Origin of the sequence: Vibrio fortis, assembly GCF_024347475.1 — a bacterium.
Taxonomy (GTDB): Bacteria; Pseudomonadota; Gammaproteobacteria; order Enterobacterales; family Vibrionaceae; genus Vibrio; species Vibrio fortis.
Genome location: NZ_AP025487.1, coordinates 576,714 through 634,384 on the forward strand (window position 1 = coordinate 576,714; position 57,671 = coordinate 634,384).

At 45.6% G+C, this 57,671-nt stretch carries 42 protein-coding genes, 3 tRNA genes, 3 rRNA genes and 1 other annotated feature (1 of these 49 only partly in view); of the genes, 27 read left to right on the forward strand and 21 right to left on the reverse strand.

The window, feature by feature from the left end:
- Positions 1-61: 61 nt before the first annotated feature.
- Both ribF and ileS read left to right on the forward strand, forming a co-directional pair.
- Complete coding sequence (gene ribF / locus OCV50_RS02560) at positions 62-997, forward strand: bifunctional riboflavin kinase/FAD synthetase (RefSeq protein WP_239841540.1); 936 nt, start codon at positions 62-64, stop codon at positions 995-997.
- A 63-nt stretch (positions 998-1,060) separates the two neighbouring features.
- Entirely contained in the window at positions 1,061-3,898 is a 2,838-nt protein-coding gene (ileS, locus tag OCV50_RS02565; protein WP_261903630.1) for an isoleucine--tRNA ligase, read from the forward strand.
- A gap of 28 nt (positions 3,899-3,926) precedes the next feature.
- Here the strand turns inward: ileS and OCV50_RS02570 are convergent, their stop codons facing one another.
- Positions 3,927-4,064 carry a hypothetical protein gene (locus OCV50_RS02570; protein ID WP_239841538.1) on the reverse strand — a complete coding sequence of 46 codons (138 nt, stop codon included), beginning with the start codon at positions 4,062-4,064 and terminating at the stop codon, positions 3,927-3,929.
- Positions 4,065-4,117: 53 nt separating this feature from the next.
- Between OCV50_RS02570 and lspA the strand changes: the two genes are divergently transcribed.
- From lspA to ispH, 3 genes are all read left to right on the forward strand, one after another.
- Positions 4,118-4,618: a signal peptidase II gene (gene lspA / locus OCV50_RS02575; RefSeq protein WP_032553182.1), complete on the forward strand. Its 501-nt coding sequence runs from the start codon at positions 4,118-4,120 to the stop codon at positions 4,616-4,618.
- Positions 4,619-4,745: 127 nt separating this feature from the next.
- Positions 4,746-5,177, forward strand: coding sequence for an FKBP-type peptidyl-prolyl cis-trans isomerase (gene fkpB, locus OCV50_RS02580; RefSeq protein WP_150895804.1), 432 nt, complete (start codon positions 4,746-4,748; stop codon positions 5,175-5,177).
- Between the two features lie 150 nt (positions 5,178-5,327).
- Entirely contained in the window at positions 5,328-6,263 is a 936-nt protein-coding gene (gene ispH, locus OCV50_RS02585) for a 4-hydroxy-3-methylbut-2-enyl diphosphate reductase (protein ID WP_261904111.1), read from the forward strand.
- Between the two features lie 88 nt (positions 6,264-6,351).
- On the opposite strand, the gene btsR is transcribed toward ispH, so the two are convergent.
- The 3 genes from btsR to OCV50_RS02600 all read right to left on the reverse strand — a co-directional run bounded on the left by btsR (position 6,352) and on the right by OCV50_RS02600 (position 10,510).
- Positions 6,352-7,083 carry a two-component system response regulator BtsR gene (gene btsR / locus OCV50_RS02590; protein WP_239841537.1) on the reverse strand — a complete coding sequence of 244 codons (732 nt, stop codon included), beginning with the start codon at positions 7,081-7,083 and terminating at the stop codon, positions 6,352-6,354.
- Positions 7,084-7,152: 69 nt separating this feature from the next.
- A complete protein-coding gene (locus tag OCV50_RS02595; RefSeq protein ID WP_261903631.1) occupies positions 7,153-8,823 on the reverse strand; it encodes a sensor histidine kinase in 1,671 nt (556 codons plus the stop codon).
- A 199-nt stretch (positions 8,824-9,022) separates the two neighbouring features.
- Positions 9,023-10,510 carry a carbon starvation CstA family protein gene (locus OCV50_RS02600; protein ID WP_239841535.1) on the reverse strand — a complete coding sequence of 496 codons (1,488 nt, stop codon included), beginning with the start codon at positions 10,508-10,510 and terminating at the stop codon, positions 9,023-9,025.
- Between the two features lie 290 nt (positions 10,511-10,800).
- Here OCV50_RS02600 and OCV50_RS02605 point away from each other — a divergent pair, with 290 nt between their 5' ends.
- Positions 10,801-11,151 carry a DUF2799 domain-containing protein gene (locus OCV50_RS02605; protein ID WP_261903632.1) on the forward strand — a complete coding sequence of 117 codons (351 nt, stop codon included), beginning with the start codon at positions 10,801-10,803 and terminating at the stop codon, positions 11,149-11,151.
- Between the two features lie 93 nt (positions 11,152-11,244).
- On the opposite strand, the gene murQ is transcribed toward OCV50_RS02605, so the two are convergent.
- Positions 11,245-12,171 (reverse strand): N-acetylmuramic acid 6-phosphate etherase, encoded by a 927-nt coding sequence (gene murQ / locus OCV50_RS02610; RefSeq protein ID WP_239841533.1) that lies wholly within the window; start codon positions 12,169-12,171, stop codon positions 11,245-11,247.
- A 31-nt stretch (positions 12,172-12,202) separates the two neighbouring features.
- On the reverse strand, positions 12,203-13,315 hold the full coding sequence (locus OCV50_RS02615; RefSeq protein ID WP_261903633.1) for an anhydro-N-acetylmuramic acid kinase: 1,113 nt from the start codon (positions 13,313-13,315) through the stop codon (positions 12,203-12,205).
- A gap of 99 nt (positions 13,316-13,414) precedes the next feature.
- Between OCV50_RS02615 and nagZ the strand changes: the two genes are divergently transcribed.
- From nagZ to tyrA, 3 genes are all read left to right on the forward strand, one after another.
- Positions 13,415-14,404, forward strand: a complete 990-nt coding sequence (nagZ, locus tag OCV50_RS02620) for a beta-N-acetylhexosaminidase (RefSeq protein WP_261903634.1) — start codon at positions 13,415-13,417, stop codon at positions 14,402-14,404.
- Positions 14,405-14,651: 247 nt separating this feature from the next.
- Entirely contained in the window at positions 14,652-15,725 is a 1,074-nt protein-coding gene (locus tag OCV50_RS02625; RefSeq protein ID WP_239841530.1) for a 3-deoxy-7-phosphoheptulonate synthase, read from the forward strand.
- 42 nt (positions 15,726-15,767) lie between these two features.
- Positions 15,768-16,895 carry a bifunctional chorismate mutase/prephenate dehydrogenase gene (tyrA, locus tag OCV50_RS02630; protein ID WP_261903635.1) on the forward strand — a complete coding sequence of 376 codons (1,128 nt, stop codon included), beginning with the start codon at positions 15,768-15,770 and terminating at the stop codon, positions 16,893-16,895.
- Positions 16,896-17,053: 158 nt separating this feature from the next.
- Here tyrA and OCV50_RS02635 read toward each other — a convergent pair whose 3' ends face one another.
- The 3 genes from OCV50_RS02635 to ettA form a co-directional block, all read right to left on the reverse strand.
- Complete coding sequence (locus tag OCV50_RS02635; protein WP_239841528.1) at positions 17,054-18,091, reverse strand: M23 family metallopeptidase; 1,038 nt, start codon at positions 18,089-18,091, stop codon at positions 17,054-17,056.
- A gap of 39 nt (positions 18,092-18,130) precedes the next feature.
- On the reverse strand, positions 18,131-18,508 hold the full coding sequence (locus tag OCV50_RS02640; protein WP_239841527.1) for a PilZ domain-containing protein: 378 nt from the start codon (positions 18,506-18,508) through the stop codon (positions 18,131-18,133).
- An 85-nt stretch (positions 18,509-18,593) separates the two neighbouring features.
- The gene (ettA, locus tag OCV50_RS02645) at positions 18,594-20,261 is read right to left on the reverse strand and encodes an energy-dependent translational throttle protein EttA (protein WP_032553197.1); all 1,668 of its coding nucleotides are present in this window, start codon (positions 20,259-20,261) and stop codon (positions 18,594-18,596) included.
- Positions 20,262-20,525: 264 nt separating this feature from the next.
- On the opposite strand from ettA, the gene sltY reads away from it, so the two are divergent.
- Both sltY and trpR read left to right on the forward strand, forming a co-directional pair.
- Positions 20,526-22,475, forward strand: a complete 1,950-nt coding sequence (gene sltY / locus OCV50_RS02650; protein ID WP_261903636.1) for a murein transglycosylase — start codon at positions 20,526-20,528, stop codon at positions 22,473-22,475.
- A 133-nt stretch (positions 22,476-22,608) separates the two neighbouring features.
- Positions 22,609-22,902 carry a trp operon repressor gene (trpR, locus tag OCV50_RS02655; protein WP_261903637.1) on the forward strand — a complete coding sequence of 98 codons (294 nt, stop codon included), beginning with the start codon at positions 22,609-22,611 and terminating at the stop codon, positions 22,900-22,902.
- Positions 22,903-22,995: 93 nt separating this feature from the next.
- Here the strand turns inward: trpR and yjjX are convergent, their stop codons facing one another.
- The 7 genes from yjjX to OCV50_RS02690 form a co-directional block, all read right to left on the reverse strand.
- Entirely contained in the window at positions 22,996-23,520 is a 525-nt protein-coding gene (gene yjjX, locus OCV50_RS02660) for an inosine/xanthosine triphosphatase (RefSeq protein ID WP_239841524.1), read from the reverse strand.
- A 7-nt stretch (positions 23,521-23,527) separates the two neighbouring features.
- Positions 23,528-25,882 carry an EAL domain-containing protein gene (locus OCV50_RS02665; protein ID WP_261903638.1) on the reverse strand — a complete coding sequence of 785 codons (2,355 nt, stop codon included), beginning with the start codon at positions 25,880-25,882 and terminating at the stop codon, positions 23,528-23,530.
- Between the two features lie 242 nt (positions 25,883-26,124).
- Positions 26,125-27,201, reverse strand: a complete 1,077-nt coding sequence (locus OCV50_RS02670; RefSeq protein WP_261903639.1) for an ABC transporter substrate-binding protein — start codon at positions 27,199-27,201, stop codon at positions 26,125-26,127.
- Positions 27,202-27,342: 141 nt separating this feature from the next.
- The gene (gene pheA, locus OCV50_RS02675; RefSeq protein ID WP_239841521.1) at positions 27,343-28,518 is read right to left on the reverse strand and encodes a prephenate dehydratase; all 1,176 of its coding nucleotides are present in this window, start codon (positions 28,516-28,518) and stop codon (positions 27,343-27,345) included.
- A 12-nt stretch (positions 28,519-28,530) separates the two neighbouring features.
- Positions 28,531-28,652 (reverse strand) — a sequence feature (Phe leader region).
- A gap of 111 nt (positions 28,653-28,763) precedes the next feature.
- Positions 28,764-29,099, reverse strand: coding sequence for a ribosome hibernation-promoting factor, HPF/YfiA family (hpf, locus tag OCV50_RS02680; RefSeq protein WP_032553202.1), 336 nt, complete (start codon positions 29,097-29,099; stop codon positions 28,764-28,766).
- A gap of 434 nt (positions 29,100-29,533) precedes the next feature.
- Entirely contained in the window at positions 29,534-30,955 is a 1,422-nt protein-coding gene (locus OCV50_RS02685) for an MltF family protein (protein WP_261903640.1), read from the reverse strand.
- 138 nt (positions 30,956-31,093) lie between these two features.
- The gene (locus tag OCV50_RS02690; protein ID WP_239841519.1) at positions 31,094-31,822 is read right to left on the reverse strand and encodes an outer membrane protein assembly factor BamD; all 729 of its coding nucleotides are present in this window, start codon (positions 31,820-31,822) and stop codon (positions 31,094-31,096) included.
- A gap of 138 nt (positions 31,823-31,960) precedes the next feature.
- Here OCV50_RS02690 and rluD point away from each other — a divergent pair, with 138 nt between their 5' ends.
- The 11 genes from rluD to OCV50_RS02745 all read left to right on the forward strand — a co-directional run bounded on the left by rluD (position 31,961) and on the right by OCV50_RS02745 (position 44,255).
- A complete protein-coding gene (gene rluD / locus OCV50_RS02695) occupies positions 31,961-32,935 on the forward strand; it encodes a 23S rRNA pseudouridine(1911/1915/1917) synthase RluD (protein WP_261903641.1) in 975 nt (324 codons plus the stop codon).
- Between the two features lie 2 nt (positions 32,936-32,937).
- Positions 32,938-33,678, forward strand: coding sequence for a peptidoglycan editing factor PgeF (gene pgeF / locus OCV50_RS02700; protein WP_261903642.1), 741 nt, complete (start codon positions 32,938-32,940; stop codon positions 33,676-33,678).
- 115 nt (positions 33,679-33,793) lie between these two features.
- The gene (clpB, locus tag OCV50_RS02705) at positions 33,794-36,367 is read left to right on the forward strand and encodes an ATP-dependent chaperone ClpB (protein ID WP_239841516.1); all 2,574 of its coding nucleotides are present in this window, start codon (positions 33,794-33,796) and stop codon (positions 36,365-36,367) included.
- Between the two features lie 509 nt (positions 36,368-36,876).
- Positions 36,877-38,429 (forward strand): 16S ribosomal RNA (locus tag OCV50_RS02710).
- A gap of 78 nt (positions 38,430-38,507) precedes the next feature.
- A tRNA-Ala gene (locus OCV50_RS02715) sits at positions 38,508-38,583 on the forward strand.
- A gap of 351 nt (positions 38,584-38,934) precedes the next feature.
- Positions 38,935-41,826 (forward strand): 23S ribosomal RNA (locus OCV50_RS02720).
- A gap of 88 nt (positions 41,827-41,914) precedes the next feature.
- A 5S ribosomal RNA gene (gene rrf, locus OCV50_RS02725) occupies positions 41,915-42,030 on the forward strand.
- Together the 16S, 23S and 5S rRNA genes with 3 tRNA genes alongside form the textbook arrangement of a ribosomal RNA operon.
- A 41-nt stretch (positions 42,031-42,071) precedes the next feature.
- A tRNA-Asp gene (locus OCV50_RS02730) sits at positions 42,072-42,148 on the forward strand.
- Between the two features lie 36 nt (positions 42,149-42,184).
- Positions 42,185-42,261: transfer RNA gene (locus OCV50_RS02735), tRNA-Trp, on the forward strand.
- Between the two features lie 579 nt (positions 42,262-42,840).
- Positions 42,841-43,686 (forward strand): penicillin-insensitive murein endopeptidase, encoded by an 846-nt coding sequence (gene mepA / locus OCV50_RS02740; RefSeq protein WP_261903643.1) that lies wholly within the window; start codon positions 42,841-42,843, stop codon positions 43,684-43,686.
- A 260-nt stretch (positions 43,687-43,946) separates the two neighbouring features.
- Entirely contained in the window at positions 43,947-44,255 is a 309-nt protein-coding gene (locus OCV50_RS02745; RefSeq protein WP_032551264.1) for a hypothetical protein, read from the forward strand.
- A 40-nt stretch (positions 44,256-44,295) separates the two neighbouring features.
- Here OCV50_RS02745 and OCV50_RS02750 read toward each other — a convergent pair whose 3' ends face one another.
- The 3 genes from OCV50_RS02750 to rdgC form a co-directional block, all read right to left on the reverse strand.
- Positions 44,296-44,550: a YfhL family 4Fe-4S dicluster ferredoxin gene (locus OCV50_RS02750; protein ID WP_032551266.1), complete on the reverse strand. Its 255-nt coding sequence runs from the start codon at positions 44,548-44,550 to the stop codon at positions 44,296-44,298.
- Between the two features lie 15 nt (positions 44,551-44,565).
- Positions 44,566-45,966, reverse strand: a complete 1,401-nt coding sequence (trhP, locus tag OCV50_RS02755; RefSeq protein WP_239842316.1) for a prephenate-dependent tRNA uridine(34) hydroxylase TrhP — start codon at positions 45,964-45,966, stop codon at positions 44,566-44,568.
- 441 nt (positions 45,967-46,407) lie between these two features.
- On the reverse strand, positions 46,408-47,322 hold the full coding sequence (gene rdgC / locus OCV50_RS02760) for a recombination-associated protein RdgC (protein WP_261903644.1): 915 nt from the start codon (positions 47,320-47,322) through the stop codon (positions 46,408-46,410).
- Between the two features lie 195 nt (positions 47,323-47,517).
- On the opposite strand from rdgC, the gene phoB reads away from it, so the two are divergent.
- Genes phoB through OCV50_RS02775 form a run of 3 tightly spaced genes read left to right on the forward strand, consistent with a single transcriptional unit; the run spans position 47,518 to position 50,515 of the window.
- Positions 47,518-48,207, forward strand: a complete 690-nt coding sequence (gene phoB / locus OCV50_RS02765; protein ID WP_032551271.1) for a phosphate regulon transcriptional regulator PhoB — start codon at positions 47,518-47,520, stop codon at positions 48,205-48,207.
- 35 nt (positions 48,208-48,242) lie between these two features.
- The gene (gene phoR, locus OCV50_RS02770) at positions 48,243-49,541 is read left to right on the forward strand and encodes a phosphate regulon sensor histidine kinase PhoR (RefSeq protein ID WP_239842317.1); all 1,299 of its coding nucleotides are present in this window, start codon (positions 48,243-48,245) and stop codon (positions 49,539-49,541) included.
- Between the two features lie 53 nt (positions 49,542-49,594).
- On the forward strand, positions 49,595-50,515 hold the full coding sequence (locus OCV50_RS02775; RefSeq protein ID WP_261904112.1) for a PstS family phosphate ABC transporter substrate-binding protein: 921 nt from the start codon (positions 49,595-49,597) through the stop codon (positions 50,513-50,515).
- A gap of 10 nt (positions 50,516-50,525) precedes the next feature.
- Here OCV50_RS02775 and OCV50_RS02780 read toward each other — a convergent pair whose 3' ends face one another.
- The gene (locus tag OCV50_RS02780) at positions 50,526-52,037 is read right to left on the reverse strand and encodes a Ppx/GppA phosphatase family protein (protein ID WP_261904113.1); all 1,512 of its coding nucleotides are present in this window, start codon (positions 52,035-52,037) and stop codon (positions 50,526-50,528) included.
- A 112-nt stretch (positions 52,038-52,149) separates the two neighbouring features.
- Positions 52,150-54,249 (reverse strand): polyphosphate kinase 1, encoded by a 2,100-nt coding sequence (gene ppk1 / locus OCV50_RS02785; RefSeq protein WP_261903645.1) that lies wholly within the window; start codon positions 54,247-54,249, stop codon positions 52,150-52,152.
- A 204-nt stretch (positions 54,250-54,453) separates the two neighbouring features.
- Here ppk1 and OCV50_RS02790 point away from each other — a divergent pair, with 204 nt between their 5' ends.
- Both OCV50_RS02790 and pstA read left to right on the forward strand, forming a co-directional pair.
- Positions 54,454-56,670 carry an ABC transporter permease subunit gene (locus tag OCV50_RS02790; RefSeq protein WP_261903646.1) on the forward strand — a complete coding sequence of 739 codons (2,217 nt, stop codon included), beginning with the start codon at positions 54,454-54,456 and terminating at the stop codon, positions 56,668-56,670.
- Between the two features lie 24 nt (positions 56,671-56,694).
- A protein-coding gene (gene pstA / locus OCV50_RS02795) for a phosphate ABC transporter permease PstA (RefSeq protein ID WP_261903647.1) crosses the window boundary here: on the forward strand, positions 56,695-57,671 show its 5' portion. The gene runs 724 nt beyond the window's last position; only the first 977 of its 1,701 coding nucleotides appear in the window; its start codon is at positions 56,695-56,697; the stop codon falls past the right edge of the window.

Below are 57,671 nucleotides of genomic sequence, written 5' to 3' on the forward strand. Positions count from 1 at the left end.
GTATATAATCCGTCGGTTTCACACAATGAATGATGCAAATAACAGATTTTAGCTGGTCGTAATGGAACTAATCCGAGGCATTCACAATATTAAAGCGCAGCATCACGGCTGTGTATTAACCATAGGCAACTTTGATGGTGTACATCTAGGACATCAAGAAGTGTTGAGCCAGGTATCCAAGCAAGCTACGGCATTGGGTTTACCCTCTGTCGTAATGACGTTTGAACCTCAGCCCATGGAACTGTTTGCTCGTGACAAAGCCCCTGCACGATTAACTCGTTTAAGAGATAAGTTCGTGCAGCTGAGTAAGCTGGATATTAGCCGTTTATTGTGTGTCAATTTTAACCACTACTTTGCCAACCTATCTGCGGATGCTTTTATTAAAGATCTGCTGGTGGATAAACTTGGTGTGAAGTTTTTGGTGGTGGGTGATGACTTCTGCTTCGGTAAAGGTCGCACCGGCAATTTCGCTATGCTTAAAGAAGCGGGTGAAAAGTATGGTTTTGAGGTGGTGAGCACCCAAAGCTTTTGCTTAAACCAGCTGCGTGTAAGTAGCACTGAAATACGCAATGCTCTGGCGGTTGACGATTTAACCTCTAGTGCAGCCATGTTAGGGCGTGATTACAGCATTAGTGGTCGTGTATCCCATGGGCGTAAATTGGGGAGAACCATAGGCTTCCCAACGGCGAATATTCCACTTAAACGTTGTGTCTCTCCAGTCTCTGGGGTGTATGTTGTTGAAGCAGTCGACATCGATGGTTCACCCGTCGGTGGCGTTGCAAATATCGGACAACGACCAACAGTAAATGGGGTTCGCCAGCAACTAGAAGTGCATTTTTTTGACTTTAAAGCCAATTTATATGGTAAACAGTTAGAAGTACGTCTTTTGCATAAATTGCGCGACGAGAAAAAGTTTGAATCGTTCGACGCACTAAAGAATCAAATAGAATTGGATGCTGAAGCAGCAAGGGTGTGGCTGCGTCAGCTAAAGAATTAATCGGTTGATTCCACCGATTAACATAATGTCTAACTTCGCCCAATATAACGGAATTAAGAATCGATGAGTGATTATAAAGATACCCTGAACTTACCTGAAACAGGGTTTCCAATGCGCGGCAATCTGGCAAATCGTGAGCCAGAAATGCTTAAGCGTTGGTACAAAGAAGATCTTTACGGCGAAATCCGTAAAGCGAAGAAAGGTAAAAAATCTTTCGTACTGCATGATGGCCCTCCATACGCGAACGGCGATATTCATATTGGTCACGCGCTAAACAAGATTCTTAAAGACATTATTATTAAATCTAAGACTCTGTCTGGTTTTGATGCTCCGTACATCCCAGGCTGGGACTGTCACGGTCTTCCAATCGAGCTAATGGTTGAGAAGAAGAAAGGCAAACCAGGTCAGAAAATCTCTGCGGCTGAATTCCGTGAGGAGTGTCGTAAGTACGCGGCTGGCCAAGTTGAAGGTCAAAAAGAGAGCTTTAAGCGTCTTGGTATCATGGGCGAGTGGGACAAACCATACCGCACTATGGACTTCGGCACTGAAGCAAACATCATCCGCGCTCTAGGTAAAATTGCAGACAATGGCCACCTACTGAAAGGTTTCAAACCTGTTCACTGGTGTACAGACTGTGGTTCGGCTCTAGCGGAAGCGGAAGTTGAGTACAAAGATAAAGTATCTCCATCTATCGATGTGAAATTCACAGCGGCAGATGAAGCAGCGCTTCTAGAGAAATTCTCTCTAGCAGAAGGTCACGAAGGCCAAGGCGACATCTCTATTGTTATCTGGACAACAACACCATGGACACTGCCTGCAAACCGCGCAGTATGTCTACGTGATGATCTAGAGTACGTACTTATCCAAGTTGAAGCGCATGGCGAACAGCCTGCTCAACGTATCATCGTTGCTTCTGAGCTTGCTAAAGACGTAATGGATCGTGCTGGTATCGAGCACTTCCACAACTTAGGTTTTGCAAGCGGTGCTGATCTTGAGCTAACTCAGTTCAACCACCCGTTCTACGATTTTACTGTTCCTGCGATCCTTGGTGATCACGTTACAACTGATTCTGGTACAGGTGTGGTTCACACAGCGCCAGGTCACGGTCAAGAAGACTTCGCGGTTGGTAAAAAGTACGACCTAGAAGTAGCAAACCCAGTAGGTTCAAATGGCGTTTACCTGCCAGATACAGAGCTATTCGCTGGTCAGCACGTATTCAAAGCGAACGACTCAGTACTAGAAGTACTGAAAGAGAAAGGTGCACTTTTACACCACCACGCATACGAACACAGCTACCCACACTGTTGGAGACACAAAACTCCAATCATCTTCCGTGCAACACCACAATGGTTCGTATCTATGGACCAAGCAGGTCTACGTGCAAACGCACTAGAAGCGATCAAAGGTGTTGAGTGGATGCCTGAGTGGGGTCAAAGCCGTATCGAAGGTATGGTTGAAGGTCGCCCTGAATGGTGTATCTCTCGTCAACGTACTTGGGGCGTGCCAATCGCTCTATTCGTTCACAAAGAGACATCAGAGCTGCACCCGAACACAATTGAGCTGGTAGAAAAAGTTGCTCAACTTGTTGAACAAAAAGGCATTCAAGCTTGGTGGGATGTAGAAATTGCAGACCTACTTGGAGAAGATGCTGATAAGTACGAGAAAGTACTGGATACGCTAGATGTATGGTTCGATTCAGGTGTAACACACTACTCAGTAGTTGACTCACGTGAAGAGTACAACGGTAACTCTGCAGACCTTTACCTAGAAGGTTCTGACCAACACCGTGGCTGGTTCCAGTCTTCTCTAATTTCATCTATCGCGATGAAAGGCGAAGCGCCATACAAGCAAGTGCTAACACACGGCTTCGTAGTAGACGGTAACGGCCGTAAGATGTCTAAATCTATCGGTAACGTGGTTGCACCTAAAGATGTAACTAACAAGCTAGGTGCAGATATCCTGCGTCTATGGGTTGCTTCTACAGACTACACTGGCGAAGTTGCGGTTTCTGACGAGATCCTGAAGCGTTCAGCTGATGCTTACCGTCGTATTCGTAACACCGCGCGTTTCTTCCTAGCGAACCTGAACGGTTTCAACCCAGAAACAGACCTAGTTCCTGCTGAAGAGATGGTTGCACTGGATCGCTGGGCTGTAGGTCGTGCACAAGCTGCACAAGAAGAGATCGTGAAAGCATACGGCGAGTACAACACTCATGCTGTAACTCAACGTCTAATGCAGTTCTGCTCTATCGAAATGGGTTCTTTCTATCTAGACGTAATCAAAGACCGTCAGTACACAGCGAAGAAGGGCGGCCACGCTCAACGTAGCTGTCAAACTGCGCTTTACTACATCGTAGAAGCTCTAGTTCGTTGGATGGCACCTATCATGTCGTTCACTGCAGATGAAATCTGGAACGAAATGCCAGGTCAACGCGACAAGTTCGTATTCACTGGTGAGTGGTTCGAAGGCCTATTCGGTCTTGCAGAAGGCGAAGAGCTAAGCAACGAATTCTGGGCTGAAATCCAGTCTGTTCGTGGCGCAGTGAACAAGCTTCTTGAAGATGCTCGTAAAGAGAAAACAATCGGTGGTGCACTGCAAGCTGAAGTAACTCTATACGCAGACGATGCACTAGCAGCGAAAATCAATAAGCTGGAAGACGAGCTACGCTTTGTTCTTCTAACTTCAGCAGCTGTTGTTAAGCCTCTAAGCGAGAAGAGCGATACAGCACAAGCGACAGACCTTGAAGGTCTATTCGTTGAAGTAGCGGCAACTGAAGCTGAGAAGTGTGACCGTTGTTGGCACCACACGCCAGACGTTGGCACAATTGAAGGTCACGAGAAAGTATGTGGCCGCTGTGTGATTAACGTTGCTGGTGAAGGTGAAGTGCGTAAGTTCGCATAATCTAAAGCAGTGATTAATTGAACTTTGCTTAGTTTTTATAGCCCCAGTATCTACTGGGGTTATTTTTAGCTGGGATAAAATGCCTAGCAATATGGCTGGTCATTTTTATGCAGTGGCGCGCAACATCAAAGCGGATGGCAGTTAAGCTTTCATCTTGGTCTTTCATGTCTGCATCTCGCTGTATAGAATAAAGAAGTTCATAGATTTATAGGAATAAGCATGAGTGATTTTTCACTAAAGCAGTCAGGCGTACGTTGGTTATGGCTGGCTTTATTGGTCTTTCTTGCGGACATTGGCATCAAGTTGTTTGTAATGGACAACATGGGTTATGGCTGGGCGAATCGTATAGAAGTTCTGCCTTTCTTTAACTTCTTGTACGTTCATAACTACGGTGCAGCTTTCAGTTTCTTAAGTGATCAAGGTGGTTGGCAACGCTGGTTGTTTACCGGAATTGCGTTTGTAGTCACAGGTATGTTGACCTATTGGATGAGCAAACTGCCGGCGACAGAAAAGTGGAATAACATCGCTTATGCAATCATCATTGGTGGTGCAGTCGGTAATGTCTTTGACCGAGTTGTTCACGGCTTTGTTGTGGACTATCTAGATTTCTACTGGGGTACATACCATTGGCCTGCATTTAACCTTGCTGATATGGGTATCTGTATCGGTGCGGCGATGATCATCTTAGATGGATTCCGCAAAAAGGATGAGAGCAAATAAGCTCTACAAGTCACTTAATGACTCACAGAATGTAATAGCCCTAAGCGCTGTCGGTTGATTCCGGCGGCGCTTTTTGTTTATTCTCTGTGAGGAAAAATAATAATTGATACAACCCAAGGAAAGTAACGTGACAGCAATTAAGAATGACTCAGCAGTAACACTTCATTTTACGATTAAAATGAAAGACGGTTCCGTTGCTGACAGTACTGAAAATATGGGCAAGCCGGCTAAGTTTGTAATGGGCGATGGTAGCTTGAGCGAGAACTTTGAGCAGTGTCTATTGGGGCTAGAAGCAGGCACGCAAAAATCGATTGATTTAAAAGCGGAAGATGCGTTTGGTTTGCCTAACCCAGATAATGTTCATCACATGGATCGCGCACGTTTTGCTGGCGATACTGAGATTGAAGTCGGCACTATCATGGCTTTTTCAGGTCGTGATGGTATGGAAATCCCAGGCATCATAACCGACATTGCTGGCGACTCTGTTACGGTGGACTTTAACCATCCACTAGCAGGCCAAGACGTGACGTTTGACGTTAACATCTTAGCGGTAGAATAGACGGCGATTCATCTTTGCCAACAATTCGAAGCTTCACTGTCTTTGCGCTTCCCTGTAGAATGCCCGCTTCGCTAAACGCGAACTGTAGAATGATCTTGGTCGCGCTGTAAGCGATTCGCAATAAAAGAACTGAGCAATAAAATGAAAATAATGTTAGCTAACCCGCGTGGTTTTTGTGCTGGTGTTGATCGAGCGATCAGTATCGTAGAACGCGCACTGGAATTGTATCAACCTCCGATTTATGTTCGCCATGAAGTGGTGCATAACCGTTTTGTTGTTGAAGGTTTGAAGCAGCGCGGTGCGATTTTCGTGGAAGAGCTTCATGAAGTACCAGACGATAACATTGTTATCTTTTCTGCTCACGGCGTGTCTCAAGCGGTTCGTAAAGAAGCGAAAGAGCGCGACCTAACGGTTTTTGATGCGACTTGTCCTCTGGTAACCAAAGTTCATATGGAAGTGGCTCGTGCGAGCCGTAAAAATATGGAAGTGGTTTTGATTGGTCATGCTGGCCACCCTGAAGTTGAAGGCACTATGGGGCAGTATGCGAGCGATGCCGGTGGCATGTACTTGGTTGAGAAACCAGAAGATGTTGAGAAGCTGGTGGTGAAAGATCCAAGTAATCTTCATTACGTAAGCCAAACGACATTGTCGGTTGATGAGACTGCAGATGTGATCGAAGAGCTACGCCGCGTGTTCCCTGAAATCCAAGGTCCGCGCAAAGACGATATCTGTTACGCGACTCAAAACCGTCAAGATGCGGTTCGTGATATGGCGAACGATGTTGATGTGGTGATTGTTGTTGGTTCTAAGAACTCTTCAAACTCAACACGTTTGAAAGAGCTAGCTGAGAAGCTAGGTACGCCAGGTTACTTAACGGATTGCCCTGAAGACATTCAACCTGAGTGGGTTGAAGGCAAGAATAAAGTCGGTGTCACAGCAGGTGCTTCAGCGCCAGAAGAGCTAGTTAATCAAATTCTCGATCGTATCCGCGAGCTAGGGGCTGAAGGTATCGAAGAGATTCAAGGCCGTGAAGAAAATATGTTCTTCGAAGTGCCAAAAGAGCTTCAGATTAAACAAGTTGATTAATCATCGCGTTTGACGAGAGTTTTGAACGAAAAAGCCAACCTTTGCGGTTGGCTTTTTTGATCTTGTTCTATGTGACTGAATAGTAAAGCTAGTGAATACCTAATTGCTCTTTGAGTGTCTTCAAGTAGCGACGGCTGACAGGAACCTCAAAGCCTGTAAGAGTGATGATCTCTGCAAGCCCATTTTCTAATAACTTGATCTCTTGGATCGCTTTTATGTTGATCAAATATTGGCGATGGCAACGGATCAGATCGGTCTTTTCTTCTAAGACTTTAAGAGTCAGTTGCGAAGAGGCGGTTTGTGATGCGCTGCGAACATGAACACCACTTAGATCCGAATAGGCACACTCGACCGTTTGGCTCGCCATGATCACAATGCGGTTATGGCCGATACAAGGGATCTGCTCAAGATGCGATGGCGCAATAGCATTGATATCTTGTTCTGGCGGCAGTTGGCTCTGCTTAATCACCTTACATAAACGGGACACGCTTTTGTTGAGCCTACATGGTTCAACTGGCTTGAGTAGGTAGTCAAAGGCATTGTCTTCAAAGGCTTGAATCGCATATTGATCATAAGCGGTAACGAACACCACATAGGGCATGTTCTCTGGGTCAAGCATGCTCAGCAGTTCGATACCAGTAATCTGCGGCATTTGAATGTCTAAATAGACGACGTCTGGCTTAAGGTGATTGATCTGCTTGAGGCCTTCGATGGCATTGCTGGCTTGACCTATCACATCCACTTTTTCCGTTTCAGTGAGTAGTTCAATTAACTCTTCACGAGCAAACAGCTCATCATCTATGACTAGTGCCTTTAACATCCCATTACCTTAATTCCAATCTGCTGTTAAGTCTCTGTTCCAGTATACGCTGCTATCTAGTATCGCGTGTTATAGCGCCTTTGGAATGATAAAGCTCATGCGTGTAAATTGCTGTGGCTGAGATTCTATTTTTAGAGCTGAGTCTTGTCCAAAGAAATTGGTTAGGCGCTTGTCGACGATCTCCATACCTAAGCCTACATGGTCGCTGCTTGGCTTTTGATAACTGCCTGCGTTGTCTTCTACTGTGATGCGGTAGTTACCTTGATGCAGTTCGCTATAGATCTTTACTTTACCGCCCTCAAGAAGGTTAGAGATGCCGTGCTTGATGGCGTTCTCAACCAGAGGCTGAAGGGTAAAGCTTGGCAGTTCGACCTCGTAAAGTAGCGGATCGATATCCCACTCAATCTCCAAGCGATCAGTAAAGCGTGCCTTCTCAATCGTTAGGTAGGCATTCACGTGTGCCAACTCATCTTTTAGTTTAACTGTGTTGATGTTCTGTTTGAGGTTACTTCTAAAGAAGTGTGATAAATGCTGAATCAACTCTCGCGCTTTGTCTGGTTCGCGTCTGGTGACGGCACTGATAGTATTCAGGGCATTGAACAAGAAGTGCGGGTTAACCTGAGCATGTAGCAACTTGATTTCAGCCTGCGTCAACAGCGTTTGTTGTTGTTGATAGTTGCTAAACAGAATCTGACTAGAAAGCAGCTGGGCGATACCTTCCCCCATCGACATATTGATGGTCGAAAACAGCTTTAATTTTGGCTCGTAGAGTTTGATTGTCCCAACAACTTCGTTACCGGCACGCAGTGGAATAATCAATGCTGAACCCAGCTTACAGTCCGCAGAGAGAGAACACTGATATGGATTTTCTTTGCCATCCAAGTAGATGATGTCGTTCTTCTCCATCGCTGTTAGCGTACTCTGAGAAGAGATTGGAGTGTTAGGGATATGGTGTTCATCGCCAATGCCGACAAACGCGAGAATTTTTTCTCGGTCGGTGATCGCGACTGCGCCAACATTGGTCTCTTCATAAATGATGCGAACAATCTTTTGTGCGTTGTCGGAGTTAAAGCCACCGTGAAGGATGCCCACCGAGCGCTCGGCAATGGTTAGAGCTCGACGAGAAAAGGTTGCGGAGTACTTTTCAAAGATGGTTTTTCTATCTTGGATGATGCTCATGAACAAGGCAGCACCGACCGAGTTAGCGATGATCATTGGCGCTGCAATATCGGAAACTAGTGCGTAGGCTTGGGCGAATGGCTTAGCGACCGCTAATAGGATCAGCATTTGAATGATTTCAGCGAACAGGGTGACAGAAAACACCACCATAGGGTTAAACAACTGACTCGCTTTGTTCTTGCGTACCAGATAGACATGCAGCAACCCACCAATTAAACCCTCAGCTGTGGTCGATATCGCGCATGCGAGATCTGTGAATCCGCCTAGGGTGTAGCGATGGATACCGCCTGTTAAGCCGACTGCAAAGCCGACCACCGGCCCGCCAAACAGACCACCCATGACGGCTCCCATGGCTCGCGTGTTAGCAATGGCATCGTTGATCTGCAAGCCGAAGTAGGTGCCCATGATACAGAACAGTGAGAATAGGATATAACAACTCACTTTATGACTGAGTCGTGAAGAGATACTCAGTAGTGGCAAGATCAGCGGCGTCTTACTGATCATATAAGCCAGTACCAAATAGACACAGGTTTGTTGAAGTAGCGAGAGAATCAGTTCCATATATCCACTATTAAAAAGTTCTGCATAGGTAAAGGCTGAGCGCAGTAAGCTTGAAACACCAGCCAATATCGCATTGGTTATGGGTATAGTGTAAAGGGCATTTACCGAGTAACGCAAAGCCCATCACTAGGATGGGCTTTGTTGAGTTTCCAACCTTAATTCAAGGTGGAGCAAGCGAAGGGGGATAACACCCGATAAGCTAGGCTGTTTTAGTCACGCCTTTAGCTTCTTTCTCTTCATCAGCAAGGTCGGTTTCGCCTTTGCCTTTTGAAATCTTGATTACGTAAGCCGCAACACCTAGGGCACTAATCACACCAACGATAGTCGAGATTTGCATTGGTAGACCGAAACCAAGTTGGCTGTTGTTCAAGATGAATGTGATACACACAGACGTCATGAAGATTGCTGGAACCGTTGTTACCCAGTGCAGTTTGTTGTGACGTAGTAGGTAAGCAGAAGCTGTCCACAGCATCATTACCGCTGTTGATTGGTTAGCGAAGCCGAAGTAGCGCCAGATGATACCGAAATCAACTTGAGTCAGGATGCCACCGATAACGAATAGCGGTAGAGCCATTAGTAGACGGTTACGTAGTGTCTTCTGTTCCATGTTGAAGTATTCAGCAAGGATTAGACGGCTTGAACGGAATGCAGTGTCACCAGAAGTGATTGGTAGGATAACCACGCCAAGGAAGGCAAGGATACCGCCAAATACACCCAGTAGGCCAAATGAAGCGCTGTAAACTACGTTACCTGGGCCACCGTTTGCTACTGCTTCAGATAGAGACTCAACAGAGCCGAAGAACGATAGCGCAAGTGCACACCAGATAAGAGCGATGATGCCTTCACCAATCATTGCACCGTAGAATACGAAGCGACCGTTCTTCTCGTTTTCCATACAACGCGCCATTAGAGGAGACTGAGTTGCGTGGAAGCCAGAGATAGCACCACAAGCGATAGTGATGAATAGAGCTGGCCACAATGGTAGGTCGTTCGGGTTCATGTTAGTGAACATGTCGCTGATCTCAAAGCCACCCATGATTTGGTGTTCGTCGGAGAAGCCAATTGCAGTGATTAGACCAACAGACATGAAGATAAGCAGTGCGCCGAACAGTGGGTAGAAGCGACCAATGATTTTATCGACAGGGACAATCGTTGCGATGATGTAGTAAGCGAAGATAACCACAACCATAGTTGTTGCTGACATCGCGAAATCAGTTTGGTCGTTCACTAGGTTAGTAATCATGCCTGCTGGAGCTGATACGAATACCACACCAACGAGAAGCAGTAGAACAATGGCAAAGATATTCATAAAGTGTTTTGCGCCATTGCCTAGGTAACGTCCTGTGATAGTTGGAACCGAAGCGCCACCATTACGGATAGATAACATACCTGAGAAGTAGTCGTGTACTGCACCTGCGAAGATACAACCTAACACGATCCAAAGCATGGCTGCCGGACCGTAAAGGGCACCCATAATAGGACCAAAGATTGGGCCGACACCTGCAATGTTAAGCAGTTGAACCAGGTAAACTTTTGGTGTCGACATTGGAACGTAATCCACACCATCTTGCTTTGTATGAGCTGGGGTTTGGCGTTTTTCGTTTATGCCGAATACTTTCTCAATGAAAGCACCATAAAGAAAGTAACCGCCGATGAGTGCCGCAACACAGGTTAGAAACCACATCATAATTTGTTATCCCTGAATGTATTAATTAAGTCAGGGTGGATAATAAGCGAGCGGTTGGCGAGAAGCTTGTGCTTAAGCCGTTAGTGGTCGTATAGCGATTTAAGTGGCGCTGTGGTTGATTGAGTGGTTTTCAGATTTGTTGAGCGGTTGGGGGACAGGTTAAATGGTTTTGTCTCGTACTAAGCGGTGACTTGGGGGAAGCAGTGGACATTTTAGTGGGTTAAGCGGAGAATCGAGATACGTCGGCTAGCGATAGCTCCTAATGAATAATAAGAAGATAAGGGATTCAAATGAAGAAAGTAACCGTAGCCTTGCTATTGGCTCTAGGTATGACAGGCTGTGCATCAAACGTGCAAGACTTAGCGGCAGAGGGGAACTGGCAAGAGATTGGCTACCGTGATGGCGTAAGAGGCAACACTCAGCGTTCCTATTCTGAGATGACTAAGCTAGGCGCAGTCGATCAAGCCGCATACAGCGAAGGTTACTACCAAGGTGTGAGCGAATACTGTAACCCTAATCATGCTTATCAGATCGGTCTTTCTGGTCAGATTTATGAAGGTGTCTGTTCTGGTACTGAAGATGCGCAGCGTTTTCGTATGGAGTGGCAACGAGGCTGGGATGAATTCTCAAACGAGCACTGAGCTGACACACATCATCAAAAAAGCACCGATTCGTCGGTGCTTTTTGTATTGAGCGTGTGTTGAGTTACTCAGCTGGCTGCGACCTTGTCGTGTTTAGCTGGACTGGTTGTGCTCAACAGCTTTACGAAGAAACCCATCTTGGTTTTTAAGCTGCTGCTCTGCGGCTTCAAGATCTAGCCCTGTGAGTATCATCAAGATCGCCAGTTTCACGTCGTAACTGGTCTTTTCAAGCGTTTCTCTTGCTACTGCTTTGTCGCAATCTGTCGCTTGCATAACAATACGGGCGGCGCGCGCCACCAGCTTCTCATTGGTCGCTTTCACATCCACCATCAGATTTTGATAGCTTTTACCAATGCGGATCATACTGGCAGTGGTCAGCATGTTGAGTACTAGCTTTTGAGCAGTGCCTGATTTGAGACGAGTGGAGCCCGTGAGCGCCTCAGGCCCAACCACAGGGCTAATAGGAATCTTAGCTAATTGAGCAATAGGTGAATCTGGATTGCAAGAGAGTGATACCGTGGTTGCTCCAATCTCATTAGCGTATTTGAGAGCACCAATTACATATGGAGTACGACCGCTTGCAGCAATGCCGACAACGACATCTTTAGCATTAAAGTGAATGGCTTTAAGGTCTTCAACACCAAGTGTGAGCGAATCTTCTGCTCCCTCTTTCGCTTTTAGTATTGCCTCTGGCCCACCTGCAATCAGGCCTATTACTAACTGATCGGACACACCGAATGTAGGTGGACATTCTGAGGCGTCGAGAACACCGAGTCGGCCACTAGTGCCAGCGCCCATGTAGATCAGGCGACCACCATTACGAAAGGCGTCCGCGATATGGTCAACCGCGTTGGCTATCTGAGGTAGCTCACTCTCGATAGCGAGTGGCACCTGTTTGTCTTGTTGGTTGATCTTCTCCACCACTTCCAGGGAGGAGAGCAGATCAATGTCCATGGTTTCAGGGTTTCTTCCCTCAGAGACTAAGTGTGATAGTGCTGAAATAAGAGCATCGTTACTCATAAGTATCCTTAAATTTAATCTCTAGTGATGGTCATGCGCGGTAGAGCACACCCAAAGAAGCGCTTTTTGAAGCTCCTGTTACCTCAGGAAGGTTACTCGGTAGCTTATGTACATAACGTTGAGCCAGCCATGCAAATGCCATGGCTTCCATGTAATCGGCATCGACTCCTTTAGCGGAAGTCGAACTCACTTGCCAGTCAGGAAGCAGCTTCGTAAGGCGCTCCATCAAAAGTGGGTTTCTGACGCCTCCACCACATACGTATAGGGCAGGGAATGAGCCAGATTGATGCTTCATGACTTCATTAGCTATGGTGATGGCACTGTACTCACAAAGGGTGCGCTGTACATCGGGTTCCGATATTTCTGGCAATGCCTTTAATTTGATTTCTAGCCACGGCAGATTGAACAGCTCTCGACCTGTGCTTTTCGGTGGTAGCTCAGCAAGGTAGGCTTCTTCAAGCAGTGAATTCAGTAGCGCCGAATTTACTTGGCCACTGCGAGCAAACTCTCCATCTTGGTCATATTTTTTCCCGCAGTGCTTGCTCACCCAAGCATCCATCAGCATGTTGCCCGGCCCCGTGTCATAACCCAGTGTCGGTTGGTCTGGCTGCAGCACCGAAATATTAGCAATACCACCAATGTTTAGTACCACAACACTGCTCTGCTTGGCTTCAAAAATGGTGCGATGAAATGCGGGTACCAAAGGTGCGCCTTGTCCGCCTAACGCCATGTCTTTGCGACGAAAATCAGCGATCACGTCAATATTGGTTTTAGCAGCAATGATATTGGCATCACCTAACTGCATAGTAAATGGGTGATTCCCACTAGGCTGGTGGAAAACGGTTTGGCCATGATTACCAATCGCCGTGATTTGAGAGGCGCAGATATTGTGATTGGATAGAAGCTGTAGAACTGCATCTGCAAATATATGGCCAAGCTGGTGGTCGAGCTCACCTATCGCGATCAGGTTGGTTTGTTGGCCGATACACACATCGAGTAAGTGCTTTTTTGTCTCTTCAGGCATAGGGAACTCGTCGTGGGCAATCAGCTCGATGCGTTGGTTGTCGATACTGACCAAAGCAGTGTCGATACCGTCCATACTGGTTCCAGACATAACCCCGATGTATAGCTCTTTATGATCCATTCCTAAACTCTTCTGACCGTGAATTAAAAACATTGTAATGCAATTTCAAACGGAATAACCTCGTGAAGATTATCAATTTTGGCTTAGTAAGGGATAAATATGGGACCGTTGTGGGTAGATGTTGAAGGCTACGAGCTCACTACCGAAGATAGAGAGATTCTTGAGCATCCAACCGTGGGTGGATTGATCTTTTTTGCTCGTAACTATCATGACAGCAAGCAATTGGCGGCATTAACCAAAGAGATCCGTAAGGCGGCTAAACGACCGATTCTTATTGGTGTCGACCAAGAGGGCGGTCGCGTGCAGCGCTTTCGTGATGGCTTCTCAATTATTCCTGCTGCGCAAGAGTTTGCTAAACACAACAACGGTGAACAGCTGGCCGAACAAGCGGGTTGGCTGATGGCTGCAGAGTTGGTCGCTCATGATATCGATCTGAGTTTTGCACCGGTATTGGACAAAGGCCATCAATGTAAGGCGATTGGTAATCGTGCCTTTGGTGAAGACATCGATACTATCGTCCGCCACAGCAGCGCGTTTATCCATGGCATGAAGAGTGTAGGAATGGCGACGACGGGTAAACATTTCCCAGGACATGGGGGTGTCATTGCGGATTCTCATCTAGAGACGCCATATGATCCAAGAGAAGATATCTTTGAAACCGACATGGCGATTTTCAAGGCTCAAATTGAGGCGGGTATTTTGGATGCAATGATGCCTGCACATGTGGTTTTTTCTCACTATGATGATAAGCCTGCTAGCGGTTCTCGCTATTGGCTACAAGAGGTATTGAGAAAACAGCTTGGATTTAAAGGGCTGGTTTTTTCAGATGATTTGACGATGGAAGGTGCTGCGATCATGGGCGGTCCGGCACAAAGAGCGCAAGCCGCATTAGATGCTGGGTGCAACATGGTGTTAATGTGTAATAAGCGAGATGCACAAATTGAGGCTTTAGATAACCTAGAGATACAAAGTGTTCCTCTAGCACACTCTTTATTGAAAAAGCACACCTTTGATCTCCCAACGCTACAGTCAGATACTCGATGGAAAGAGGCTTCTGAGCAGATGAAGCGTGTTTTAGATAATGGGTGATAAATAGACACTTTTTAAGTTTTGCTAAGGCGATATGAGAAATATCGCCTTTTTTGTATCTACAAAGACTGATTTCTAACTCTTTTCTGATTTTCTTAATATAAAGTTTGCATGTAAAGTTATTTTTACATCAAATGTTTTTTATTATTTACACTTGCAATCGTTTCTATAGCTGTTATTTTAGTTTTCAAAGATTGTTAGCCCATGCGGAATATTTGGGTGTAAAGAAAAGAATACAGGTTGAGTTATGCAGAAAAGTGAATTAAGCAATGTCAATATCATCGACGAACAGGTACTGATTACTCCAGATGAGTTAAAAGCCAAATTACCTCTGAGTGATAATGCTCGTCGTTTTATTCAAGAGTCTCGTCAAACTATCGCCAACATCATTCACAAGAAAGATCACCGTATGCTAGTGGTTTGTGGTCCTTGTTCGATTCATGACGTTGAAGCTGCAAAAGAGTACGCAAAACGCCTAAAAGCACTTTCTGAAGAACTCAGTGACCAACTGTACATCGTAATGCGCGTGTACTTCGAAAAACCACGTACAACGGTTGGTTGGAAAGGTCTAATCAATGACCCACATCTAGACGGCACATTTGATATCGAGCATGGTCTTCACGTAGGTCGTGAGCTGTTGGTTGAGCTGGCTGAGATGGAAATCCCACTGGCGACTGAGGCACTTGATCCTATCAGCCCACAATACCTAGCAGACACGTTTAGTTGGGCGGCGATCGGTGCTCGTACTACCGAATCTCAAACTCACCGTGAGATGGCAAGTGGTCTATCGATGCCAATCGGCTTTAAAAACGGCACTGATGGCAACCTAGGCACTGCGATTAACGCGATGCAAGCGGCTTCTTCAAGCCACCGTTTCATGGGTATCAGCCGCGAAGGTCAAGTTGCGCTACTGACAACTCAAGGCAACCCGAATGGTCATGTAATCCTACGTGGTGGTAAGCAGACCAACTACGATTCAGTTTCAGTACATGAATGTGAAGAAGAACTATCGAAAGCGGGTCTAGAGGCAGCGCTGATGGTTGATTGTAGCCATGCTAACTCGCGCAAAGACTTCCGCCGCCAACCGTTGGTTGCAGAAGATGTCATTCACCAAATTCGTGAAGGCAACAAGTCAATTATTGGCTTGATGATTGAAAGCCACCTTAACGAGGGTAACCAATCTTCTGACATTCCTCTCGATCAGATGAAATACGGCGTTTCAATTACCGACGCGTGTATCAATTGGGATTCAACTGAGGCACTATTGAAGCGTGCACACACGGAACTAGTCCCATTCTTGGAAAATCGTCTAAAAGGCTAGTGCTGGCACAAATCGAGGCTTAAGGATTAGAAAGGAAGAAGAATGGCCGTTGAACTGAACGAATTACGCGACCAAATTGACGTTGTCGATAAACAGATGTTAGAGCTTCTTGCCCAGCGCTTAGCACTGGTTGAGAAAGTAGGTGAGGTGAAAAGCGAGCACGGTCTGCCGATTTATGTGCCTGAGCGTGAGGCTGCGATGCTTGCGTCTCGCCGAGCTGAGGCTGAAAAACTAGGTGTGCCGCCACAGCTTATTGAAGACATTCTGCGTCGTACCATGCGTGAGTCATACGCGAGTGAAAAGGATTCGGGCTTTAAGTGTCTGAACCCAGAGCTGCGTTCAGTTGTTGTTATCGGTGGTAATGGTCAACTTGGTGGTCTGTTCGGACGTATGTTCAAGCTATCTGGCTACGATGTAAAAGTACTGGGTAGCAAGGATTGGGACAAGGCTGATGAGTTACTGAAAGACGCTGGCCTTGTGGTGGTTACTGTTCCAATCCATCTGACAGAAGGTGTGATTGATAAGCTGAACAATCTGCCAAGCGACTGTATTTTGTGTGACTTAACGTCAATCAAGTCGAAACCGTTACAGCGCATGTTGGCCGTTCATCAAGGTCCTGTTGTTGGTCTACACCCAATGTTTGGTCCGGATGTACCAAGCCTTGCGAAGCAGGTGATTGTTTACAGTGATGGTCGTGGTCAAGAAAGTTACCAATGGCTACTAGAGCAATTTGGTATCTGGGGTGCAAGCCTATGTAATATGGATGCGCAAGAGCACGATCACGGTATGACGCTTATCCAAGCGCTGCGCCACTTCACTTCATTTGCTTACGGCTTACACCTAAGCAAAGAGAACCCAAACATTGATCGCCTGCTGCAGCTAAGTTCGCCTATCTACCGCCTTGAAATTGCGATGGTCGGTCGTCTATTTGCACAAGACCCGAATTTGTACGGCGATATTATTCTCTCTTCTGACGAGAACATTGCGATGATTCGCCGCTTCCACCACTGTTTCGGTGAAGCTCTGAAGATTCTAGAAGGCAAAGATAAGGCTCAATTTGTTGAAAGCTTTAACGAAGTGAGCGAGTGGTTTGGCGATTACTCTCAGCAGTTCTTGCAAGAGAGCCAAAGCCTTCTTAAGCAAGCCCATGATTCGATTCATCGCGGTTAACCTGGACTACTGTAAGCTCAACCATATTGAGTGACTGAACAGATAGAAAAAGAGCCACCTATATTAGGTGGCTCTTTTTTTATCTAACTATCATGAGCTTAAAAGCTTTTGGCCTGTGGTAGGTAAAAAGATCATCATAGGTCAAAAGCTATCAAGCATTAGTTTGTTGCTAGTGTTGGCTTTGCTTTGGTCTCATCACTCGATACGGTTTCAATCGACGAGTTGATGTAAGGCACATTAGTCAGATTGATTTGCAGACGCACCACGTTATCGATCAGCTGAACCAGTGGTCCCCACTTAACCTTCTTCTCTTTCTCAAACACGTAATTGAAGTTTTCTGGTGTCCAGTCCATCAAGTATTGTGGATTCAAAGAGCGGCCAAGAAAGCGTACTTCGTAGTGTAGATGTGGCCCAGTAGAGTTTCCTGAGTTGCCACAGCTAGCAATAACATCACCTTTACTCACGAACTGCCCGCTACGCACCTTAAACTTCTGTAGGTGAGCGTAAGAGCTCATGAAGCCAAAGGAGTGGCGCATAGTTAGGAAGTTACCAAAGCCTTTCTTACTTGGGCGCACCGTTTCAATCACGCCGTCAGCTGGAGCAAGAATATCTTCACCACGCTTACACGTAAGGTCGATACCTGTGTGGGTATGACGTTTGCCTGTGATTGGGTTGATGCGACTTCCGTAAGATGAGGAGATACGCTGATAGGCCATTGGGCTGTCATTCGGGATCAAACGGAACATGGTTGCACGTACCGCCGAATCGATGGCTGCTGCGTCAATTCGCTCTTCAAGAGAAGTCTCATCGTTAACCAGCTCTTCATCCGCAAGGCCAAGTACCGATTCAACATCGAATACACGCTTACCAAGCAGCTGAATAGTGCCTTCTTTTTCGGTCAGGGTCTGTGCTAACGAGTGATTGGTTTCAATCTGTTCATCGTACATAAACTCCATATTGTCTTTCTCGACAATCAAAGTTTCGATCAGCTTCTGAGCATCTTGTGCTTGCACTGAGGCATGCTGCTCCGAGGCGGACAACTTCTGCTGACCATCGTAGTGTAAGTAGATGGCACCGCCTACTAAAAGAGGGACGGATAGTATTGCAGAGGTACAAAAGAGTACGGCTTTACGGCCGAAGTAAAATGTCTGCTCCCCTTGGCTCGAAGGAACAGTAATCGAAATTTTCTGAGACATGATGACGTATTAAATAAAAATAATTCGAAGAGTGTGCTTTTATTCTGCTGACTCTTCGCCTAAATCTGTTAGATGTTCTATTTCTCGATAAAGTAACTCATCATCACCAACGTTAAGTTCCACAAGGCGCTTAAGGTGGCTGATACTATCAATATCTAAATGCTCTATGCGCAAACGCACTGAGGTATTGATGGTAGAGACAATAGAGGCTTCTAATTGAATGTCGATATCACTGTCTGTTAATTGAAAGCTAATTTGAACAGGCAAGTGATGGTTTAATTGATGGTGGTTTTCACAATTTATCAATAAGCCTTGCAGTGACAGGTCTTGTATCGTGCCATCAACCACTAAGGTATCTTGGGTTAATTTGGTAGCGACTTGATAAACAATCCTTGAAAATCGACGCCTTTCTATCATAGAGACTTCCTCATCTACTGGTTTGGAATGTCGTATCATATAAGGCCGCTAATTTAGCGGCCTTAGAGTAAATTACAAGCGAAACTTACTTAGTTACACGCTTGTACTTGATACGGTGTGGTTCAGCTGCTTCAGGACCAAGTGTCTTCTTCAGCCATTCCATGTACTCATTGTAGTTACCTTCGTAGAAGTTAACTTGACCTTCATCACGATAGTCAATGATATGCGTAGCGATACGGTCTAAGAACCAACGGTCGTGCGAGATAACCATTGCACAGCCAGGGAATTCCAGTAGTGCTTCTTCTAGTGCACGTAGTGTTTCAACGTCAAGGTCGTTGGTTGGCTCATCGAGTAGCAGTACGTTGCCGCCAGTTTTAAGTAGCTTAGCAAGGTGAACACGGTTACGTTCACCACCAGAAAGCTCACCGATGATCTTCTGTTGGTCTGAACCTTTGAAGTTGAAGCGAGAACAGTATGCACGAGCAGGGATTTCGAAGTTGTTGATCTTAATGATATCAGCACCTTCAGAGATCTCTTGGAATACTGTCTTCGTGTCATCCATGCTGTCACGGAATTGGTCAACTGACGCCAGCTTCACTGTTTCACCAAGCTCAACAGTACCTGAGTCAGGTTGTTCAGTGCCGCTTAGCATCTTGAATAGTGTTGATTTACCTGCGCCGTTAGCACCGATGATACCCACGATAGCACCCTTAGGCATGCTGAATGATAGGTCGTCGATAAGAACACGGCCGTCGAAAGACTTGGTTAGGTTCTTCACATCGATAACTTTATCACCTAGACGCTCACCTGGCGGGATGAATAGTTCGTTGGTTTCGTTACGCTTCTGACGGTCGCCGCTTTGCAGTTCTTCAAAGCGAGCCATACGCGCTTTAGATTTAGACTGACGACCTTTCGGGTTTTGACGAACCCACTCAAGTTCTTTCTCGATAGTCTTCTGGCGAGCTTTCTCTTGAGACGCTTCTTGTTGTAGACGCGCATCTTTTTGCTCTAGCCAAGATGTGTAGTTACCTTCCCATGGAATACCTTCACCACGGTCAAGTTCTAGGATCCAGCCAGCTGCGTTATCTAGGAAGTAACGGTCGTGGGTGATTGCCACAACAGTACCGTTGTAATCTACTAGGAAGCGCTCAAGCCATGCTACAGATTCAGCATCCAGGTGGTTGGTTGGTTCGTCTAGTAGAAGCATGTCTGGCTTCTCTAGAAGTAGACGACAGATCGCAACACGACGACGTTCACCACCTGATAGGTGTTCGATTTTCGCATCCCACTCAGGTAGACGAAGTGCATCGGCTGCACGCTCTAGTGCGTTTTCTAGGTTGTGGCCGTCTTTAGCTTGGATAAGAGACTCAAGTTCACCTTGCTCTTTTGCTAGTGCGTCGAAGTCTGCGTCTGGTTCTGCGTACGCTGCGTATACTTCGTCTAGGCGCTTCATTGCACCAGCAACATCTGAAACTGCTTCTTCAACGATTTCACGAACTGTTTTAGATTCGTCGAGAACAGGTTCTTGAGGTAGATAACCTACGTTTAGACCAGGCTGTGGACGAGCTTCACCATCGATGTCTGTATCAATACCGGCCATGATACGTAGCAGTGTTGATTTACCTGCACCATTCAGACCTAAAACACCAATTTTGGCACCAGGGAAAAAGCTTAGAGAGATGTCTTTCAGAATTTGACGCTTTGGTGGCACAATTTTGCTCACTCGCGACATGGTATATACGTATTCAGCCATTGCCGATCGTTCCTACTTATTGTTCAAAATAAACGATTATTTTATACCAATCTGTCCAAAGATGTTACTCCCCGAGAGGAAAAGGCTTTTCAGGGATAAATCTTGGCTTTTAATTGTCAAAATTCTCACTAAAAGCAGATTTCAAACGCTTTTGAGGTGAAGTGTTAAACTTTAATAATATTTACACTCAAACTCTTTACATTTGATGTGATGTAGGGCGTAAATAGCCTTCACGTATTCAAACACGCACTAAGGAAAGAGCGAATGTTTTTCCGACTTTTCAATAGAAAAATTGCTGTTGCTGCATCAGTGATTTTGCCTTCTATTCTATTGGCTCCTGAGGCTTTGGCGAGCCGAGCTTCTGAGCTAGAAATGCAGCGTGATACTTACGATCAAGCTCAAGATATTTTGGATAAGCGTGACCTTAAGGCCTACGCTAAGTTGCGATCCAAAATTCAAACGTATCCGTTAACGCCATACACGGATTATCGAGCGTTTCTGATTGATTTGGGACAGCGAACTCCGCAAGAGGTCGAAGCCTTTATCGACGACAATCGTGCGCTTCCGTTTTCTAGTCGGATTCGAGCCCCTTACTTGGCTTCGTTAGAGTCTCAGAAAAAGTGGTCAACGATTCTTGAATTTCAAACACAAGAGCCTGTAGGTGAAAAGTACCAATGTATCTATTACCGAGCCCATTATGAGCAAGGCAATAATGATTTGGCTTATAAGGGGGCAAAACAGCTTTGGCTTAGCGGGAAGGGGATCGACGATAGTTGTGACCCACTGTTTTCAGCGTGGGATGAAGCTGGCCTGCGCAGCGATGAGCTGATTCTTGAAAGGTTGTTGCTGGCTTTTGAGCAGCGCAACGGCAAGCTAATGAATTATCTTTTAAAGCAGTTTGATAGCGACAAGGCAGCCAAGCAAGGCAAAGAGATGAAAGCCCTTTTTAGCAAGCCAGAGAGCGTGGCGGACTTTGCAAAAAAACACAAGGTGAACGAGTTCTATCAAAAGCAGACTGAGCTAGGTTTCCAGAAACTGGCACGCAAAGATGCTAAAGCGGCACAGAAGGCCTTTGATAAAGTCATTGATGGCCAGAAGTTCTCAAAAGAGCAAGCTCAGCAGTTGGCTGATTATCTTGCGTTTCGCCTAATCAATACTGACTCTGAAGAGATGATGGCTTGGCGAGATCAAGCAATAGAAACTTCTTCCAAACAGGTACTGATCGAGCGACGTGCTCGCCTTGCTATCCAACACGCAGATTGGACTGGTTTGCAACACTGGATTAGCAAGCTCGATGATAACCACCAAAATTCGATTCGTTGGCAGTACTGGCGTGGGCGCGCCGAGCTAGCTACTGGTCAAGAAGCAGAAGGAACGCAACGACTCACCGATATTCTTGGTCAGCGTAACTTCTACAGCGTGGCCGCGGCAAAACAGCTGAATAAACCTGTACGCTACGAAACGTCGTCATTGACGTACAACGCGAAAGTTGTGAAGCCATTTGATACCGCTTTGGTGCGAATTGATGAGCTGATCACGCGCGATAAAATCGCTGCCGCGAAGAGTGAGTGGCGCTGGTTGTTAGCAAACGCAAACAAAGAGCAGAAGTCGATGCTGGCTGCCTATGCCTCTCGCCAAGGCTGGAACCATCTCACCGTCACTGCGAGTATTTCTGCCAAGATGTGGGATAACTTGGAACTGCGCTTCCCAGTTGCTCATAAATGGTGGTTCAACTTCTACGCTGAGAAGCATGACATTGACCCGGTGACCTTGATGTCGTTAGCGCGTCAAGAGAGTGCATTGGATAGCGAGGCGCAATCTCCAGTGGGTGCTCGCGGGATAATGCAGATTATGCCAGCAACGGCTAAGTACACGGCTAAAAAGTACAAGCTTAAGTATCAAGGGCGCGATGATTTGTATAATGTTGGCAAGAATATCGAGATTGGTAGTCATTACCTTGATGGCTTGCTGAATCAATACGACAACAATCGTATCTTTGCTCTTGCGGCTTACAATGCGGGCCCTCATCGAGTGAAGCAGTGGCGTTCTCGTAGTGAAGGTAAACTGGATGTGTTTGCTTTTATCGAGATGATTCCGTTCAAGGAGACGCGCGGTTATGTACAAAATATCTTGATGTTTGAAACCTACTACCGAGATATTTTGGGTGAGCAAGGGCAGTTCTTGGCTGCTCATGAGCGTGACGCAAAGTATTAACCACTAAGCCAAAATCAGTTGGAGTTCTTTTTTAAATTGGATTCACTATAGGGTTTCGGTATACATTAAAAGGCAGTCGCAGCGCGTCTGCCTTTGTTTAAATAGAATGACAACAAGAGATAAGTGTAGGGATATGGCATCACAACCAGAGTACAGCAATTGGCAAGAGTTGATGGATTTAGTAAAGAGTGCCGCTGAAAACGAACAGCATGAACTCTTACTGACCATGATGATGACCCCTGATGAGCGTGAAGCTTTGGTTGCTCGAGTGAACATCCTTTGTGAATTAATGAAGGGCGATCTTTCGCAGCGACAAATCAGCCAGATGTTAGGTGTTGGTGTTGCTACCATCACTCGCGGTTCGAATGAACTTAAAGCTAAGTCGGAACAAGAGAAGCAAGAGATTGCTCAGTTGTTGCTGAAGTAATGATATTTATCCGTCAGCACAACCTAAAAAACGCTAGCCTCGGCTAGCGTTTTTACTTTCTACAATTTGGCTATTCACACTACCAGTTTAGCTTTAATGGTTTGGGAAGTGTTCTGGGTTTACAAATGGGATGAGAGCCAAGATCAGTGCTTGGTGGTAAACCGAACTGCGCGTGAGTTGGTTGTGCGTAAGCAGTCCAATAGCGCCACCTTTCTGTTTGATATTGTCAGTACCAAATACTTCATCCATAACATCACCTAACTCATTGGCATGGGCAAGTTTCTCAATGACTTGAGGTGGCAGCATTAGGCTCGCCGAACGAGATTCTCCTCGTTGGCCGTTAGACTCAATGACCATCCACGCGAAGGTCACATTGTCTTCAATCCCCGCTTCTAAGCCGACATAAAAATCGCTATTTGGGATAGCTTGTGCCGCATTATGGACTCGGTTGATCGCGCCTTGATAAGTCTCTTGGTTGCTCATGGGCTGGTCAGCAACGCCGCTTGCGACGCTAACGCCCTTGAAGTCAAATTCTTGTTGCGGGAAAGCAGCTTCAAAAGCACTTTTCACCGCGTTGATTTTAGCCGGGTTGAGTGACGCGATAGTGACTGTTTTCATAGTTTTCTTATCTAGGTTCTGTCAATGGTTGTGGTGAGAGTGCCGTATATTGAACTTGATGATGCTTGTACCAAGTTCCTAATTCTTCGAGAGGCATTGGTTTACCAAAATAGTAGCCCTGCAGTAGATCACACTCTGCTTCAAGTAACCACTGGTGCATGGCTTGGGTTTCAATGCCTTCTGCCGTTACTTGTTTACCTTGCGCATGGCACAACTCAATAATGGGTTTTACTATGTTCTGATTGTCTGTTTCAATCAAGGTTTCCAAGAAGCCCTTATCCAGTTTTATTTTCTGAGTTGGGTATTGAACCAACTGAGTTATCGAAGTAAAGCCGGAACCGAAGTCATCGATCGCCAACATATAACCCATTCGAGACAGTTCGTTGAGTAGAGGGAACTCTTGAGAACCCGATTCGAATGTTTCTGTGATCTCAAAATCAATGAGGTATGGAGGTATATTGTGTACATCAGCATGACAATCAATAAACTCTGCTAAGTGTGTGCTGGCAATGCCTGCAGAGGATAGATTGATTGATAGCTGCACAGGGTGTTCAAACTGGGATTGCAGTTGCTCAAAATCACGAAAAGCGTGCTCAATGACCCATTTGTCGACTTGCTCAAATAACCCGGTTTGCTCAGCAATGGGGATGAACTCATCTGGTGGCACAAAACCAAGCTGCTTTGAATGCCAACGAAGTAGAACCTCAAAGCCTACCACCTTGTTACCCAACGCACTCACATAAGGCATATAGACAAGCTTGAACTCATCATTGTAGTTTTGTTCACGCAGTGCTCGTTCGATATTGGCCTGACGTTGTATTACCGCATCCAAATCACGTGAATAGTAAGCCGACTGATTTTTCCCCGCCCGTTTGGCTTGATACATCGCAGTGTCGGCACTCGATAGTAGTTTCTCTATGTTGATACCGTCATTAGGGTAGGTCGCAACACCAATGCTCACCGTAATAGGAAAACTGCCGGAGTGAGTGACGAACCCTTGTCGTAAGGGTGTGAGCAGTTGTTCTGAGAAAGAGCGTTCAATATCTCCTGAAACAGCGGGGGCGTTAATGAAAACCACGAACTCATCGCCAGACAGGCGAGCAGGCATACAGCTGGCGAAATAGCGTGTCTGATACTCGCGACATAGCGCCGTGATTCGCTCTGCAAAAGCGATCAGAATAGAGTCTCCGATTTGATGTCCATACTTGTCATTCACGAACTTAAAATTGTCGAGATCCAGATAAAGAATCCACGTATTGCTGGTGGTATTGGTCTCTGGTAGTGCTCGTTCGACGAATGACTGAAATTGATGACGATTAGCGATTTTCGTTAAAGGATCATTCTCAGCCAGTATTTTTGTTTGTTGGTATGTATCGTCTAGTTCTTGATACATATCGTAAAAACGCTCAGACAGACGACCGATCTCATCATTACTGCTTTGACGCTCTATGTTCTTCCGTTGGCGCTTTTCAACTTGTTGTAGTTGGCGATCTAAGCGTGCGATCGGGTTTGTTACACTGCGAGATAGCAACATAAGCAGCAGAATAACGGTGACTAAGGCCGATAAAGCAAAAGAGAAACTGATCTCATTCCATATAGAGCGTAACTTGTTGTCGAGCAAAAATTTGGCTGGGTCTACAGTGACATAGAGGCCTGGTGCCAGTTTCACTGACTGAGTTAAATCACTTTCCGGTGCAACAGGAGCGGAGGTAAAAAATAGGCTAGTTTGATACTCAAACTCAATTTGCTTTCTCAGTGCATTGAATTTGTCTAGAGAGACCGACACCACCACAAAAAATACGTCGTCAAGTTGGTAGCTAAGTGGTGTCGATATTGTACGTTTATCGAGAAGCTCATAACGCACCAACATCCCTTCACCTTGTGAGTTTTGAGTGTAACTGATGTTGGATGTCGCAGAGGTTTCGAGGTATTTGTCGTTGATAAACTTGATGATTTTAGGATCCATTTCGGCAAATGGATCGCTGCTGTTTTCGGCGTAGTAATTTAGGTTACGGTTGCCGTCTAGTATGGCCAATCCGGTAAAGCTCTCGTTGCCATCTTGCAGCAGTTGAATGGTTTGCTGCAGGTTATCGATAAGCTCAAGCTCACGATAAGGATTATCACCGACCAAGAAGTAGCGTTTAATGATGTCACTTTTGGTTAGAGTGTAAGAGTAGCTATTAAGAAAAGAGCGAGATTGACGAAAGTGCCCAGCCAGCTTTTCCATACTGAGCTGGAGAGCGTTGTCTTCACGCTTAATGAAGCTATTTTTCTGCGTAGTATAAATAATGTAACTCGACGCGGCTGCGCTACACAGAATAACAGGCGTTATGAGAAGTAATATTTTAGTGCTGAGCTTCATGACTTTTCACAACATTATTAATGATTTTAGTTAGTAAGTTTATGTTAATTGGAGTGAGCCTTCTATCAATTGCACTATTGTTATTAATTTCCTGTGAACGGAACAGTGTGTTGCCCTGAGTATAGAACTCAGAAAGCAAAACAAAAACAACAGGCTTCAACGGTTATTTCCATGGTTTCTCAAGCACTTTGTTTTGCGCTATTTATCTAAGAAAAAATCTATGAGACTGATTGCTAGGTCAATCAATCACTTTGTGTAAGCTTCCTATGTTGCTGGATAACGGCATGACTGATTCGATTACGAAGGGTCATTGATGTGTTAATCAACGTCGAGTAGAACTGCGCTTTTTGGAGCAAGCTTTGATCAGGGTAGAGGGCTAAGTGCTGCTTTTCGTAGGGCGGCACATGCTGATGAGCTTGGCTGTTGGTGGTTGGCATTGATAAGTCGAGAGCATTGAGCGCTGCGATATCTGGACGATGTAGGAAATTTAGGAATCGAGTTGCTAATTCAGGGTTAGGTGCACTATTGAGTACGGCAAGACAGTCAACCCAAAGAATCGTCCCTTCATCGGGCACATGGAAGCCCCATTCATAGTCTGGAGTAAAAGTTTGCAAGGTGGCTTCGTCGCCGCTGTAACCCATTGAAAGATGGATGTCTTTTGCTCTCGACGGATCTTGCTCTACGTAGGTCAGCAGGTATTCATAAGTTTTGACATAAGGGACTTGCGCTACTAGTTCTTGATAAACCTCTTTCAGCACAGATTTATTGGTGGTATGGGCTGATACGCCACGCACAAACAGTGACGGCAGCAACAAATCAATATAGTCGCTTTGCATCACCAAGTGCCCTTGATGTTCTGGCTTTGGTATCAGGATTTCATTCCAGCTGGTCGGTGGTTCGGGGAAGACATCTTTACGATAGATAAGACCAATAGTGCCCCAAAAGTAAGGGATGCTATATTCACCACATTGATTGCGCCATAATTCCGGAATGTAAGACTGGTTAGTAATCAGTGGATTATCACTGAGCTTATTGAGTCTATTTTGTCGTGAAAAGTTGCGCGCGGAGACTTCGTCTAGAATCGCAATATCAATGTCATTACGTGTTAGTTGGTTGATGACTCGGTCGCGTTTAGTGTCGCTGTCGAAGTACACCAATTTGATGGTGATACCTGTCTCTTTCTCCCAGAGTTCGATGACGTGATCAGAAAGGTAGTATTGCCAATTGAAGATTGTAAGGATCGGGTTGCTCTTTGCCTGTGTAAAAGATGGCAAAGATAGAATAAGTAAGCCACTCACAAATAAAGACAGAACGCGCATACATCACCTCGTAATGAGGTTATTGTACGGTTTCTATACTAATAAGTCAGTAGTTACTTATTCTATTTTTTAACTAAATACGCATTTTGTTAACAAGCTGATTGTTCACAAACTTACTGTTTGCCAGCTTGGGTTTACAAGCTACGGAAGCTTAACTTGTGTCGCTTTAATGTTCTCACTTGGATAACAACCTAGAACCTTCAGGTGACGTGTAATGGTTGTTAGCTCAGTAATCGCCTGCTGCATGTTGTCTGAGTCTAGATGTGCCTCTAGATCCACATAGAACATCTCTTCCCAAGGGTTCCCCATAATAGGACGAGATTCAAGCTTGGTCATGTTGATACCGTAGCGTTGTAGAATCAGTAGTGTTTCTACTAGGGAGCCAGCTTCTTGCGACGTCGACATGATCAACGTTGTTTTCGCTGGGATCTGAGTTGAAACTTCAACAGGCTTACGTGCTACTACGATGAAGCGAGTATGGTTTTCAGTTTGGTTTGCGATGTTGCCTTGAATTGGCTGAAGGCCATAAAGTTTACCACTTGAAGAGTTACCTATTGCTGCCACAGTATCGTCGTCAAGGTCTTTAACCTTCTTCATAGCGTCAGCTGTGCTCGCACACGACTCTAGCGTGACGCCTTTCAAGCGACTTAAGAACTCACTGCACTGCTGATGCGGCTGTGGATGTGAGTAAAGAGTCGTAATGTCTTCTAAACGAATATCGTTTTTGGCGACTAAGCAGTGCTCAATCGGTTGTGAAAGCTCGCCCACGATGTAAAGCGTTGTGTGCTGAAGTAGGTCGTATACCTCGTTGATTGAGCCTGAACTGGTATTCTCAATAGGAAGCACACCATAATCAGCATGACCAGATTCGACAGTCGATGTGACCTCTTTGAAATGGCTGCAGTTGAGCTCGATGAGTTCGGTGTTACGTCGGCTGAAGTATTCACGGCTTGCAAGGTGCGAGTATGAGCCTTTAGCACCAAGGAACGCAACACGCGCTAGAGGTTTACGACTTTGCGGGTTAGCAAGGTTCTGTAGATAAGACTGCTGAAGGAGTACTGAGTCCTCGATGATGGTGTGAAACAATTTAGTGATGTATTGCGCATCAAGGTCGTACTTTTCTTTTCCATTACCGATCAGCTTAACGAGTAGCTGTTGTTCACGAACGGCATCTCGAACTGGCTTTGATGTCTCTACCTTGCTTTTAGCCACTTCAATGCTGAGTTTGCGACGTTCAGACAGTAGGCTTAGCAGCTGATCATCAAGATCATTTAAGCGAAGGCGAATTTCATCAAGCGAAATGGGTTGGTCAGTCATAAATGTGTCCTTATAAAAAAGCCTCCCTTGAGTGGGAGGCTTTCTGTTCGTTTTTGACTTGTTTTTCTAAAACGACTTAGCCTCCGGTTTACGGAAGGAAAAAGAAGTCAAAAATAAACAGAGTTTGAATATGCATAAAAATGGTTTGTTTTTTGAATGTTTAAACACAATAAGCAAGCGAGCTACCAGCGTCAAGCAAAAAAATAGCGCCGTATTGGCGCTATCTTCGAATACTTTTATTTCTATTATTCTACTTCAGCTTCTAGCTCTTCAATTTGAGGCTTTTCAGCTCGGCGAGCTTCAGGTTTGTGTCTTAGCTTATTCAGTTGTCGTTCTAATTTTTGTTCTACCTCATTAACGGCAACGTACAGGTCATCGTGGATGGATGAAGCAACAAGCTTGCCTTTTGGTACGGTAATGACCGCTTCAAATTTCTTCTTCTTGTTAGGCTCTTCACTAAAGCTTGCTTGGCAGCCGATGATGTCTACTTGCCATTTTTCTAACTTCTTAAATTTACTTTCTATGTGCTCACGGATTGCAGAGGTGATATCGATATTCTTACCAGTGATGTTCATTTTCATAGAAGTTTTCCTCTGTTGTATCCCTCATGGGTTAACTCCAGATTACGTTTTTAAACGGGAAAAAATGTGATCTAGATCGTCTTTTGGTGGGCGTTTTTTAGGATTAAAATCAAATGTGATCTCACGCATAAATTGTTATGTTTTTCGAGAAAAATGCTTGTTATCAATAATAAAAAGGATAAATTGAAACCAAGGGTTCGCTAAAAATTACTTCAGTTTTTAGGGAAATCGTACAGCCTTTAAAAGGTGTGCGGTGAATAATTGAACACTGGTTTTTTGTGATTAAGGTCACGCCAAGGTTTTCCCTTGATAATCTGCCAAATTGAAAAAGCCGCTTGGGTGTCATCTCAAGCGGCTTTTCGTTTTCACGAGTTAACATTTCGACACCGAATTTACACGCAGGATAGTTCACTTCGTATTATCGGTATCTTTATCTATTTGGGCTTGTTCGCGGCAGTGGGGCCAATTCCGCGTATTGCGCCAATCGCCTCTAGCTGTTTATAGATAACAAAGTAACGATTGATGTTCGTGACATAGGTGACTGGTTCACGGCTAACATATTTTCTCGTCATGATCTCAACGTTGTTAAACCAGACATTCGGGTCGTAGCCATGTTTTTTAGCCAGATAGCGCATTTTACGGATTTTCGCTGGGCCAGCGTTATAGGCCGCCAGAGTAAAGTAGAGCTGATTATCGGGTGAAATATCCGGGTCATCGAAGTAACGATCTTTAATAAAGCGCATATATTTCACGCCTGCATGGATATTATTGTCGACCTTATGAATGTTCTTGATGTTAACGTTTTTGTCTCTCGCGGTACTAGGCAGTACCTGCATCACGCCAATTGCGCCTTTGTGAGAGACACGGCTTTGATCAAGCCCAGATTCTTGAAATCCTTGTGCGGACATCATCAATGGGTCGAACTCATAGCGACTTGAGTATTTTTCAAATACGCCCGAGAGTTTGGCTACGCGGTCAACCTTGTTTGGATTCATTGCTCGGCTTAACCAGCGCGTATTGTCGATGTATTTTTGATAGATTACGTTCCCCAATAAGGTTCCACTGCGGGCTTGGCGGACATATTTGTTGAGCTCCTTTTTAAGAATTGGGCTCTCTTTACGCAGTGCCCAAGCTATCTGGCTGTTTTCACGCAGCGGCAGGTCATGATGGACTTGTATGTTGTCCATTACGTTAGTCCACAATTTGGCTTTGTGGCTATCGAGTATCGTTGCTTGAATATAGCCTTGGTTGACCATTTCGATCAGCTCATAATCTTGCAGCGTCTCTTCGATAAAATGCACATACAGTGGTGGGAGATTCATCTCGTCCAACTCTTTATTCACGCGTTGAACGCTTTCAAAGTAGCTTGAACTTGCCCTAATCCACACTTCTTTTCCGCTTAATTGAGATAGCTCTTTAAGGGGAGTTTCGCTGTTGCCAGTGATCACTAATTCTTTACCGTCTTTGATCATGGGATCTGAGAAGTCGATGACTTGCAGTCTTTTGTCGGTGATGGTGAGGTTAGCAACCGCCACATCACCGTGACCCGATTGTAGAGAGGGAAGGAGATCATCGCGCTGAACAGGAATGATCTGCACATTAATATACGGATACTTCTTTCTTAGGCTCTTTTCAAAGTGATAAAGCATCTCTGCAATGATGCCTTTCGGCTTACCATCTTCAATAAAGTAGAAACCTAAATCTGCGGAAACCAGCACTCGAACCATTCCCTTCTTGCTGAGCGTATCTAGATCGCCTTGGTAAGGCTCATTGCTCAAGGGAGATAATTCTAAGGCATTTGAGATGGGGACATAGACCACCATCAAAATCAGTAATAACAACCTGCTCACATCCACGCTCCATGTTGATGTTTTGTTAATGGTTATTTATTAAAGATACCTTTCGCTGGTTGATTCATCAAGATTTACAACACGCAGTCCAAAAAAAAAGCACACCGCGATGGATGTGCTTTTCTAACAAACGTTGAGATTTGATTAAGGAAGAGGATTTAGCTCAATCAATTTTTCTGTTCTTGCTACTGCGTCTTCTAGACCAAGTTGTTTATACGCTTCTAGCTGAATCTCTAGAGACTTGCGTGCCGCAATTGTATCAGGGTAAGTCTTCTGTAGCTCTTGTGTACGGTTGATTGCTGCAATCCACGCTTCGCGACGCAGGTAGAAATCAGCGGTGGCTAAGTCGTAATCTGCCAGACGGTTTTTCAATGCAAACATACGTTTCTGTGCGTCTTCAGCATAAGGGCTTGTTGGGAAGCGCTCTAGTAGCTTTTTAAAGTCAGCAAAAGCAAGCTTCACAGGCTCAGGGTCACGATCGCTACGATCGATGTTGAACAGGTCGTGCATGAAGTTACGATCTTGTGCCATGTGTGTTAGGCCACGCATGTACAAAACCCAGTCTTGCTTTTCGTGCGTCGGGTTTAAACGTAAGAATCGAGAAATAGTCGCCAATCCTAGCGCTAGGTCGTCGTTCTTGTAGTAGGCGTAGATCAGATCCAGCTGTACTTGTTCTGAGTACGCGCCGAATGGGTAACGAGAGTCTAGAGCTTCTAGCTTCTCAATCGCAGATAACCAGCTACCACTTTGTAGAGATTCTTGTGCATCAGAATAGAGAACCGATGGCGGTACATCTGGGACGATCTCTTCACTGCTACTACAACCAACCAACAGTGATACGGCCAATAGACCCGATAAAGTGAGGTGTTTCATGTCAGGCGTCGATTCCTTGAATTTAAATATTTTGTTCGCTTCCGTTACTTTCTAACCAGTAACAGATACAATGATGCAATTAATCTATTTTATCCATACTAATGGGTATTAGTCTCACGGTTTTTAAAAAAGTTCGATATGGCTCAGCAGATCACATTAACAGACACAGTAAAAAGCAGCCAGTTAGGTCAACGTTTAGACCAAGCTGTCGCTGAACTCTTTACCGATTTCTCTCGCTCTCGTATTAAAGAGTGGCTTCTTGACGGCAAAATCCAAGTGGATGGCGAAGTTGTTACTAAACCTCGAATCAAGGTTATGGGTGGCGAAGAGATCATCTTACAAGCTGAACTTGCAGATGAAGAGCGCTGGGAAGCACAAGATATTCCTTTGGATATCGTTTACGAAGATGACGATTTATTAGTGATCAACAAACCACGTGATTTTGTTGTTCACCCTGGTGCAGGTACGCCGGATGGAACCGTGCTAAACGCGCTCCTACACCACTACCCACAAATCGCAGAAGTGCCGCGTGCCGGTATTGTTCATCGTCTTGATAAAGACACAACTGGCCTAATGGTGGTTGCGAAAACAGTACCAGCGCAGACTCGTTTAGTCCGTGCTCTATCAAAGCGTCGCATTACTCGTGAATACGAGGCGATTGCGATTGGTAAAATGACAGCTGGTGGTATGGTTGAAAAGCCGATTGGTCGCCACTCAACTAAACGTACATTAATGGCAGTGAACGAGTTGGGTAAACCAGCGATTACTCACTACCGTGTTGCAGAGCACTTCCGTGAGCACACGCGTATTCGTCTACGTCTAGAAACAGGCCGTACTCACCAAATCCGTGTACACATGTCTTACCTACAGCACCCACTTCTTGGTGACCTTGCTTATGGTGGTCGTGCTCGTATTCCAAAAGGTGCATCTGAAGAGCTGACTCAAATGATTCGTTCATTCGATCGTCAAGCACTTCACGCGGTAATGCTTCGCTTTGAGCACCCAATCACAGGTGAAGAGATGGAGTTCCACGCTCCTGTTCCTCAAGATATGATTGTGATGGCAGAAGCGCTGCGCGTTGACGCAAGAGACAACAAAGAAGACGACATCTAACCATGACGATGATTATCCCGAATTGGAATGCGCCTAATAATGTAAAAGCCTTTGCCTCAACTCGAGTCAACGGCTTTTCACTAGCTCAGTACCAAGGTCTGAACTTGGGCAGCCACGTTGGGGATGACATTAACTTGGTAAATAAGAATAGAGACTGGTTACAGCAACAATCTAAGATGCCTAGCGCACCTATTTGGCTTAACCAGACTCATTCAACGGATGTTGTTTCAGTCTTTGAGCCAACATCTGAGGTGCTTGATGCAGATGGCAGTTTTACAACTCAACAAGGTGTGGTGTTATCTGCGATGACTGCGGACTGTCTGCCAGTATTGTTAACTGACAGTAAAGGTACACAAGTTGCGGCGGTTCATGCCGGTTGGCGTGGCTTAGCCGGTGGGATTGTCGAAAACGCCGTAGCTAAGTTCACTAATATTGATGACAGCAATCCTTTATTGGCTTGGTTAGGGCCTGCAATTGGTCAAGACGCCTTCGAAGTGGGGCAAGACGTTTTGGAAGCGTTTGTTGGTTTCGATGCAAAGGCTGAACAGGCGTTTCGTGCAAAACCAAATACTCAGAAGTGGCTGGCTAATATGTCTCAATTAGCGACCCAACGTCTTGCGAATGTTGGTGTGTCCCAAGTATTTGATAGCAAACTATGTACCTTTGCTGACCCTGATAATTTTTACTCTTATCGCCGCGATGGAGTAACAGGTCGTCAAGCCACCTTCATCTGGTTAGATTGATTTAAAAACAGTGAACTTTCTGCGTGATAGTTCACTCCTTTCCCCTTGAAAATGACCGATACCGTATCCATCTTCTATTCATAAGATAAACATATCTATAAGTAGGAAGGTTGGAATGCGTCTCGATCGATTCACCAGTAAATTTCAAATTGCGATATCTGATGCTCAGTCTCTCGCATTAGGTCGTGATCACCAATATATCGAACCTGTACACCTAATGGTGTCGTTGTTAAATCAAGATGGTAGTGCGATTCGTCCATTGCTCACCATGTTGAATATTGATGTGGTTCAGCTGCGCTCTAAATTGAGCGAGATCCTTGACCGCGTGCCAAAAGTGAGTGGCATTGGTGGTGATGTACAGTTATCAAGTGCAATGGGTACCTTGTTTAACATGTGTGACAAGGTGGCTCAAAAGCGTCAAGACACCTACATCTCTTCAGAGATCTTCCTACTGGCAGCAATTGAAGACCGTGGCCCTTTGGGTAGTTTGTTGAAAGAGCTTGGCTTAACCGAGCAAAAGTTATCTCAAGCTATCGAGCAGATTCGCGGTGGTCAGAAAGTGGATGATCCAAACGCAGAAGATAAGCGTCAAGCTTTGGAGAAGTTTACGGTAGACCTTACTGAGCGCGCGGAGCAAGGTAAGCTCGATCCTGTCATTGGTCGTGATGACGAAATTCGTCGCACCATTCAAGTACTGCAACGTCGTACCAAGAACAACCCAGTCATCATCGGTGAGCCAGGTGTTGGTAAAACAGCGATTGTTGAAGGTCTCGCTCAGCGCATCATTAATAATGAAGTACCTGAAGGTCTGCGTGGTCGCCGCGTGTTGTCTCTTGATATGGGCTCGCTGGTCGCTGGCGCTAAGTATCGTGGTGAATTCGAAGAGCGTTTAAAGTCGGTTCTCAATGAGTTATCGAAAGAAGAGGGTAACATCATCCTCTTTATTGATGAGATTCATACCATGGTCGGTGCCGGCAAAGGCGAAGGCTCAATGGATGCCGGCAACATGCTCAAACCGGCATTAGCTCGTGGTGAACTTCACTGTGTGGGCGCAACTACCTTGGATGAGTATCGCCAGTATATTGAGAAAGATCCTGCGCTAGAGCGTCGTTTTCAAAAAGTGCTGGTGGATGAACCAACAGTTGAAGACACAGTGGCAATCTTACGTGGTCTGAAAGAACGTTATGAGCTTCATCACCATGTTGAGATTACTGACCCTGCGATAGTAGCCGCGGCAAGTCTATCACATCGTTATGTCTCGGATCGCCAGTTACCGGATAAAGCTATCGACCTGATTGACGAAGCTGCATCAAGTATCCGTATGCAGATCGACTCCAAGCCTGAATCTCTGGATAAGCTAGAACGCAAAATCATCCAACTTAAAATTGAACAGCAGGCGCTGACAAATGAGAATGATGATGCCAGTGAAAAGCGTCTGAAAACTCTAGAAAACGAATTGCTTGATAAAGAGCGCGAGTTTGCTGAGTTAGAAGAAGTCTGGAATGCCGAAAAAGCAGCACTATCTGGTACTCAACATATTAAGTCAGAGCTAGAGCAGGCTCGTATGGATATGGACTTTGCACGTCGTGCTGGCGATCTAAACCGTATGTCTGAACTACAGTACGGGCGTATTCCTGAGTTAGAAAAACAGTTAGACCTTGCCACTCAAGCTGAAATGCAAGAGATGACGCTTCTTAGAAACAAAGTTACGGATACTGAAATTGCCGAAGTGTTGTCGAAGCAAACCGGTATTCCTGTTTCCAAAATGCTTGAGGCTGAGAAAGAGAAGCTACTGCAAATGGAGTCAGTACTGCATAAGCGCGTCATTGGTCAGGCTGAAGCAGTAGAAGTGGTAGCTAATGCGATTCGTCGAAGCAGAGCAGGCCTGTCTGATCCAAATAAACCTATTGGCTCATTCCTATTCTTAGGTCCAACGGGTGTGGGTAAAACCGAGCTGTGTAAAACTCTAGCGAACTTTATGTTCGACAGTGATGACGCTATGGTTCGGATTGATATGTCTGAGTTCATGGAGAAACACTCGGTGGCTCGTTTGGTTGGTGCTCCTCCCGGTTATGTGGGTTATGAAGAAGGTGGCTACTTAACAGAAGCAGTAAGACGTAAGCCATATTCGGTGATTTTGCTAGATGAGGTGGAAAAGGCGCACCCTGATGTATTCAATATTCTACTTCAGGTGCTTGATGATGGCCGTTTAACTGATGGACAAGGTCGAACTGTCGATTTTAGAAATACAGTTGTCATTATGACGTCGAATCTAGGCTCTTCTCGAATCCAAGAAAACTTTGCGGCGTTGGATTATCAAGGAATTAAGAATGAAGTGATGGAAGTAGTGAGTAAGCATTTCCGTCCTGAGTTCTTGAATCGTGTTGATGAAAGTGTGGTGTTCCATCCACTAGGACAAGAACACATTAAGTCAATTGCCTCTATACAGCTAAAACACTTGAGTAAGCGAATGGAGGACAATGGTTATGAGCTTGAGGTATCAGACAAAGCACTAGATCTGATTGCTCAAGTAGGCTTTGATCCAGTTTACGGTGCAAGACCATTGAAACGCGCGATTCAGCAGAGTGTTGAAAACCCGTTAGCGAAAGCAATATTGGCTGGAAAGGTCAATCCGGATAAAAAAGTTCAGCTTCTAGTTCATAACGATCGAATCGTTGCTCATCAATAAAAATCAGAGTAATTAAAAGAGCGAACCAAGCAAAATGGGCTGGTTCGCTTTTATTTTGTGCGTTTTGTTTGCTTTGTGTTCGAACGGAGCGGAAATGTGATTTTATTTGGATTTACCCCTTGTGCAGATCGGATTTGTCTCTATAATGCGCCTCCGTTGTCAGGGATAACCAAGCGGTTTGAACGAAGCAACTAAGACGGTATTAAGCATTTAAGATGCTTTGAAAAATTAGCGCTAAAAAGTGTTTGACACTGAAAGCTAATTCGCTAGAATGGCCGTCCACTTCGAGAGGCTCCAAGCGAAACTTTAGAAGTAAGCTCTTTAACAATTTAAACCTATCAATCTGTGTGGGCACTCGTTGATGAATATCAAAATTGATTCTTAGGAATCACATTGATTTCAATGAACTGAGTGACCAATTCGAATCGTAAGATTCGGCACAGTCAATTCACATTCACTATTCGTAAGAATAGGGAATGTAATCAGTATTCGTTGAGTCACAAAATCTTAAATTGAAGAGTTTGATCATGGCTCAGATTGAACGCTGGCGGCAGGCCTAACACATGCAAGTCGAGCGGAAACGAGTTATCTGAACCTTCGGGGAACGATAACGGCGTCGAGCGGCGGACGGGTGAGTAATGCCTAGGAAATTGCCTTGATGTGGGGGATAACCATTGGAAACGATGGCTAATACCGCATAATGCCTACGGGCCAAAGAGGGGGACCTTCGGGCCTCTCGCGTCAAGATATGCCTAGGTGGGATTAGCTAGTTGGTGAGGTAATGGCTCACCAAGGCGACGATCCCTAGCTGGTCTGAGAGGATGATCAGCCACACTGGAACTGAGACACGGTCCAGACTCCTACGGGAGGCAGCAGTGGGGAATATTGCACAATGGGCGCAAGCCTGATGCAGCCATGCCGCGTGTATGAAGAAGGCCTTCGGGTTGTAAAGTACTTTCAGCAGTGAGGAAGGGGGTGTCGTTAATAGCGGCATCTCTTGACGTTAGCTGCAGAAGAAGCACCGGCTAACTCCGTGCCAGCAGCCGCGGTAATACGGAGGGTGCGAGCGTTAATCGGAATTACTGGGCGTAAAGCGCATGCAGGTGGTTTGTTAAGTCAGATGTGAAAGCCCGGGGCTCAACCTCGGAACTGCATTTGAAACTGGCAAACTAGAGTACTGTAGAGGGGGGTAGAATTTCAGGTGTAGCGGTGAAATGCGTAGAGATCTGAAGGAATACCAGTGGCGAAGGCGGCCCCCTGGACAGATACTGACACTCAGATGCGAAAGCGTGGGGAGCAAACAGGATTAGATACCCTGGTAGTCCACGCCGTAAACGATGTCTACTTGGAGGTTGTGGCCTTGAGCCGTGGCTTTCGGAGCTAACGCGTTAAGTAGACCGCCTGGGGAGTACGGTCGCAAGATTAAAACTCAAATGAATTGACGGGGGCCCGCACAAGCGGTGGAGCATGTGGTTTAATTCGATGCAACGCGAAGAACCTTACCTACTCTTGACATCCAGAGAACTTAGCAGAGATGCTTTGGTGCCTTCGGGAACTCTGAGACAGGTGCTGCATGGCTGTCGTCAGCTCGTGTTGTGAAATGTTGGGTTAAGTCCCGCAACGAGCGCAACCCTTATCCTTGTTTGCCAGCGAGTAATGTCGGGAACTCCAGGGAGACTGCCGGTGATAAACCGGAGGAAGGTGGGGACGACGTCAAGTCATCATGGCCCTTACGAGTAGGGCTACACACGTGCTACAATGGCGCATACAGAGGGCGGCCAACTCGCGAGAGTGAGCGAATCCCAAAAAGTGCGTCGTAGTCCGGATTGGAGTCTGCAACTCGACTCCATGAAGTCGGAATCGCTAGTAATCGTAGATCAGAATGCTACGGTGAATACGTTCCCGGGCCTTGTACACACCGCCCGTCACACCATGGGAGTGGGCTGCAAAAGAAGTGGGTAGTTTAACCTTCGGGAGGACGCTCACCACTTTGTGGTTCATGACTGGGGTGAAGTCGTAACAAGGTAGCCCTAGGGGAACCTGGGGCTGGATCACCTCCTTATACGAAGATATTCACGATAAGTGTCCACACAGATTGATACGGTTTAGAAAGTTAGAGTAAGGAAATACTTTTCCAGATGGGGCTATAGCTCAGCTGGGAGAGCGCTTCGCTGGCAGCGAAGAGGTCATCGGTTCGATCCCGATTAGCTCCACCATCTTTAAGTGTTCTTCCTTAAGAATCTTTAAAAATGGTTACTTCATTAAGAAGTGATTAGCTCTTTAACAATTTGGAAAGCTGACTGATTTAAATAACACAGTTATTTAAATCAAATTAAAAGTTCTCAATGTTTATCTGCTCTTATTTATTAAGAAGAGTAAACACAACACAAACACATTCAAGTGTCTTGTATTCGAATCAAACTCAGTTTGATTCACCATTGAGTCCGGCAAACACGTAATAAGAACTAACCCTTCTTATTACAACCAAAAACCTTGGTTAGTTGCCATACTAGTTTGTTTTCACTTTTCAAAAGTGAAAGTAAAACAGAGACCCTTTCGGGTTGTATGGTTAAGTGACTAAGCGTACACGGTGGATGCCTTGGCAGTCAGAGGCGATGAAGGACGTATTAACTTGCGATAAGCCCAGATTAGGTAGTAAAAACCTTTTGAGTCTGGGATTTCCGAATGGGGAAACCCACTTACACAAGTAAGTATCTTGTTGTGAATACATAGCAGCAAGAGGCAAACCGGGGGAACTGAAACATCTAAGTACCCCGAGGAAGAGAAATCAACCGAGATTCCGAAAGTAGCGGCGAGCGAAATTGGATTAGCCCTTAAGCTTTTAATGATGCAGGTGAAGGCTCTGGAAAGTGCCGCAATAAAGGGTGATAGCCCCGTAACCGACACATCATAATCAGTGAAATCGAGTAGGGCGGGACACGTGATATCCTGTCTGAATATGGGGGGACCATCCTCCAAGGCTAAATACTACTGACTGACCGATAGTGAACCAGTACCGTGAGGGAAAGGCGAAAAGAACCCCTGTGAGGGGAGTGAAATAGAACCTGAAACCGTGTACGTACAAGCAGTAGGAGCGGGCATTGTCCCGTGACTGCGTACCTTTTGTATAATGGGTCAGCGACTTATATTCAGTGGCAAGGTTAACCGTTTAGGGGAGCCGTAGGGAAACCGAGTCTTAACTGGGCGTTCAGTCTCTGGATATAGACCCGAAACCAGGTGATCTAGCCATGGGCAGGTTGAAGGTTGAGTAACATCAACTGGAGGACCGAACCGACTAATGTTGAAAAATTAGCGGATGACTTGTGGCTAGGGGTGAAAGGCCAATCAAACCTGGAGATAGCTGGTTCTCCCCGAAAGCTATTTAGGTAGCGCCTCGGACGAATACTACTGGGGGTAGAGCACTGTTAAGGCTAGGGGGTCATCCCGACTTACCAACCCTTTGCAAACTCCGAATACCAGTAAGTACTATCCGGGAGACACACGGCGGGTGCTAACGTCCGTCGTGGAGAGGGAAACAACCCAGACCGCCAGCTAAGGTCCCAAAGTATAGCTAAGTGGGAAACGATGTGGGAAGGCTCAGACAGCCAGGATGTTGGCTTAGAAGCAGCCATCATTTAAAGAAAGCGTAATAGCTCACTGGTCGAGTCGGCCTGCGCGGAAGATGTAACGGGGCTAAGCTATACACCGAAGCTGCGGCTGCACACTTTAGTGTGCGGGGTAGGGGAGCGTTCTGTAAGCCGTTGAAGGTGGTCTGTAAGGGCTGCTGGAGGTATCAGAAGTGCGAATGCTGACATGAGTAACGATAAAGGGAGTGAAAAACTCCCTCGCCGGAAGACCAAGGGTTCCTGTCCAACGTTAATCGGGGCAGGGTAAGTCGACCCCTAAGGCGAGGCCGAAAGGCGTAGTCGATGGGAAACGGGTTAATATTCCCGTACTTCTTACAATTGCGATGGGGGGACGGAGAAGGCTAGGTGGGCCTGGCGACGGTTGTCCAGGTTCAAGTACGTAGGCGGAAAGTTTAGGTAAATCCGGACTTTCTTAACGCTGAGATACGATGTCGAGCCACTACGGTGGTGAAGTCATTGATGCCATGCTTCCAGGAAAAGCCTCTAAGCTTCAGATTGTAAGGAATCGTACCCCAAACCGACACAGGTGGTCGGGTAGAGAATACCAAGGCGCTTGAGAGAACTCGGGTGAAGGAACTAGGCAAAATGGTACCGTAACTTCGGGAGAAGGTACGCTCTTATCGGTGAAGTCCCTCGCGGATGGAGCTGACGAGAGTCGCAGATACCAGGTGGCTGCAACTGTTTATTAAAAACACAGCACTGTGCAAAATCGTAAGATGACGTATACGGTGTGACGCCTGCCCGGTGCCGGAAGGTTAATTGATGGGGTTAGACTTCGGTCGAAGCTCTTGATCGAAGCCCCGGTAAACGGCGGCCGTAACTATAACGGTCCTAAGGTAGCGAAATTCCTTGTCGGGTAAGTTCCGACCTGCACGAATGGCGTAATGATGGCCACGCTGTCTCCACCCGAGACTCAGTGAAATTGAAATCGCTGTGAAGATGCAGTGTACCCGCGGCTAGACGGAAAGACCCCGTGAACCTTTACTACAGCTTGGCACTGAACATTGACCCTACATGTGTAGGATAGGTGGGAGACTTTGAAACCGCGTCGCTAGATGTGGTGGAGTCGTCCTTGAAATACCACCCTTGTAGTGTTGATGTTCTAACGTTGGTCCCTGAATCGGGATTACGGACAGTGCCTGGTGGGTAGTTTGACTGGGGCGGTCTCCTCCCAAAGAGTAACGGAGGAGCACGAAGGTGGGCTAATCACGGTTGGACATCGTGAGGTTAGTGCAATGGCATAAGCCCGCTTGACTGCGAGAATGACAATTCGAGCAGGTGCGAAAGCAGGTCATAGTGATCCGGTGGTTCTGAATGGAAGGGCCATCGCTCAACGGATAAAAGGTACTCCGGGGATAACAGGCTGATACCGCCCAAGAGTTCATATCGACGGCGGTGTTTGGCACCTCGATGTCGGCTCATCACATCCTGGGGCTGAAGTCGGTCCCAAGGGTATGGCTGTTCGCCATTTAAAGTGGTACGCGAGCTGGGTTTAGAACGTCGTGAGACAGTTCGGTCCCTATCTGCCGTGGGCGTTGGAAGATTGAAGGGGGCTGCTCCTAGTACGAGAGGACCGGAGTGGACGAACCTCTGGTGTTCGGGTTGTCATGCCAATGGCATTGCCCGGTAGCTAAGTTCGGAATCGATAACCGCTGAAAGCATCTAAGCGGGAAGCGAGCCCTGAGATGAGTCTTCCCTGGCACTTTAAGTGTCCTAAAGGGTTGTTCAAGACTAGAACGTTGATAGGCAGGGTGTGTAAGCGCTGTGAGGCGTTGAGCTAACCTGTACTAATTGCCCGTGAGGCTTAACCATACAACACCCAAGGGGTTTTGATGGACTCAAAGATATAAGCACTTGAATGAGTTTAGAGAATAACAGCTTTCCGAATTTTAAGAATTTGCTTGGCGACCATAGCGTTGTGGACCCACCTGATTCCATGCCGAACTCAGAAGTGAAACGCAATAGCGCCGATGGTAGTGTGGGGCTTCCCCATGTGAGAGTAGGACATCGCCAGGCTTTAATTTTAGAACCACGTCTAAAGACGTGTTTACCACTGCGGAGTGGTAGTTCAGTTGGTTAGAATACCGGCCTGTCACGCCGGGGGTCGCGGGTTCGAGTCCCGTCCACTCCGCCACTTATTTAGACAAAGTTAAGTCTTTAAAACAACTACAGGGGTGTAGCTCCAATTGGCAGAGCAGCGGATTCCAAATCCGCGTGTTGGGAGTTCGAATCTCTCCACCCCTGCCATATTTAAGGCTCTAGTCGAAAGACTGGAGCCTTTTTGCTTTTTGATATTGAAGTAATCAATTGGCAGAGCAGCGGATTCCCCGACTTACCAAAAACAGCGCGTGTTGAGGCGAAGCTTTTGAATCTCTCCACCCCTGCCATATTTAAGGCTCTAATCGAAAAACTGGAGCCTTTTTGCTTTTTGATATTGAAGTAATCAATTGGCAGAGCAGCGGATTCCCCGACTTACCAAAAACAGCGCGTGTTGGGAGTTCGAATCTCTCCACCCCTGCCATATTTAAAGCTCTAGTCGAAAGACTAGAGCCTTTTTACTTTCTGGGGTTAAGGTATGTCATTACTTCTAGGTGATAGCAGTAATCCTTTTGCTCCAATTGAACCTCTCCCTTCCTCTCTAGATTTAGATAGGCTCTTACCATTACGAGCTTACCCCTTACCTATATTAACTTCTTATCAACCCATAAAGATCTCAGAGCAATACTTTGCTCGTGTAAGTTCGTTGTTAGATTTAGTTTTTACAATATTCAGCTATGCTCATAATCAAGGGCTGACTGTGCAGTAAAATGATGAGAGGGATAAGGAATGCTAAAGAAATGGGGGAGCGGGTTATTATTGTTCTTAGTCTCTTTGTTAGTGCACGCGGTTCCTACGCAATGGGAAGGTGTAGATAGCCCGACGCGTAATCAAACCAGTTCAATAGGCTCTTATGCCAACGGCTGTTTAGATGGTGCGCAGGCACTTCCGTTACAAGGTTTGGGTTATCAGGTTATACGTCCTCAGAGAAAGCGATATTATGGCCATACAGATGCGATTAGGTTTGTAGAAGAGCTTAGTAAAAGTGTTAATGACAATCTGAATCAAGTGCTTATGATCGGTGATATTTCACTTCCTCGTGGCGGCCGCTTCTCCTCTGGTCACTCTAGTCATCAAACAGGATTAGACATTGATATATGGCTTAGACTGAATGATAAGAACCTTTCTCTGAATCAACTAGCCGTGCCTACTCCGATAAGTGTCGTTGACCTAACTAATTACAAGTTGCGTAAAGAAAATTGGCAAGACAACCACTTTAAAGTACTTCGATATGCGGCAAAAGATCCAAACGTCGCGCGTATATTCGTCCATCCAGTAATTAAACAAACACTGTGTGATTCTGAGACAGCACAGGGTGATGAACGCAATTGGCTGGGAAAGATAAGACCTTGGTGGGGGCATCATTCGCATTTTCATGTTCGTCTCCACTGTCCTAAAGATGCATCGAGTTGTGTTGAGCAGAAAGCACCACCAAAAGGGGATGGTTGTGGTTATGAACTTGCAAGTTGGACTCCTAAACAGATACCAGTTCCTCCACCGACTAAAGTCGCCAAATCAAAACCAAAGAAAAAAAAGGTGATGCCAGAATATTGTTCATCTGTCATCGCTAACTGATCGTTTGAAGCAAAATTACCGGTTTCTGATTCGCTTCAGAAACTGGAGAAATGTCACACTTTTGTCTAGAGTGAGTAAAGAGTAAATAAGAATATCGTTTGATATTTCATCTTTCACAATCCGACAAAAACAAAAACAGAGTCGAAGTGGCATAGTTGGGTCATAACAAGAATGTTTTTGGGGTGACAAATAGGACTTACACGCCGTATATAAGAATTAGAGTCTAGATACCCGTCGATAAGTAATTCGAGGACAAAACCATGACAATGATTTGTGCGAAGGAGTTTTCTGAGTGGTTAAGGCATAGATTTAGCAGTGAGGTTTCTGGTGTTTCTTTAACACGAGAAGATTTAAATAGCTTAACAGGGCGACAGCGCGTAGACCCTGGTTTTATCAATGATGTGCATTATGAGTTGATGCAGTATGGGATGGCCTTCGTAACCGACACAAGTCGAGAAAACTTTTACCTTGTACATGTCTCTCAAGCATCCAATTGGAGAGAGAGGCTAGAGTATCAATTCGAGAAAGACTTGTTCTGTAATATTTACCCGATAGAGAAGTCAGGATAAAAAAAAGGTTCAACTTAACGCTAAGTTGAACCTTTTAATTTTAGGTGAGGCCTTGAATGATGACGAACTTCTCTAAGAGTTGATCATCAGTTTCGATGTGATTTGGGTCTGTAATGATACATTTTGTTATCGGGCATACAGACTGACACGTCGGCTTTTCGTAGTGACCTTTACACTCAGTACAGAGATCTGGGTCGATCTCGAAGATCGTGTCACCCATAGTGATTGCACCATTTGGGCATTCAGGGTCGCACATATCACAGTTAATGCACTTGTCAGTTATTAGCAGAGCCATCTTTCAGCCTTAAGGTTACTTACCTGTTGGGTTACGAGTATCCTGACCAGAATTTAGGTTACGCATTAATAGGCCGTATTCTAGATCCATATCTGCTGGTACAGGAATGAATACGAAGTGGCCGTTTCCTTTTGCGTCCTCAATTTGTTGTGACTTGCGGTTTTCCATCGCTTCTAGAGTGAAAACAACGTTGCCTTTTGGCGTCATTAGCTCAAGGCTGTCACCAATAATGAATTTGTTCTTCACTTCTACTTCAGCTAGGTCACCACGGCGTTTACCTGTGAATTCACCAACGAATTGTTGTGCATCAGACACAGAGTAGCCGTAGTCGTAGTTCTGGTATGTGTCGTGAGTGTGACGACGTAGGAAGCCTTCGGTGTAACCACGGTGAGCTAAGCTCTCTAGAGTGCCCATTAGGCTCTCATCGAATGGTTTGCCTGCAACAGCATCATCGATTGCTTTACGGTAAACCTGAGCGGTACGAGCACAGTAGTAGAAAGACTTAGTACGGCCTTCGATTTTCAGAGAGTGAACACCCATCTTCGTTAGACGCTCAACGTGCTGGATCGCGCGTAGGTCTTTCGAGTTCATAATGTATGTGCCGTGCTCGTCTTCAAACGCAGCCATTTTCTCTTCAGGGCGGTGTGCTTCAGAAAGTAGAACCACTTCATCTGTTGGCTTACCACGACCAATAGTCGTTTCAGGGCGCTCGTCTTGAACCTCAACAGCTTGTGCTTCAGCTGGATCGAATTTCTCAACGATGTCGCCAGTCTCGTTCTCTTTGCCTTCTTCTACTTTGTATTCCCAACGGCAAGCGTTAGTGCACGTACCTTGGTTAGGGTCACGTTTGTTGATGTAGCCAGAAAGTAGACAACGACCAGAGTACGCCATGCATAGAGCACCGTGAACGAATACTTCTAGTTCAGTTTCAGGACAGTGTTCGCGGATTTCTTCGATCTCTTCAAGTGATAGCTCACGAGAAACAATTACACGCTCAACGCCATTTGCAGCCCAGAACTTTACTGTTGCCCAGTTAACCGCGTTTGCTTGTACAGATAGGTGGATTGGCATTTCTGGGAATGCTTCACGAACCATCATGATAAGACCTGGGTCTGACATGATAAGAGCGTCAGGGCCCATTTCCACAACCGGTTTTAGGTCGCGGATGAATGTTTTCAGTTTAGAGTTGTGCGGCTGAATGTTACACACAACGTACAGCTTCTTGCCTTGGGCGTGAGCTTCGTTGATACCAATTTGTAGGTTTTCATGGTTAAACTCGTTGTTACGAACGCGAAGGCTGTAACGAGGTTGGCCTGCATATACTGCATCTGCACCGTAGGCAAATGCATAACGCATGTTTTTAAGGCTACCAGCTGGTGATAATAGTTCTGGTACAAATGGTTTTTGTGTCGTCATTGCTTCTTTCTCTAATCTGATCTCAAGTCAGGTTGACATCACCAAGTGATATCAAAGGGGCGCAAATTTTACGCTAAAATGAGATCCAACACTAGTTATTTAGGGTAGAAGCCAGTAATAAAAGCAGGGGTATTAGGGTCTGTTAATCTTTCGAGCTGATTTTTGCAGCGCTTTGTGGGAGATTTCTACAAGGCAGAGGCTTTGATGTGTAGTTAGCCTACATGAAAAGCCGACAACGCAGTAGAGATGAACCACAAAGGCTGCCCGAAGGGTTCGGCTAGAATCGTTTTATGCTTTGTTAAGAAGTATTTACTTAGAGTTACTAGGCTACATACTCCTTGCCGCGCCTAAAACGATTCTAACTCGAACAAAACTTAACTGCGAAAGGTCAACAGACCCTATCAGGCTCTCAAGAGAATAGATCTTGAGAGCCTTGTTTGATTAAGCCTCTGGGTGAGGTAGACCACCTAAAGAGTCAAATAGATTTGGTAGGAAAGCGCTGAACTCACCACACAGTAGAGAGAAGTCTGCATCGAATCGAGCTGCTTGATCTTCACGTGGAATATCGTCGTTTTCGTCTTTAAGGTCATCGCTGAATTTCAGGCGCTTAATGCTGCCATCTTCACCAAGAATGAACTCAATACGATCTTGCCAGTTAACGGCAAGCTTAGTGACGACTTTGTTTGCTTCGATGTGGTTCTTGATCTCGTCAGCTTCTAGCTCTTGCTTCTTAACGCGAATGATACCGCCATCCTCTTGGATAGATTTAAGCTCTGCTTCGTCCAACATGTTAATGCCTTGTGGAGTGTCGCCAGTTTTCACCCACTCCGTTAGGGTTTCATCGATTGCACGCTCTGGAATTGCAGGTACAACAGGTAGGCTACCCATTGTTTTACGTAGCAATGCCAATACGTCTTCGGCCTTTTTGTAACTGCTCGCATCAACAACGATGAAGCCTTCTTTTGGCATGATTAAAGCGTATGTTAAGTTGCTGCGACTGAACGCACGCGGAAGAAGATCGATGATGATGTCTTCTTTGATGCTGTCTTTCTCTTTTTTCTTCACAGGTTGGCCTGATTCAACCTCAAGCGCTTCTACTTTTGCATTCAATGTTTCTTTAATCACTGAAGCGGGTAGCATCTTCTCTTCTTTCTTTGCACAAATCAGAATGCGGTTTTCAGAAACATGCGTCATCATGTCACCGTGCTTACCCATAGCGTGAACCCAACCAAACTTCTGTTTGTCTTGGCTGCCGCAAGGTGTGAAGCGAAATTCTTCTAGCTGCTTCTCTAGCTTGTCTGCATTGAACTCAATATCACGATTGAAGCGATACACTAGGCAATTTTTAAACCACATATACTTTTTCTCATACCTTTTTAGAAGTGCTCCATCATAGGGGATTTGATCGAATTTGTCGTTAATTCGCTATCAAAACTTCTAAAGTGAAACGATTGAGACAGTTATATTAAAATTTGTTTTCAAAGGTCACAAAAGTGTCATAATTAACTCTGATAATGCAATGCGTTGATTAAATACAAAGGCTATTCAATTATGTCGAGAAGGATTCTGGTCGTTGAGGATGAAGCACCTATTCGTGAGATGCTGTGTTTTGTACTTGAACAAAAAGGCTACCAAGCAGTAGAAGCTGAAGATTACGATACAGCGGTGAACAAGCTATGTGAACCTTTCCCAGATCTAGTATTACTAGATTGGATGTTACCGGGTGGTAGCGGTATTAATTTCATCAAGCATATGAAGCGCGAAGAACTCACTCGTAACATCCCAGTGGTAATGCTGACAGCGCGTGGTGAAGAGGAAGACAAGGTTCGTGGTTTAGAAGTGGGCGCAGATGACTACATCACTAAGCCATTCTCACCAAAAGAACTGGTTGCTCGTTTGAAAGCTGTGATTCGTCGTGTGACACCAACGGCTCTAGAAGATGTGATCGACGTGCAAGGCCTCAAGCTTGATCCTGTTTCTCACCGTGTTACCGCGAGTGATGGCCCTGTTGATATGGGACCGACAGAATTCAAAATGTTGCATTTCTTTATGACGCATCAAGAGCGTGTATATAGCCGCGAGCAGCTACTGAATAATGTTTGGGGAACCAACGTTTACGTAGAAGACCGTACTGTGGATGTACATATTCGTCGCCTTCGCAAAGCGCTTGAAGCTGCAGGCCACGATAAACTGATTCAAACAGTTCGCGGTGCTGGCTATCGCTTCTCTACAAAAGCTTAATATATGGCTTCGATGCCCGATTTACGGAGTCCTGAATGGTTGAAAAGTTAACCTGGAAGAAGCTGGCTTGGGAGCTGGCTTTTTTTTACGCACCTTGGTTTATAGTTGGCTGGATATTTGGCTATCTACCTTGGTTATTGCTGGCTGCTACGGTATTGCAGTTGGCATGGCATCTTCACAACCAAATGCGTCTATCGGCGTGGTTGTGGGATGAAAAGCGATTAACACCACCTTCAGGTTCTGGAAATTGGGAGTCTCTGTTTAACGGTATCTACCGCATGCAACAGAGACAGCGTCGTAAGCGCAAAGAGTTAACCAATCTGATTCGCCGTTTCCGTAATGGTGCGGAATCGCTGCCTGATGCCGTTGTGGTATTTCGTAGTGAAGGCAATATTGTTTGGTGTAACAAACTCGCTCAATACTTACTCGGCTTTCGTTGGCCGGATGATTCTGGTCAGCCAATCTCCAATCTGATTCGTACTCCAGATTTCATAAAGTACCTCAATAAGCAGGACTTCTCTGAGCCATTAGAGATGCCTTCTCCCCTGAATGTCGAGCGTATGTTGGAATTACGTATCGTGCCTTATACTGAGGGCGAGCACCTTATGGTGGTGCGTGATGTTACTCAGCTTAAGCAACTTGAGGGCATGCGTCGTAATTTCTTCGCTAACGTTTCTCATGAACTGCGTACACCAATGACTGTGCTTCAAGGCTACCTTGAAATGACTGAAGACCCAGATATGGTGGTCGGCCCGATGTGGAGTAAAGCGCATGGGGTGATGACAGAGCAGTTGAATCGCATGAATAGTCTAGTCAATCAATTGTTGACGTTATCCAAGATTGAAGCGGCTCCAATGCATGATCTGGATGAAGTGGTTAATGTTCCTGCGATGCTCGAGGTACTCGAGAAAGAAGCGACAAGTTTGAGTGGTGATAAAGAGCATAAGCTTGAATTTGATATCGATAAGAGCTTACGTGTTCTCGCCGATGAAGATCAGCTACGCAGCGCCATCTCTAATCTGGTGTACAACGCAGTGAAATACACGCCAGCGGGCGCTACGGTGAAGGTGCGTTGGTATCAAACCAGTCAAGGTGCCTGTCTAGATGTCTCCGATACCGGTGATGGTATTGAGCCTCAACACCTGCACAGATTAACTGAGCGTTTCTATCGTGTAGATAAGGCGCGATCTCGAGATACCGGAGGGAGCGGCTTAGGGCTCGCGATTGTGAAGCATGCACTCAGCCATCACGACTCACATCTCGAAATACAGAGTAAAGTTGGCGTTGGGAGTCGTTTCTCCTTTACGCTACCAAGCCGTCTAACAGTTCAATGAGTCAATTGATGAGAAAATTGTCCGTCTCTAGCCTTTTGATTGCCACTCTAACCATGAGTGGCATCGTTCGTTCTGAGCAAACTACGGAATCTCTGCCAGACTACAAAAAAGTCCATGGTATTTCGGGAAGTCTCTTATCGGTTGGATCAGATACCTTGGCTGGTATGACAACACTGTGGATGGAAGAGTTTAAGACTTACTACCCAAATGTGAACGCGCAGGTACAGGCTTCTGGTTCGTCGACTGCTCCTCCTGCATTGACCGAGGGCACAGCACACTTAGGGCCAATGAGCCGACCAATGCGCCTTCGTGAGATTGAAGCCTTTGAGCGTGAACACGGCTATAAGCCGACCGCGCTTAAAGTTGCAATTGATGCGATTGGTATCTTTGTTCATAGAGATAACCCCATTCAAGGGCTGAACTTTCGCCAAATCGATGGCATCTTTTCGCAAACTCTACGCTGTGGTGCCAATCAATCCTATGAGACTTGGCAAGACCTGGGTATCACCCAAAGTTGGGCTAAACACCCGTTTCAGTTGTTCGGACGAAACTCGGTTTCAGGGACATATGGTTACTTCAAAATGAATGCGCTATGTGGCGGTGATTTTAAAAACCGTGTCAATGAGCAACCGGGCTCTGCCTCAGTAGTTCAGTCTGTTTCCTCGTCGATTAGTGGTATTGGTTACTCAGGTATAGGTTATCAAGTGGCTGGCGTTAAATTGATTCCGGTAGCGATTCAAGGTGATGATTACGTGGATGCCACGCGAGAAAACATCATTGATGGTGATTACCCATTATCTCGATTCCTCTACGTTTATGTGAATAAGCATCCAGAGAGACCTCTTTCACCAGTAGAGCAGGAGTTCCTAACTTTTGTGTTCTCAAAGCAGGGGCAAGAGTTGGTTGAAAAGGATGGCTACGTAGCGATCCCAAGAGAGTTTGCCCAACAAGAGCTAGCTAAAGTTGGGCTGTAATTGCGCTACTTTATGAAGGCTTGGTTTCGGTATTATCATCGAAACCATTCTCTTCGAAGCCATTGTTATTAAAACCATTGTTATCGAAGCTAAGCTGCCAGTCGACTTGCTCCCAAAGTTCTTGCTCTTGTGCTAAATCTGCGGCGAGCAGCTTGTTTTCAGTCAGCCACTCAGGGTTATCACAGCTCAGCTTCCAATGATCTTTATCCACGGGCTCTATCTTAATATCTAACAGTGGCGCATCATTACGCTGTCCATTCAATAAAATAGCTAAACGAAGAATTTTCACTAAACCGATTATCTGCTTTTTCTTGAACAGGCTGAAATCGGGTATATCTTGAAGCTTTAAAGACTTGCGTTGGAAGCGTGCCAAAGTCGCCATCACCGACTGCTGCTCACTGTTGAAGCCAGGCATATTGGTGTGCTTTAAGATGTAGGCAGAGTGACGATGAAACCCTTGAAAGCTAATACTAAGACCGACTTCATGGAGTAGGGCACTCCAACTCAAGAGGTCAAATAGCTGACTTTTTTTCTTGATGCCAAGTGAATCTTGCAGTTGATGGATAAACTCTAAGGCTTGGCCTTTAACTCGTGCTGCATGTTCTAAGTCGACCTGATGTTTGAGTGCTAAGTTTTCTGTGGTTCGCATTCGAATATCGGAGCGTTGAAAGCGCTCTTCCATTTCATACAACAGACCCTCTCGAAGTGCGCCATCTGAAAAGTGCATCTCCTTGATCGATAACGCTTTGAAAATACCTGTAAGAATAGCAACACCCGCCGCAAATACCGGCTGACGCTCAACGGTTAATCCCTTAATGTCGATATCGTCAATGGTTTTGTGCTCGCATAAGGTATCGATAAGGTGTTCTAATCTTTTCTCTGTGATGATTGAGTCTTCATAACCTAAGCCAATTAGGACTTCTTTGATGGCTTTAATCGTACCAGAAGAGCCTAGAGCTGCCTCCCAGCCTCTCTTTTTATATTGTGCAGTCAGTGGCTCGAGGCGCTGTTGGGCAGCGATTATCGCTTTAGCAAAGTTCTTTGATGAGAGTTTATTATTGGCGAAATAGCGATGAGTAAAACTTACACAGCCCATTTGTTTACTATTGACCAGCTTGGCTTCAAAGCCTTCACCAATGATCAGTTCGGTACTGCCCCCGCCAATATCAACCACCAGTTTAGAGTCGGATTCGGGTTGGGTGTGCGCAACGCCAAGATAGATGAGACGAGCTTCCTCTTGGCCAGGGATCACTTCAATTGGGAAAGGGAGCACCTCTTTTGCTCTCTGGATAAAAATATGAGCATTGTTTGCTTGTCGAAGGGTATGAGTTGCCGCGATACGAACGTTGTCTAACTCAAAGCCTTGTATGCGCTCTGCAAACATAGCTAAGCACTCAAGGCCTCGCTCCATGGCACTGTTGCTGAGGTTAGACTGGCTGTCTAGACCAGAACCTAAACGCACGCGCTGTTTGTGGCGGCTAACAAGTTGTAGCTCTTGGCCAATGACCTTCGCGACCACCATGTGGAAGCTGTTGGAGCCTAAGTCAATGGCCGCGACATTTCGGATTGGCGTAGATGCCGCCTCAAGTAAGGCGGTATCTAGGGAAGTATTTTTTTCTTTAGAGGAAGCATCGTTAGTTTTGCTCATCGTCTGGCTTTGGTTCCCTGGCTTTTTTGGTGTGCTTTTCGACCTGCTTGAGGTAATCATAGATGGCGACTTGTGAGCGAACTTTTTTACGGTTACCACGTGGAACGTAATTATTGCTCATCTCTTTATCAATCCATCTAGCTTTAACTGTATCGGTAAAATGGAGATTTACAATATCAATGATACGTTGTTTCAAACGTTCATCACGGATTGGTGCCGCAACTTCAATGCGGTGGTCAATGTTTCGAGTCATCCAATCTGCAGACGAGATGTAGACCTGAGGATCTCCATCATTGTGCGTGATAATGACGCGAGGGTGTTCAAGAAAACGATCAATAATACTAATAATTTCAATGTTTTCACTGATACCTTCCACGCCAGGGACTAAAGAGCACATACCTCGAATGATCATGCGAATTTTCACACCTGCACTGCTTGCACCATAGAGTTTATTAATCAATCCTTTGTCTACAAGGTTGTTCACTTTTAGCGTCAGCTGCGCTTTCTTACCGGCCTTGGCGTTTGAGACTTCACCATCGATCAAGCGGTATAGTTTTTTACGAGAATTGCGCGGTGAAACAATTAAGTGATCGAAGTGTACAGGGCGGTATGGGTTTTCAATGTACCCAAAAACGTTACGTACCTCATTTGCCAAATCTTGGTCGGCAGTCAGGAGAGAGAAGTCCGTATAGATGCGAGCATTTTTTTCATGGAAGTTTCCAGTACCGATATGAGCATAGCGGGTAATCTCTTCCCCTTCGCGACGGCTAATCAAGAGCAGCTTTGAGTGGATCTTCAAGCCGGGTGCACCAAAGATAACGTGTACACCGGCTTCGGTAAGCACTTTTGCCCATTCAATGTTGGCTTCTTCATCGAAGCGAGCTTGCAACTCAACCACCACTGTGACGCTTTTTCCATTGTGTACGGCATCAATGATCGAGTTCATCAGCTTGGAGTTCTTCGCAACTCGATAGATGTTTATCTTAATGCTGATCACTTTAGGATCGAACGAGGCTTGGCGAACCAACTCTGTGATATGGTCAAAGGTGTGATAAGGGTAGTAGAGCAGAATATCTTTCTCTTTGATCGCATCAAATGTGTTATGGAAGCCGTCGAAGTCGGCGCACTTCATCGGGGGGAGGGGCTTATTCTCCAAGTACTCACGCCCCATGTTTGGGAAGGCGATAAAGTCTTTGAAATTATGATATCGACCGCCTGGGATTAAACTGTCATAGTTGGACATCCCAAGTTTGTTACACAAGAAATGGAGCATCTTTTCAGGCATAGTGTGCTCATACACAAAGCGCACGGGCATAGCACTCAATCTTTGTGCGACCCCTTCCGACATCTGCTCTAGCAGACTATGCTCGACTTCATAGCTGAGATCATACTCGGCATCTCGGGTCATTTTCATGGCGTAGCAATTGAGGCTATCGTACTCAAAGAATCCTTTGAATAGATCGTCTATACAATAGCGAATGATGTTGTCGAGCAGAATGATGGTCTTGCGACGCTTGCCCTTCGGTTCAGGCACTTTAACGAAGCGAGGGAGGTGATCGGTCGGTATTTCGATCAGGGCATAACTGGACTGTTGATCTTTTTCTAGCTCGACGGTGAGATACGCATACTCATCTTTTAGAAATTGTAATACGTCGATCTCATCGGTCATCAGTAGCGGGGTGATGTGAGGCAGTATTTCTTTACGAAAATACTTTCGGATCCACTTTATCTGCGATTCGTTTAATTGCGTTTCATTGACCAGAAAGATGCGCCGTCTTGCCATCTCTAGAATCAATTCATTGTAGAGTTCATCAAACCTTTGATTGAGTTTTAGTGCTTTGGTTTGCATTTTAGCCAAGAGGTGCTTTGAATTATCATTAATGCCGCGCTCTTGGTTAATTAAGATTCGGCGTTTGACATCAGCAAAGCGAACTTTGTAAAACTCGTCCAAGTTGTTGGAGAAAATACCCAAAAAGCGGACACGTTCTATCAAAGGAACATGTTTGTCTGCGGACTCTTGCAATACTCTCTCATTAAAAGAGAGCCAGCTAAGTTCTTTTTCTATGTAGAGTTTTTCCGCATTCATTAAGACTCTCCTTGATTGACTGACGCATTTTTTGGGGCTTAATTATAAAAAATAAGCAGCGTATGCTCATTTTGTTACGGTATTATTGCAATTGAAAGTTTATGCAAAAGTTGCTACTAGTTTCAGTTATTTAATGTGACCTGTAATATAATTGTCATCTAATCGAAATATTATGATATTAGCTCAAAAAAGGTAGATAGAAAGATGACCCCAAGCCAATTTTCACTGAAAGAAAAAGACAAGAAGCGATGGTTGAAAGACCGTCTTGTCCGCTTTTCTGTGACGTGCGGCGGGGTAAGTGTTCTGGCAGCTTTAGTACTGATCTTCATTTATCTCGCTATGGTCATCCTGCCGGTATTTTCTGATGCTGATATTCAGGTCAGTGATAATCCAAAGTCTCTTAATGTAAACAATGCTGTAGCGCTGTCCGTCGATGAGTACGGTAAGCATGCCTTTACTATTGAAAACTCAGGTAAAGTACAGTTTTGGGACTTAGATACACAAAACTCAGACTCTTATTTTTCTGAGCAGATTACCGCAGCACCGGTTGCTTTCGCTCGTAATACTCCAGCGGAAAATTGGTTTGCATTTGCGACGAACAGTGGCGACATCACCTTCTTCTCTCCTGAATTTAGCGCGCCGTTATACAAACCGAACAGTATTGCTGAACCTAAGGTACAACGATTAAATACCATTGAACGTTTCTTATCGGTGACGGAAAGTAATGGAGCTGAGATAGAGCACTTTGCTTTCTCACGTCATGGCTCACAGTTGACCATCACTGCTCAGCTCACCGATCAGCGTTTACTTGTAAAATGGTATCAAGCCGATCTACAAGGCAATTACCATCAGCAGGCAAGTCAATGGCTCTCAACTAAGTTTAGTCAACAAGATCAGATCTTGATGACACCTGATGGCAATACGCTTTACTTGAGAGCAGGATCTGAGCTGGCGGTACTAACACTCAGCCAATCCCAGTTTTCGGTTAGAGAGCTGGTGGACTTGAGTCTGAGTGATGAAAAACACGCCGTGAAGACGATTGATCTGCTGTCTGGCGCTTATTCTCTGCTCGTTACCCATAACGATGGGCAGGTTTCACAATGGTTTGATGTGCTCAAGGATAAACAGCGCAGCCTAACCCACATTCGAGACTTTCAACTCGCAGAAGAAGTACAGTTCATTCTGCCCGACACCTATCGAAAGGGCTTTTACAGCTTCTATAAAAATGGCACTTTGCAAAGCCATTACACCACCAGTGAAAAGCTGTCGTTGTTTGAGCGTGCCTTTGAAAAATCGCCACAGTTGGCCGCGATGTCCGCTAATGAATTACACCTCGTGGCATTGATAGACGATGAAATTCGCGTAGCCGCGGTTGATAATGAATATCCTCAGATCTCACTGTCCTCCTTGTGGCAGAAGGTATGGTATGAAAGCTATCCAGAACCTGCTTACGTATGGCAATCGACATCAGCCAATGACGACTTTGAAGAGAAGTTCAGCTTAATACCGATCACTTTCGGAACGATTAAAGCTGCGTTGTTTGCGATGCTTTTTGCAACGCCGATTGCTGTGTTAGGTGCCATTTACACGGCCTATTTCATGTCGCCAAGAATGCGCCGAGTTGTGAAGCCGTCGATTGAACTTATGGAGGCTTTGCCTACTGTTATCATCGGCTTCTTGGCTGGTTTATGGTTTGCGCCTATTGTCGAAACCCATCTTACGGCGGTTTTCTCTTTGATGATTGCCCTTCCATTAAGTGCATTGCTGACCGGGTTGGTTTGGTATGTAATTCCTAAAGGCTTTACTCGCCGATTCTCTAATGGCTGGCATGCATTGATACTGATACCGGTGTTAGTTATTACCATTATCTGTGTGTTCTTGTTAGGGAATCAGATTGAAGCTCTGTTGTTTGGTGGGGATATTCGCACTTTTCTTGCTGGATACGGCATTGGCTTTGACCAAAGAAACGCTCTGGTGGTTGGTTTTGCTATGGGCTTTGCTGTGATTCCTACCATCTTTACCATCGCAGAAGATGCGATCTTCTCTGTACCCAAGCATCTCTCTGACGGGTCGCTAGCCTTAGGTGCTACGGCATGGCAAACACTGATTTATGTGGTATTACTGACTGCAAGCCCGGGTATTTTCTCTGCAATCATGATGGGGTTAGGGCGCGCTGTGGGTGAAACCATGATTGTACTTATGGCGACAGGTAATACCCCGATTTTAGATTGGAACATCTTAGAGGGGATGAGAACGCTATCTGCGACCATCGCAGTTGAGCTACCTGAATCCGAAGTTGGTGGCTCCCACTTCCGCTTATTATTCTTAGCGGCGTTGCTGCTGTTTGTCTTTACGTTCGCTGTAAACTTCTTAGCGGAGTGGGTAAGACAACGACTGCGCGACAAGTATCGTGCGTTATAGTTTTGAAGGGGCAGCATAGTATTCATGGCCAATAAATTTAAATCTCTACTTAACTGGGTACAGTCTGGCTCCCCTTGGATTTGGCTGACCGGTGGTGCGGTGAGTATCAGTATGCTTTCCGTGCTTGGATTGATGCTCTTAATCGGTTGGAAGGGACTAACGTACTTTTGGCCCGCTCCTCTTTACCAGTGGCAACTAGATGAGTCGACCCTTTCACAGGTTGAGCTAAATGGTTCACCCGATCGCCTTATCGGGCAGCTGTATGAGAATAAGTACATTCCTATCTCACAGATCCCACAATCTCAAGAGTATTTATCTGAGCAACAACTCGCGACGGGTTTGGTGAAGCGCTTAAGCATTAAAGTAGCCAATCGAGAGCTATACCCAGCCGATTTCGTCTCTATTTTAGATATCAATTTGCAGCAGCCAACAGAGCCGCAAGAGTGGGCAGTGATAGAGCGTAGTCGAGGTGGATACTTCTTTGGTAAGCCGATTGGTTTTGAAAGCGCTGCTGGCTCAAGTGTGACCGATATAGATCAGTCTTTGGAAGATGGTCTTGCGTTTGCAGATGTACTTCGTGAAGAAACCTCTCGGATCGTGAATCAAGAGATCCGTGGGATCAGTTGGCAATTAGATAAGTTAAGACTTGAAAAGCGAAAGCTAGAGCTAAACTCAACGGTTAGCGATAGCTACTTAAAAAGTTATGAAGACACCCGACGCACACTCAATGAGCAGCTTGATGATGCCGAATTGCGTTTGGAGCAACTAAGAACTCAGCTCAACATCGAAAGCTTAATTGTTGAAGACATGACCGGGCAGCACGTTGAGATTCCTTTGAGCCACATTCTAGATTACTGGTATCCAAACCAGATGAACTATGCTGAGAAAGTGACGCATTGGTTTAAGCAGATCTGGAAGTTTTTGTCGGAAAACCCGAGGGAGTCAAATTCAGAAGGTGGCGTTTTCCCAGCAATATTTGGTACTGTGTTGCTAGTGATATT

Bases quoted from the DNA above. Each gene is read 5' to 3' on its own strand.
- ribF (WP_239841540.1), top strand. From the start codon at position 62: ATGGAACTAATCCGAGGCATTCACAATATTAAAGCGCAGCATCACGGC.
- ileS (WP_261903630.1), top strand. From the start codon at position 1,061: ATGAGTGATTATAAAGATACCCTGAACTTACCTGAAACAGGGTTTCCA.
- OCV50_RS02570 (WP_239841538.1), bottom strand. From the start codon at position 4,064: ATGAAAGACCAAGATGAAAGCTTAACTGCCATCCGCTTTGATGTTGCG.
- lspA (WP_032553182.1), top strand. From the start codon at position 4,118: ATGAGTGATTTTTCACTAAAGCAGTCAGGCGTACGTTGGTTATGGCTG.
- ispH (WP_261904111.1), top strand. From the start codon at position 5,328: ATGTTAGCTAACCCGCGTGGTTTTTGTGCTGGTGTTGATCGAGCGATC.
- btsR (WP_239841537.1), bottom strand. From the start codon at position 7,083: ATGTTAAAGGCACTAGTCATAGATGATGAGCTGTTTGCTCGTGAAGAG.
- OCV50_RS02595 (WP_261903631.1), bottom strand. From the start codon at position 8,823: ATGGAACTGATTCTCTCGCTACTTCAACAAACCTGTGTCTATTTGGTA.
- OCV50_RS02600 (WP_239841535.1), bottom strand. From the start codon at position 10,510: ATGATGTGGTTTCTAACCTGTGTTGCGGCACTCATCGGCGGTTACTTT.
- OCV50_RS02605 (WP_261903632.1), top strand. From the start codon at position 10,801: ATGAAGAAAGTAACCGTAGCCTTGCTATTGGCTCTAGGTATGACAGGC.
- murQ (WP_239841533.1), bottom strand. From the start codon at position 12,171: ATGAGTAACGATGCTCTTATTTCAGCACTATCACACTTAGTCTCTGAG.
- OCV50_RS02615 (WP_261903633.1), bottom strand. From the start codon at position 13,315: ATGGATCATAAAGAGCTATACATCGGGGTTATGTCTGGAACCAGTATG.
- nagZ (WP_261903634.1), top strand. From the start codon at position 13,415: ATGGGACCGTTGTGGGTAGATGTTGAAGGCTACGAGCTCACTACCGAA.
- OCV50_RS02625 (WP_239841530.1), top strand. From the start codon at position 14,652: ATGCAGAAAAGTGAATTAAGCAATGTCAATATCATCGACGAACAGGTA.
- tyrA (WP_261903635.1), top strand. From the start codon at position 15,768: ATGGCCGTTGAACTGAACGAATTACGCGACCAAATTGACGTTGTCGAT.
- OCV50_RS02635 (WP_239841528.1), bottom strand. From the start codon at position 18,091: ATGTCTCAGAAAATTTCGATTACTGTTCCTTCGAGCCAAGGGGAGCAG.
- OCV50_RS02640 (WP_239841527.1), bottom strand. From the start codon at position 18,508: ATGATAGAAAGGCGTCGATTTTCAAGGATTGTTTATCAAGTCGCTACC.
- ettA (WP_032553197.1), bottom strand. From the start codon at position 20,261: ATGGCTGAATACGTATATACCATGTCGCGAGTGAGCAAAATTGTGCCA.
- sltY (WP_261903636.1), top strand. From the start codon at position 20,526: ATGTTTTTCCGACTTTTCAATAGAAAAATTGCTGTTGCTGCATCAGTG.
- trpR (WP_261903637.1), top strand. From the start codon at position 22,609: ATGGCATCACAACCAGAGTACAGCAATTGGCAAGAGTTGATGGATTTA.
- yjjX (WP_239841524.1), bottom strand. From the start codon at position 23,520: ATGAAAACAGTCACTATCGCGTCACTCAACCCGGCTAAAATCAACGCG.
- OCV50_RS02665 (WP_261903638.1), bottom strand. From the start codon at position 25,882: ATGAAGCTCAGCACTAAAATATTACTTCTCATAACGCCTGTTATTCTG.
- OCV50_RS02670 (WP_261903639.1), bottom strand. From the start codon at position 27,201: ATGCGCGTTCTGTCTTTATTTGTGAGTGGCTTACTTATTCTATCTTTG.
- pheA (WP_239841521.1), bottom strand. From the start codon at position 28,518: ATGACTGACCAACCCATTTCGCTTGATGAAATTCGCCTTCGCTTAAAT.
- hpf (WP_032553202.1), bottom strand. From the start codon at position 29,099: ATGAAAATGAACATCACTGGTAAGAATATCGATATCACCTCTGCAATC.
- OCV50_RS02690 (WP_239841519.1), bottom strand. From the start codon at position 31,822: ATGAAACACCTCACTTTATCGGGTCTATTGGCCGTATCACTGTTGGTT.
- rluD (WP_261903641.1), top strand. From the start codon at position 31,961: ATGGCTCAGCAGATCACATTAACAGACACAGTAAAAAGCAGCCAGTTA.
- pgeF (WP_261903642.1), top strand. From the start codon at position 32,938: ATGACGATGATTATCCCGAATTGGAATGCGCCTAATAATGTAAAAGCC.
- clpB (WP_239841516.1), top strand. From the start codon at position 33,794: ATGCGTCTCGATCGATTCACCAGTAAATTTCAAATTGCGATATCTGAT.
- mepA (WP_261903643.1), top strand. From the start codon at position 42,841: ATGCTAAAGAAATGGGGGAGCGGGTTATTATTGTTCTTAGTCTCTTTG.
- OCV50_RS02745 (WP_032551264.1), top strand. From the start codon at position 43,947: ATGACAATGATTTGTGCGAAGGAGTTTTCTGAGTGGTTAAGGCATAGA.
- OCV50_RS02750 (WP_032551266.1), bottom strand. From the start codon at position 44,550: ATGGCTCTGCTAATAACTGACAAGTGCATTAACTGTGATATGTGCGAC.
- trhP (WP_239842316.1), bottom strand. From the start codon at position 45,966: ATGACGACACAAAAACCATTTGTACCAGAACTATTATCACCAGCTGGT.
- rdgC (WP_261903644.1), bottom strand. From the start codon at position 47,322: ATGTGGTTTAAAAATTGCCTAGTGTATCGCTTCAATCGTGATATTGAG.
- phoB (WP_032551271.1), top strand. From the start codon at position 47,518: ATGTCGAGAAGGATTCTGGTCGTTGAGGATGAAGCACCTATTCGTGAG.
- phoR (WP_239842317.1), top strand. From the start codon at position 48,243: ATGGTTGAAAAGTTAACCTGGAAGAAGCTGGCTTGGGAGCTGGCTTTT.
- OCV50_RS02775 (WP_261904112.1), top strand. From the start codon at position 49,595: ATGAGTGGCATCGTTCGTTCTGAGCAAACTACGGAATCTCTGCCAGAC.
- OCV50_RS02780 (WP_261904113.1), bottom strand. From the start codon at position 52,037: ATGGTGGTCGCGAAGGTCATTGGCCAAGAGCTACAACTTGTTAGCCGC.
- ppk1 (WP_261903645.1), bottom strand. From the start codon at position 54,249: ATGAATGCGGAAAAACTCTACATAGAAAAAGAACTTAGCTGGCTCTCT.
- OCV50_RS02790 (WP_261903646.1), top strand. From the start codon at position 54,454: ATGACCCCAAGCCAATTTTCACTGAAAGAAAAAGACAAGAAGCGATGG.